37 protein-coding genes are annotated in these 50,407 nt (G+C 70.1%); 22 read left to right on the top strand and 15 right to left on the bottom strand.

The annotated features are described in order from the left end of the window. Positions 1-459: 459 nt before the first annotated feature. Entirely contained in the window at positions 460-7,743 is a 7,284-nt protein-coding gene (locus MKK84_RS01610; protein WP_243916290.1) for a hypothetical protein, read from the bottom strand. A 297-nt stretch (positions 7,744-8,040) separates the two neighbouring features. Here MKK84_RS01610 and MKK84_RS01615 point away from each other — a divergent pair, with 297 nt between their 5' ends. Further along, on the top strand, positions 8,041-8,373 hold the full coding sequence (locus MKK84_RS01615; RefSeq protein ID WP_243916325.1) for an Hpt domain-containing protein: 333 nt from the start codon (positions 8,041-8,043) through the stop codon (positions 8,371-8,373). Positions 8,374-8,548: 175 nt separating this feature from the next. Beyond that, entirely contained in the window at positions 8,549-8,869 is a 321-nt protein-coding gene (locus MKK84_RS01620; RefSeq protein ID WP_243916291.1) for a 2Fe-2S iron-sulfur cluster-binding protein, read from the top strand. A 745-nt stretch (positions 8,870-9,614) separates the two neighbouring features. On the opposite strand, the gene MKK84_RS01625 is transcribed toward MKK84_RS01620, so the two are convergent. Next, complete coding sequence (locus MKK84_RS01625; RefSeq protein WP_243916292.1) at positions 9,615-10,790, bottom strand: vWA domain-containing protein; 1,176 nt, start codon at positions 10,788-10,790, stop codon at positions 9,615-9,617. Between the two features lie 335 nt (positions 10,791-11,125). Between MKK84_RS01625 and MKK84_RS01630 the strand changes: the two genes are divergently transcribed. Beyond that, the gene (locus tag MKK84_RS01630) at positions 11,126-11,533 is read left to right on the top strand and encodes a hypothetical protein (RefSeq protein ID WP_243916293.1); all 408 of its coding nucleotides are present in this window, start codon (positions 11,126-11,128) and stop codon (positions 11,531-11,533) included. 32 nt (positions 11,534-11,565) lie between these two features. Here the strand turns inward: MKK84_RS01630 and MKK84_RS01635 are convergent, their stop codons facing one another. After that, on the bottom strand, positions 11,566-12,546 hold the full coding sequence (locus tag MKK84_RS01635; protein ID WP_243916294.1) for a helix-turn-helix domain-containing protein: 981 nt from the start codon (positions 12,544-12,546) through the stop codon (positions 11,566-11,568). A gap of 681 nt (positions 12,547-13,227) precedes the next feature. Next, positions 13,228-15,075, bottom strand: coding sequence for a cation:proton antiporter (locus tag MKK84_RS01640; RefSeq protein ID WP_243916295.1), 1,848 nt, complete (start codon positions 15,073-15,075; stop codon positions 13,228-13,230). A gap of 287 nt (positions 15,076-15,362) precedes the next feature. Between MKK84_RS01640 and MKK84_RS01645 the strand changes: the two genes are divergently transcribed. From MKK84_RS01645 to MKK84_RS01660, 4 genes are all read left to right on the top strand, one after another. Then, entirely contained in the window at positions 15,363-16,622 is a 1,260-nt protein-coding gene (locus MKK84_RS01645; protein WP_243916296.1) for an ATPase, read from the top strand. Next, positions 16,619-17,263 carry a hypothetical protein gene (locus tag MKK84_RS01650; RefSeq protein WP_243916297.1) on the top strand — a complete coding sequence of 215 codons (645 nt, stop codon included), beginning with the start codon at positions 16,619-16,621 and terminating at the stop codon, positions 17,261-17,263. Before MKK84_RS01645 ends, MKK84_RS01650 begins: the two co-directional genes overlap by 4 nt. 258 nt (positions 17,264-17,521) lie before the next feature. Continuing rightward, positions 17,522-18,373, top strand: coding sequence for an AAA family ATPase (locus MKK84_RS01655; RefSeq protein ID WP_243916298.1), 852 nt, complete (start codon positions 17,522-17,524; stop codon positions 18,371-18,373). A gap of 177 nt (positions 18,374-18,550) precedes the next feature. Beyond that, entirely contained in the window at positions 18,551-19,075 is a 525-nt protein-coding gene (locus MKK84_RS01660) for a SixA phosphatase family protein (protein WP_243916299.1), read from the top strand. Positions 19,076-19,214: 139 nt separating this feature from the next. Here the strand turns inward: MKK84_RS01660 and MKK84_RS01665 are convergent, their stop codons facing one another. Next, positions 19,215-20,246, bottom strand: coding sequence for an alpha/beta fold hydrolase (locus tag MKK84_RS01665; RefSeq protein WP_243916300.1), 1,032 nt, complete (start codon positions 20,244-20,246; stop codon positions 19,215-19,217). Positions 20,247-20,430: 184 nt separating this feature from the next. Here MKK84_RS01665 and MKK84_RS01670 point away from each other — a divergent pair, with 184 nt between their 5' ends. Together MKK84_RS01670 and MKK84_RS01675 are read left to right on the top strand one after the other, a co-directional pair. Next, positions 20,431-20,913 carry an Hsp20 family protein gene (locus MKK84_RS01670; protein WP_243916301.1) on the top strand — a complete coding sequence of 161 codons (483 nt, stop codon included), beginning with the start codon at positions 20,431-20,433 and terminating at the stop codon, positions 20,911-20,913. Positions 20,914-21,057: 144 nt separating this feature from the next. Next, entirely contained in the window at positions 21,058-22,059 is a 1,002-nt protein-coding gene (locus tag MKK84_RS01675) for a GNAT family N-acetyltransferase (RefSeq protein WP_243916302.1), read from the top strand. A 121-nt stretch (positions 22,060-22,180) separates the two neighbouring features. On the opposite strand, the gene MKK84_RS01680 is transcribed toward MKK84_RS01675, so the two are convergent. Continuing rightward, the gene (locus MKK84_RS01680) at positions 22,181-22,630 is read right to left on the bottom strand and encodes an RNA polymerase subunit sigma-70 (protein ID WP_243916303.1); all 450 of its coding nucleotides are present in this window, start codon (positions 22,628-22,630) and stop codon (positions 22,181-22,183) included. 197 nt (positions 22,631-22,827) lie between these two features. Here MKK84_RS01680 and MKK84_RS01685 point away from each other — a divergent pair, with 197 nt between their 5' ends. The 4 genes from MKK84_RS01685 (at position 22,828) to MKK84_RS01700 (ending at position 30,777) form a co-directional block, all read left to right on the top strand. Continuing rightward, positions 22,828-23,688, top strand: coding sequence for a Kdo hydroxylase family protein (locus MKK84_RS01685; protein WP_243916304.1), 861 nt, complete (start codon positions 22,828-22,830; stop codon positions 23,686-23,688). Positions 23,689-23,704: 16 nt separating this feature from the next. Next, the gene (locus tag MKK84_RS01690; RefSeq protein WP_243916305.1) at positions 23,705-24,004 is read left to right on the top strand and encodes an antibiotic biosynthesis monooxygenase family protein; all 300 of its coding nucleotides are present in this window, start codon (positions 23,705-23,707) and stop codon (positions 24,002-24,004) included. Positions 24,005-24,226: 222 nt separating this feature from the next. After that, entirely contained in the window at positions 24,227-29,515 is a 5,289-nt protein-coding gene (locus MKK84_RS01695; RefSeq protein ID WP_243916306.1) for an alpha-2-macroglobulin family protein, read from the top strand. 137 nt (positions 29,516-29,652) lie between these two features. Continuing rightward, positions 29,653-30,777 (top strand): mechanosensitive ion channel domain-containing protein, encoded by a 1,125-nt coding sequence (locus MKK84_RS01700; RefSeq protein ID WP_243916307.1) that lies wholly within the window; start codon positions 29,653-29,655, stop codon positions 30,775-30,777. Positions 30,778-30,798: 21 nt separating this feature from the next. On the opposite strand, the gene MKK84_RS01705 is transcribed toward MKK84_RS01700, so the two are convergent. Beyond that, a complete protein-coding gene (locus tag MKK84_RS01705) occupies positions 30,799-31,200 on the bottom strand; it encodes a type II toxin-antitoxin system VapC family toxin (protein ID WP_243916308.1) in 402 nt (133 codons plus the stop codon). Continuing rightward, positions 31,200-31,439 (bottom strand): type II toxin-antitoxin system VapB family antitoxin, encoded by a 240-nt coding sequence (locus MKK84_RS01710; protein ID WP_243916309.1) that lies wholly within the window; start codon positions 31,437-31,439, stop codon positions 31,200-31,202. The genes MKK84_RS01705 and MKK84_RS01710 overlap by 1 nt, the downstream gene beginning before the upstream one ends. An 80-nt stretch (positions 31,440-31,519) precedes the next feature. On the opposite strand from MKK84_RS01710, the gene recQ reads away from it, so the two are divergent. From recQ to grxD, 6 genes are all read left to right on the top strand, one after another. Next, positions 31,520-33,361, top strand: coding sequence for a DNA helicase RecQ (gene recQ / locus MKK84_RS01715; RefSeq protein ID WP_243916310.1), 1,842 nt, complete (start codon positions 31,520-31,522; stop codon positions 33,359-33,361). Between the two features lie 181 nt (positions 33,362-33,542). Continuing rightward, positions 33,543-34,706 (top strand): hydrolase, encoded by a 1,164-nt coding sequence (locus tag MKK84_RS01720; protein ID WP_243916311.1) that lies wholly within the window; start codon positions 33,543-33,545, stop codon positions 34,704-34,706. Between the two features lie 225 nt (positions 34,707-34,931). Then, positions 34,932-37,157: a phosphoribosylformylglycinamidine synthase subunit PurL gene (purL, locus tag MKK84_RS01725; RefSeq protein ID WP_243916312.1), complete on the top strand. Its 2,226-nt coding sequence runs from the start codon at positions 34,932-34,934 to the stop codon at positions 37,155-37,157. 23 nt (positions 37,158-37,180) lie between these two features. Then, positions 37,181-37,417: a BolA family protein gene (locus tag MKK84_RS01730; RefSeq protein ID WP_007568343.1), complete on the top strand. Its 237-nt coding sequence runs from the start codon at positions 37,181-37,183 to the stop codon at positions 37,415-37,417. Between the two features lie 23 nt (positions 37,418-37,440). Next, complete coding sequence (locus tag MKK84_RS01735; protein WP_243916313.1) at positions 37,441-37,935, top strand: DUF29 domain-containing protein; 495 nt, start codon at positions 37,441-37,443, stop codon at positions 37,933-37,935. Between the two features lie 39 nt (positions 37,936-37,974). Further along, a complete protein-coding gene (gene grxD / locus MKK84_RS01740; protein WP_243916314.1) occupies positions 37,975-38,313 on the top strand; it encodes a Grx4 family monothiol glutaredoxin in 339 nt (112 codons plus the stop codon). A gap of 78 nt (positions 38,314-38,391) precedes the next feature. Here grxD and MKK84_RS01745 read toward each other — a convergent pair whose 3' ends face one another. Further along, positions 38,392-39,048 carry a class I SAM-dependent methyltransferase gene (locus MKK84_RS01745; RefSeq protein WP_243916315.1) on the bottom strand — a complete coding sequence of 219 codons (657 nt, stop codon included), beginning with the start codon at positions 39,046-39,048 and terminating at the stop codon, positions 38,392-38,394. A 99-nt stretch (positions 39,049-39,147) separates the two neighbouring features. Here MKK84_RS01745 and rlmN point away from each other — a divergent pair, with 99 nt between their 5' ends. Continuing rightward, a complete protein-coding gene (gene rlmN, locus MKK84_RS01750) occupies positions 39,148-40,422 on the top strand; it encodes a 23S rRNA (adenine(2503)-C(2))-methyltransferase RlmN (protein ID WP_243916316.1) in 1,275 nt (424 codons plus the stop codon). Positions 40,423-40,450: 28 nt separating this feature from the next. Here rlmN and denD read toward each other — a convergent pair whose 3' ends face one another. From denD to MKK84_RS01775, 5 genes are all read right to left on the bottom strand, one after another. Then, complete coding sequence (gene denD, locus MKK84_RS01755) at positions 40,451-41,428, bottom strand: D-erythronate dehydrogenase (RefSeq protein WP_243916317.1); 978 nt, start codon at positions 41,426-41,428, stop codon at positions 40,451-40,453. 105 nt (positions 41,429-41,533) lie between these two features. After that, on the bottom strand, positions 41,534-42,808 hold the full coding sequence (otnK, locus tag MKK84_RS01760; RefSeq protein WP_243916318.1) for a 3-oxo-tetronate kinase: 1,275 nt from the start codon (positions 42,806-42,808) through the stop codon (positions 41,534-41,536). Then, complete coding sequence (gene otnI, locus MKK84_RS01765) at positions 42,805-43,587, bottom strand: 2-oxo-tetronate isomerase (protein WP_243916319.1); 783 nt, start codon at positions 43,585-43,587, stop codon at positions 42,805-42,807. Before otnI ends, otnK begins: the two co-directional genes overlap by 4 nt. A 212-nt stretch (positions 43,588-43,799) precedes the next feature. Next, on the bottom strand, positions 43,800-44,714 hold the full coding sequence (ltnD, locus tag MKK84_RS01770) for an L-threonate dehydrogenase (protein WP_243916320.1): 915 nt from the start codon (positions 44,712-44,714) through the stop codon (positions 43,800-43,802). A 92-nt stretch (positions 44,715-44,806) separates the two neighbouring features. Further along, positions 44,807-46,129 carry an MFS transporter gene (locus MKK84_RS01775; protein ID WP_243916321.1) on the bottom strand — a complete coding sequence of 441 codons (1,323 nt, stop codon included), beginning with the start codon at positions 46,127-46,129 and terminating at the stop codon, positions 44,807-44,809. Between the two features lie 459 nt (positions 46,130-46,588). On the opposite strand from MKK84_RS01775, the gene MKK84_RS01780 reads away from it, so the two are divergent. After that, positions 46,589-47,596, top strand: a complete 1,008-nt coding sequence (locus MKK84_RS01780) for a LacI family DNA-binding transcriptional regulator (RefSeq protein ID WP_243916322.1) — start codon at positions 46,589-46,591, stop codon at positions 47,594-47,596. Continuing rightward, positions 47,593-48,273, top strand: coding sequence for an aldolase (locus tag MKK84_RS01785; protein WP_243916323.1), 681 nt, complete (start codon positions 47,593-47,595; stop codon positions 48,271-48,273). The genes MKK84_RS01780 and MKK84_RS01785 overlap by 4 nt, the downstream gene beginning before the upstream one ends. 171 nt (positions 48,274-48,444) lie before the next feature. Here MKK84_RS01785 and glyS read toward each other — a convergent pair whose 3' ends face one another. After that, complete coding sequence (gene glyS, locus MKK84_RS01790) at positions 48,445-50,391, bottom strand: glycine--tRNA ligase subunit beta (RefSeq protein ID WP_409566425.1); 1,947 nt, start codon at positions 50,389-50,391, stop codon at positions 48,445-48,447. Between the last annotated feature and the right edge of the window lie 16 nt (positions 50,392-50,407).

Raw genomic sequence — 50,407 nt, forward strand, 5'->3', positions numbered from 1 at the left:
GAGCCACCGACGCGGGCACCGCCCCGTCCCCGGACCCGCCCAGTCAGCCACCGGGCGGGCCCCCGAAGGACGCCCCGGGATCGCTCCCAGGCCGCCGCGGACAGGTGGCGGCTAATGAGCACAAAATAGGAACATTGTCAACGGTGAATAGCGGGCGCTCTACGGCCGTCTCCTCCCGCTGCCCTCAGCCGGACTGCGCATTCACACTGCTGGGTCTGACACCAACGCGTTGAGAAGACAGAGCTTTTCCCCTCCCTCTTGTTGGGAGGGGCCAGGGGTGGGGGTGGTGCAGAAGGCACCGTGACGGCACATCCTGCGCGACCCCCACCTCCAGCTCCTCCCGCTTGCTCGAGCGATCCCGGGCAGGCCCGGGATCGCCAGGGGAGGAGAGGGCGTTGGCGCGGTTGCGGACAACAGAGCCCCTGAAGGGGGGTTAACGCCCCCGACCGGCGGGGCGCCCTACGCCCCGTCGAACCGCCCGCTGGCATGGGCCAGCATCGTGTAGACCTTGCCGGTCTCCGAGGTGAGATAGGCGTCGGTCCGCTTGGCGTCGCTGTCGTTCTTGACCACGTCGCCGAGCAGGCGCTCGAACTCGCTGACGTAGCGGTCGACGCTGCGGCGGAACTCCGCATCAGCCCGGTAGCGGCGTTGGATCTCCGTGAAGGTCGTCCGCCCCTGCGCCGTGTAGATCCGCGGGTCGAACAGGTTCGGCTCGCCGCGGCGGTAGCGTTCCCACAGGTCGACCGCGGTCTGGTGCTCGATCATCTTGGCGATGTCGGTCGAGATCGTGTCGAGGGCGATCCGCCCGGTCTCGGCGGCCGCCACGGCGGGCCGGCGGGCCGACGCGGCGGGGGCCGGCGCGTCCGTCGCCGGCACCTCCTCGTCGTCGTCCAGCGAGGCGCGGGTCAGCAGGTCAGACAGCCAACCCCGCTTGTCGCCGGTCCGCGCGGGTGCGGCGGCGCGGGCCGGTGGGGCCGGGCGGGGCGTCTCGCCCCGGGTCGCGCTCCCCGTAGCCGGCCGCGACACCGCCGGAAGCGCGGGCAGCGCGGGTGCCGGTGCGGCGGGCGGCGCCGACGCGAAGGCGACGGGGGGCGCAGGCTGGGAAGCAGCCGGCGCCGCGACGGCACGACCACCGCCCTCCGCGACCCGCCGCTGCGCCTGCGGCTGAGCGACGTCGACCGAGCGGCCGGAGCGGGAGACCAGGGACGAGAGCTCGTTGAGCGCCTTGATCTGGTCGGAGACCACCCGGCGCATCTCGCCGGTGGCATCCTGGGTCTCGCGGGGCAGGTCGAGCACGCCCTTGGCGAGTTCGGCGCGGGTCGCGTCGAGTTCGCCACGGATCGAGCCCGCCATATCGCGCAGGGCCGAGAAGGAGTCGCCGAAGCTGGCCTGGGCCTCCTGGAAGCCGGTGCGCATGTCGCGCGCCGCTTCCTCGATCGCCTGCCGCACGCCCTGGGCGGCCTTCTCGCCCTCGGCGCTGGCGCTGTCCTTCAGGTCGGCGAAGGCGCTGGTCACCGAGGCGCCGGCGCCCTCCGCGGTCCGGGTCAGCGTCTCGCCGACGCTGCGCGCCCGTTCCTCGGCGGCGCGCAGGGTCTGCTCGATCGTCCGCTCCAGAGCCTTGCCGTTCTCCTCCAGGGCGGCGGCGCGGGTCTCGAAAGCGGCCAGCGCCTCGGTCAGCGCCGTCTCGCGGCCCGAGAGGGTCGCGCCCAGCCGCTCCTCGATGGCGGCGAGCGACACGGCGGCCCGATCGAGGGCCGCGACGTGCGCGCCGGTTTGCTCCGCGAGCGAGCGGCCGCGGCCGTCGAGGGTCTCGGCGAGGCGGGAAGCCTCGCTCAGCGCCCCATCGGCGGCCCCGCGCAGGGCCTCGACCTGGGACGAGACGCCGGCGCTCGCCCGGCCGGTCTCGGCCGCGATGCGCTCCAGGGCTGCCTGGACCTGCTCGATCCGGCCGGCGAGGCCCCGCTCGATCGCGCCGAGATTGGTGTCGGCCCCGGCGACGAGGTCGCTGAGCGCCGTGTTGGCGGCCTCGATCCGATGGAGCAGGCTGCCGAGTTCGCGGCCCATCCGGTCATTGGTGTCGAACAGTTCCGAGAGGGTGCGGCCGGCCCCGTCCTCGATGGCGGCGCGCAGCAGCTCGGCCGAGGCCCGCGACTGCACGGCCAGCTCCTCGGTCCGCTCCCGCAGGCTGTCGGCCAGCGGCATGCCGGTCTCCGACAGCGCCCGCTCGATCGCCTCGGCCCGATCGGCCAGGGCACGCGCGAGGTCGAGCATCGGCCCGTCGATGGCGCCGCGCAGACGCTCGACATGGCCTTCCAACGCATCGCCGACGGTGCGCCCGCTCTGGTCGAGACCGGTGAGCAGCGCGCCGCCCCGGTCCTCAATGGCACGCACCAAAGCCTCGGCACTCTCCGCCAGGCGGCGCGACAGGGCTTCGCCGCGGGTATCGACAAGGGCACCCAGGGCGTCGGTACGCCGCTCGAACGCAGCCCCCAACGCCTCGACGCGCTCGTCGATCAGGCCGGCCAGGGCGTCCTCGCGCCGACGGAGCGTCTCGGCCAGAGCCGCATTGTGGACGTCGACCTGCTCGGCATGGGCGCGCGCCCGCTCGTCGAGGGCGGCGACGAGTGTGGCGGTGCGCTCGTCCACGAGGCTCGCGAAGGCGTCGTGGCGGTCGTCGAAGGCATTGGCCAGGGTGTCGGCACGCTGCGCCACCAGGGTCGCGAACAGCCGCATCCGGCTGTCGATGCGCTGGGTGAAGGCATCGGCGCGGGCATCGACGCCCTGAGCCAGCGCCTCGCTATGCGCCGACACGGCCTGCGCCAGGGACGCCGTGCGGTCCTGCACGACGCCGTCGAGGGCGCGCAGGCGGGTGTCGAACACCTCGACCAGCGCGCCGGTGCGGCCCTGGGCGGTGTCGAGCAGGGCCTGGCTGCGGTCGTCGAGCAGCCCCTCGATCGCCGCGCGGGCCTCCTCGAACGTGGTCCGCAGAGCCGCAACCCGGGCATCGACCCGCTCGGACACGTCGCGGCCACTCCCCTCGACGATCGCCCCGAGGCGGTTCTGCACCCGGTCGAACAGGGCCTGCAATTCGCCCGTCCGCTCGCGGAGAGTCTCGGCGAGCTGAGTCTCGCGGCTCTCCAGCAGGCCCGCGATCGCCGGATGCGCCTTGTCGATGGTCGCCTGAAGCGCCTGGGTCCGGTGCTCGATCGTGCCGGCGATCTGGCGACCGCGGGTGTCCACCAGGCGGTCGATCTCGCCCTGCGCCCGCTCGAACAGGCCCTGCAGATCGGACAGGCGGTTGTCGAGCACGTCCGCCATCTGGGCGGGCGCCGCGTCGAGGGTCGTGCGCAGGCTGTCGGTCCGGGCCGCGATGGCGTCGGCGACCTGCTGGCCGCGCCCATCCACGAGGTCGCGCAGGCCGGCCTGGGCCTCCTCGAACAGGGTCTGGAGACGCTGCGTGCGCGCATCGAGGGTGGCGGCGAGCTGGCGCTCGCGGGTCTCGACCAGGGCCGAGACGGCGGCCGGGGCCTCCTCCAGCACCGTGCGCAGGGACTGGATGCGGGCATCGACCGTGGCGGCGAAGCGGCCACCGCCGCCCTCGACCAGGGCATCGAGGGCCGTTTGGGCCTCCTCGAACAGGGTGCGCAGGGCCTGAGCCCGGGCGGTGAGCGTGTCGGCGAGGCGGTTGCCGCGCCCCTCGACCAGGGACTCGAGGTGGCCGAGCCGCTCGTCGAACAGGCTGCCGAGCTGACGCGTCCGGTCGTCCAGGGCGCCGGTCGCGGTGCCGAAGGCGCCGTCGAGCGCGGCGATCAGCGCCTGGCCGCGGCCGTCCAGCGCCTCGTTGATCGGGCCCATGCGGCCGTCGAGGGTGGCGGCCAGGGTGCCGGCATGGCCGTCCAGCATCACGCGGATCTGGTTGGTGCGGTCGTCCAACAGGGTGTGGACCGTGCGCACGCCGTCGTCGAGCAGGCCGCTGATGTCGGCGGTGCGGCTCGACAGGGTGTGGCCTAGGCGGCCCTCGCCGTCATTGAGCATCCGCTCGGCATCCGCGATGGTCTGCTGGAGCTTGGCCAGCACGCTCTCGCCGCGCTGGTCGATCAGCTCGGACAGCGACGTGCCGCCACGGTCGAACAGGCGGGCGAGCTCGGTGATCCGGCCGCCGATCGCACCGAACACGGCACGGCCCTTCTCGTCGAACTCACCCGACAGGGCCGCGATGCGCTGGTCGATCTCGCGGGCCAGCTGATCGGCGCGCTCCGCGAAGGCGGCACGGACGGACTCGGCGCGGGCAGCGAGCGTCGCGTCGGCGCTCTCGGTGCGCTCGTCGACCAGACGGACGAGCGCCTCGCCGCGGGTCGACAGGGCGGTCTCGAGGCCGCTCGTGGCCTCCTCGATCGTCGCCGTGAGGGCGCGGACGCGCTCCGCCATGGCGCCGTCGAGGCCGCCGGTCCGGTCGGTGATCGTCGCGACGAGGTCGCGGGTCCGGCCGGCCAGTTCCTCGTCGACCGCGCGGGTGCGGGCCTCGATGACGCGGATCGTCTCGAAGGCCTGGACGCCGAAGCTTTCGTCCACGAGGCGGGCGCGCTCGTCCAGCGCGTCGGCGATCGCCTGGAGGCGGCTGACCACGCCGGTATCGAACTGACCGGCGCTCTCCTCGATCCGGCGGGCGATCTCGCCCGTATGCCGGGCGATGTCCTGCCCGAGCCCGGAGGTGCGGCCCTCCAGCATCTCCATGAGGCCGCGATGCCCGTCGGCCATAATGCGCGCCATCTCGTCGGTGCGGGCGCGCAGGGTCTCGTCCACCGCGGTGGCGCGGTTGCCGAGGTGGCTGTCGATGTGGCCGACGAGTTCCGCCACGGCCGCGCCGATCTCGGCGGCCCGCTTCGCGGAGCGCTCCTCCAGGCTGCCGAGATGGGTCTCGATCAGGCTGCCGGCCTCGTGGGCGCGGGCGGTGATCGTCTCGGCGACGGCCTGACCCTTGCCGGTCAGCAGGCGGTCCATCTCTTCCAACCGGGCGCCGACGGTCTCGCCGAGCGCCGCGGTGTCGCGGCCGATCCGGTCGGCCAGGATGTCGCCGCGGGCGATGGTTTCCTGCAGGGCGGCGAGGCGGTTGCCCAGGGTCTCGTCGATCGCCCGGACGCGGCCGTCGGCGGTCTCGGCGAAGCTCGCACCGGTCTGGCTGAGGGTGTCGGCGATGCGCGCGCCCTGGCTCGCCACGGCGAGCACGATGTCGCGGCCCGTGCCGCTGATCCGAGTCTGGGTCTCGTCTGCGTGGCCGGCGAGCAGCTCGGCGACGCTCCGTCCGTGTTCGCCGAAGGCCGCCTCCATCTCGCCGATCCGGGCGGCGAGGTCGGCCGAGATCGCGCGGGCGGCCTCGGCGAGGCTGCCGGTGGCGTCGCCGGTGCGGGCAGCGAGTTCGCGGTTGAGGTCGTCGAGGGCGGCGCGGACGGCCGAGACCGCCTCCGTGCCGCGCGTTCCGAGATCCGTGCCGGCGCGGTCGGCGGCTTCGAGGAACCGGGCCATGAGGGCGGCGGTCTCGGCCTCGACGGTGCTCGCCACCTCGGTCGAGGCGGTGCGCAGGGTCTCCAGGGTCGCGGCGAGACGCGCGGCGGCGTCCCGGGTCTGAGCCTCGGCGGCGGTGCCGGTCTGCTCGGCGGCGGCGCGCAGCGCCTCGGCGGCTTCCTCGGTCCGCGTCGCCAGGGCAGCGGCGGACTCGGCGACCCGCCGCTCCATGACCCGGACAGCTTCGAGAGTCCGGGCCTCGACCGCACCGGTGGCGGCCTCGGTGGTCCCGTGCAGGGCGGTGGTGGCCGCCTCGGCGCCACGCCGGAGCGCCGCGACCGCCTCGGCGGTACGGTCGTCGATCTCGACCGACAGACCCTCGACCGTGCCGCGCAGGGATTGGACCGCGCCGGCCGCGCCGGTCTCGAAGCCCCGGCCCAGGGCCGCGAAGGCGGCTTCCAGGCTGGCCGCGACCGTGTCGGTCCGCTGCGCGATGCCGCTCCCGGCGCGCTCCGCCGCAGCGGCGACCCGCGTCTCCAGATCGGCCGCCCGCACCGTCACGGTCTCGTCGAGCCGCGCCGCGACACCGTCCATGCGTTCGGCCACGGCACCGCCGCGCTCCGTCAGCGCGTCGGCGATCCGCTCGGCGGCGCCGATCAACTCGTCGCGGACGATGCCGGCCCGGGCCGACAGGGCGTCGCCGGCACCGCCGGCTGCAAGCGCCAGGGCGGCCTGCGCATCGCGTCCGCGGCCCTCGATCGCCTCAGCGACCGACAGACCCGTGGTCTCGATCTCGGCCCGAAGCGCCGTGCCGCGGCCGGCGATGTCCTGGGCGAGGGCCGAGCCGGTCTCGGCGAAGCGCGCCGTGATCTCGGCGCCCATCGCGCCGAACCGGTCGGTCAGCTCGGAGCCGCGCGACAGGAACACGCTCTCCAGCCCGGTTGCCGAGCGCTCGAAGTTCTCGCGCACCGCACTGGCCTGGCGCTCCAACGCCGCCCCGACCTGCGCGCCGGTCTCCTCCAGGCTCCGGGCCAGGGTGCCGGCATTCTCTGTGAGACGGCCCGCCAGGGCGGTGCCGGCGGCCTCGAAGGCACCGGTCGCCTCGCCGGCCCGGCTCTCGAAGGCGTGGGTCAGGCCCGCGCCGACCTCCTGAAGGGTGCCGCGCACCGCCTCGCTGGTGGCGGTCAGCGTGTCGATCAGGTCGCTGCCGCGGGCGGTCATCAGGCCGACCACCCGGTCCCCGGCCTCGCCGAGGGAGTCCGTGATGGCGGCGCCGCGGGTCTCGAGGGCCCCGGTCACGCGCTCGCCCGCGCCGGTCAGGGCCGTCACGATCCGGTCGGACGCGCCCTCCAGCTCCTGGCTCAGGCTCTGATGCGAGCCGGTGATGGCGTTGCGCACCCGGTCGGCGTTGGTGACGATCGCCTCGCGCTGCGCCACCAGCTCCTCCACGAGGGAGCGGATGCGGATCTCGTTGTCGGAATAGGCGCGCTCCAGGGTGGCGATCTCGCCGCGCACCAGGGTCTCCAACTCGCCCGCGCGGGCCAGCGCCCGCTCGACGCCGTCGCCCACGGCGGCCACCTCGCGGCGCACGGTCTGCGACATGGTCAGGACCGCGTCGGTCGAGAAGCTCTCGGGCTCGGCGAGCCGCACCGCGACCTCGCCGACTGCCCGGGCGACGAGGCGCATCTCCTGCGCGCGCACCGCCAGCATGGCGGCGATCACGAACAGCACCACGGGTCCGAGCAGCGCAGCGGCGCCGACGCTCGCCTGAAGCGCCGTGAGCCCCGCGACGACGCCGCGCAGATCGCCCTCGGACTTGATCCAGGCGACCAGCACGAGGAGGCCGATCCAGGCGAGGCCGGCCGCGAGCGCGACGAGATACGGCTTGGGCGAGGAGCGCACCCGCAGAGTCTGTTGCAGGATGCCGATGTTGCGCCGGTCGTCGTTGGCGACAAGCGACCGGTCGGGCGGCAGGAGGCCGCCTTCCCGGCGCGGGCGCTCGAGGCCGGGCGGGGGCAGGTCGGAGGCGAGCGGCGGGTCGAGGTCCAGGCGTGGCGGCATGGTCCGGCCAGCCGCGTCCATCCCCCCGTCGCGCAGGGGATCGGTATCGCCGACATCGGGCAGGCGCGGCTCAGCGCGGCCGTCGAGGCCGGTCGGCGTCAGGGCGTCGAGGTTCAGCGCCTGCTCAATCGCAGAGAGCGCGGCCTCGGCCGGGTCCTTCAGCTTCTTCTCGGTCGCCATTCAACGCCTCGTGACACGGGTTCACCGGCACCTCGGGGGAGGCTGATGCCGGAGACGCAACGCCCCGTTTACCATTACAAGATTAGACCTGAGCAGCGATTGCCGATACCCGAGTCCCGGTCAGCCCCAGAAAACGTTAACCGAATGGTTACCGACCCTGCCGCTCACCGCGCCCGCATCGTGCCGCAGGGAAGGGGTCCGGCGCGATCCCCGACTGGCGAATCAGGGGGTGAATTGTGTGGATCAGATCCGCAATCCCCAGAGAACACCGAATCCAACGGCTCCGGCGCACCGCCGATCGACCGTTCGGTCGGTCCTGCGATAGACCGGGCGGCCCTCGACGCCCAGACCGGAGGCGACGCCGATCTCGCCCGCGAGGTCCTGGCGCTGTTCGCCGACCAGTGCCGGTCGATCCTGCCCCGGCTGGCCGATCCGGACCTGTCGCGGCCTGAGCGCGCCGACCTCGCCCATACCCTGAAGGGCTCGGCCGCGGGCGTCGGAGCCACGCGGGTCCATGCGCTGGCGGATGCCGCGGAGACGCGCCTGCGGGGGGAGGAACATGGGGGTGTCGACGACCTCGCGGAAGCGGTCGACACGGCGCTGCGCGCGATCGCGGACGGCCGCGCCTGAGGGCAAGGCCGCCATCCATAAGGTCGCGGGCCGTTCCGGAAACAGGGGTGCAGCGATGCGGCGATCGATCCGGGACGGGTGTCAATCGCCGCGCTTGCATTCCGTGGGTTCAACCGCCAATCAGTCACGCCGCCCGTTGGACTGATTTCGCCCGACGCGAGCCCGGAGCCCCAGCATGCCCAAGATCACCTACGTCGACCACGCCGGGACGGAAAGGACCGTCGAAGGCAGTGTCGGCGCGACCGTGATGGAGACGGCACTGCGCAACAACGTGCCGGGCATCGACGCGGAATGCGGCGGCGCCTGCGCCTGCGCCACCTGCCACGTCTACGTCTCGGCGGACTGGATCGAGGCGGTCGGCAAGGCCCAGGACATGGAGCAGGACATGCTCGATTTCGCCAGCGACGTGCGCGAGAATTCCCGCCTGTCCTGCCAGATCAAGATCACCCCGGCGCTCGACGGGCTCGTGGTGACGACCCCGACGCAGCAGGGGTAGGATCGCGTCCCGTGCTGAAGCGGAACGCCGCGATTCAAGATGAGCGCGCGTGACGACGGTTGGACTCCGGCAGAACCGGAAGCCGGCGCCTCCTGGGGAGACGACCCGGCAGCGCGAGCGGCCCTTCTGGCAATCGCGAGGGCGGACATCGAAAGCGGCCGTTTCATCGCGGACAGCGATGTGAATGCCTGGCCTGAGGCCTGGGAGAAGGGGGACGCTGTCGCGCTTCCCGAGGCCTCGACCCGCTGACTCAAGCGCCAAGGCTCGATGCGCTCCTCGTCCCCTCAGAGCTACAGGATACAGAGGTTTCAGGTTTCGGCAGGCTCGGCCGCCGGCTTGAAAAAGCGCGGGGCCCCTCTCCCGTGTGGACTGCGGTCTTCACCCATCTGCGCCGACGCTCTCTCCTCCCCCTTGTGGGGAGGGGAAACGCGCTTGTTTCTCAAATCCTTGGCGTTTCGTGGAGACGTGTAGATCCGCTTGCGCGCACCGGAGAGGGGGCACGCTGCGCTCTCCCACGACCTGAGTGTCCGACGCAGATATGTGAATTTCGCAGACGACAGACGGCTGAGATGCACGGAGCCGGCTGCTCCTTCTTCACGCGCGACATACGAAACCGGCCACCCCTGTGAAAGAGGACACTGCCGCTGTCCTGGCAGAACGCGTCCTGCCCATGCCAGACCCATGTCAGCGGTCGACCTTCAAGGCCCGGTCACCCGAGCCACCACGATCAGCCCATCCACGATCCCTACCGCACCAGCGCCCGTGCCGCCGCGTCGAGCCCCTCCAGGGTCAGCGGGAACATCCGGCCCGAGACCAGCCGCTGCACCATGCCGATCGACTGCGTGTAGCCCCAGTGCGTCTCCGGCACTGGGTTGAGCCAGGCCGCCTTCGGGAAATGGTCGAGGAGCCGCTGCATCCAGACGGCGCCGGCCTCCGCGTTCCAGTGCTCGACCGCGCCGCCGGGCGCGGCGATCTCGTAGGGGCTCATCGAGGCGTCGCCCACGAAGATCAGCCGGTAGTCGCTGCCATAGGTGCGGATCACGTCGAGCAGCGGCGTCTGCGCCTCGTGGCGCCGCCGGTTCTCGGTCCAGACCGCCTCGTAGGGGCAGTTGTGGAAGTAGTAATGCGCGAGATGCTTGAACTCCGAGCGCGCCGCCGAGAACAAAGCCTCGGCTTGCTCGATATGCCAGTCCATCGAGCCGCCGACATCGAGGAACAGCAACACCTTCACGGCGTTGCGCCGCTCCGGCCGCAACTTCACGTCGATGTAGCCCTGGCGGGCGCTCGCGCGGATCGTGCCGTCGAGGTCGAGTTCCTCGGCCGCCCCCGCCCGGGCGAAGCGGCGCAAGCGCCGCAGCGCGAGGCGCATGGTGCGCGCGCCGATTTCGCGATCGTCGTCGAGATCCTTGAACGTGCGCTTGTCCCAGACCTTCACGGCGCGGAAGTTGCGGTTTCCGTCCTGGCCGATGCGGATCCCTTCGGGATTGTAGCCGTAGGCGCCGAACGGCGAGGTCCCGCCGGTCCCGATCCACTTGGAGCCGCCCTGATGGCGCCCCTTCTGCTCGGCCAGCCGCTGCTTGAGGGTCTCGAACAGCTTGTCCCAGCCGAGCGCCTTCAACTCCGCCTTCTCGGCCTCGGTCAGGTATTTTTCCGCGAGCTTGCGCAGCCACTCTTCGGGAATGGGCGTCGGCTCGACCGCCTCGCCGAGGGTCTCCAGCCCCCTGAACACCGTACCGAACACCCGGTCGAACCGGTCGAGATGCGCCTCGTCCTTCACCAAGGCCGTGCGCGACAGGAAGTAGAAGGCCTCGACCTCGTGCCCGGCCAGCCCCTGGTCGAGGCCGCCCAGCAGCGTGAGGTACTCCCTCAGGGAGACGGGGACCTTGGCGTCTCGCAGGGCCGTGAAGAACTGCAGCAGCATCTGAGACAAACGCGCCAGTTGGCGATGCGGGTCAAGTCCAGGCGAATCGAAACCACCGGCCCCAAGCCGCTCTGGACTTTCCGTCAGCGACCGCGAGTCTTCGCGAATGGTCGACAAGATTCAGCGCCGAAGCCCGAGTCGATTTCGGCACCCCCGAGAGTCTCTCCGGGCTCTCGACTCGCAAAATCTGGGCATAAGTCGTCGAATCTGTTGATATGTGCCGCAGCACCCCTCGGGCAGTCACGCAATCCGTCATGGGAATCGCTCAACTCGATGGATCGAGTGGGTGCGGACGCGGCGACGCGGTCCGCACAGGACAAGCGAGGAGGCCTGCAATGGCGGTCATCCTGCGGAATCTGACGGAATTCAAGCGGTTTCTCGGGAAGCCGGGGGCGACGATTCAGTTGGTGCGCAACACCTTCATGGACCGTCAGCCCGCGGCGACCCGGGAGGCCTATCGCGACAAGGGCATGTACGTCCCGCGGACGGTGCAGGCCCTGTCGCGCAAGGCCGCCGTGTTCACCCTGCGGGGCCATCCCGGCACGGTCTGGCTTTACTGGGATAAGGGCGCGCGCGGCTGGCGCTTCTCCGGCGACACCGTGACGGTGCCGCTTGTCACCGGCCTGGGGCCCGCCGATGAGCTGGTCTACCGATGCAGCTTCGCCGAGGGGTTCGAGCCGGCGACGCGCAACCGCGTGGTGCGGCGCCCCAAGGTCACAGAGGCGCAGCCCGCCTTCGTCTGACGAAAACCCGCGGCCTCTGTGCGCCGATCCGTTCACCGTGAGGCGGACAGCCAAGGCCGCGTCGTTTGCGCGGCCCGCGTGAAGCTGGACGCGGCCTTGTACTCCGTCGGCGTGTGCCCGAACCGCTCTTTGAAGCGGCGGGAGAAATGCGCCTGGCTGGCGAACCCGCATTGATACGCAATGAGCCCGACCGGCACGGAGATGTGGGCCAGATCGGCGAGCTTCGTGCGCGCCAATTGCAGACGCCGCTCCCACATCCAGTCCATCAGCGCGATGTTCTCCGCGCTCGCCACCTCCTGAAGCCGGCGGACCGAGATGTTGAGCGCAGCCGCGACGTCGTTGATCGACAGGCCCTCGACGCCGATGTGCTCGGTGATGAAGGCCTGCGCCCGGCTTACGATCGCGGCGCCGCTCAGAGACCGGGGTGGATCGGTTTGCAGCTTCTCGGAGAAGCCCGCCGCGATGAGCTCGACGGCGACCGCGGCCATCCGCGCCTGCCGATCCGGATCGAGCGTCGCGCCGTGCTTGATCAGCGACGCGAGGTATGAGGCGATGATGGGAAAGCTCGTCTGCGTCGCGTCGATCGACAGGCCCGTCAGGGACCGGGCCGGCCCGACCGCCTGCTCCAGCACAGCCCGCGGGATGAAGACGTTGATGATGTCCAGGCCCTCCGGATGGGCACCCAGAAAGGGCTGGGTGTTGTCCATGAGCGAGATCCCGCCGGGGCTGGACCTGCAGTATCGGCCGTGCTCCAGATTGAAGACCCGCTCGGAGGCGAGGATGACGAGATAGGTATCGTTATCCGAGGATCGGATGTGCGACTTCGCCCGGCTCATGGCGTGCGGCGTGCCGACGTAATGACCGATCGCGAGATTATCGACGGTCAACGCGTTCAGTGCGGCGTGAAACCCCTTCCGCTCCACGTCCACGAACTCGAAACCGCCGAACATGGATCGGCAGGTCTCGATCCAGTAATCGAAGCGCGCGCCGGGCGGCACTTCGTCGGTGCTCATCTTCAGCGTCGCGTAAGCGGAGATATCGCGCTTTCCGCCGATCCGGGGGAACCGGCCATCCCCTTCATACATGGCGGCCCCGCCCGATGCGGCCCGGCCCGATCGGATCGAGCCAGCAGCGCGACGGCTGGTCTTTCGTCGCGGTCGGTCGCATTCGATGCGCAGCCATCACCGTCAGGATACGTGTTCCGGCCCTCATGAGGCTCGCCGACCGATACAGACTGGCCCGCCGGAGACACGTTACAGTGGTAAAAAATATTTAACAACTCGCATCCGCAATCAAGACTCCGGTGAGACCCCATCGTCCCGCGAATACATCATTATCAGTTCGACATTTCAACGTTATTCTAATATTTCGCCTAATAAATACATCTAAAAACAAATAAAACCAACGTATATCAAAAAAATTATTGTTTACATATGTTCAAACCGATACGATATCGTGCTGCCTGCGGGTCGACACGGTCGCAGGGGTACGTCTCCCCAGCTGCCCATCCGTGCCACAGGCGACTACGCCATGTCTGGGTCAGAACGCACCGGATCGGCGCAAGGGCGCAGTTGAAGCCGTCCGTCGATCGACCAAATCCAGCGCGCGGTCATTCCTCTGGGTCCGGCAGCCGGCTGGGCCTGGGCTGAGAGCATCAGCCCAGGCGGTGGCTTCCGACTTTCGAAAAAGCCGGCTCACGCCTCCTGGCCGGCCGCCGCCTGGGGCTCCGGCTCCCGCTTGACCGGCGGCTTGCCCAGGGTCTTGCCCACGGTGCGGCGGGCCCGGAAGATCGGCTTGGCCTCGTTCTCGCGCTTCTTGAGCAGGGCGCGGTATTCGTCCCGCCGCTCGTGGATCGACGCGATGACGAGCCCCATCGGCACGCCGACATCGACCAGCACCGCCTCCGACAGTTGCAGCGAGGCCTCGATCGTCTCCGGCACCGCGTCGTCGACCCCGAGTTCGTAGAGCGCCGTGGCGTGGCGGGCGTCGCGGGCCCGGGCCACGATGGTCAGGTCCGGCCGCTCGGCGCGGGCCGCCGTCACCGCCGCCTCGACCGCCCGGGGGCTGTCGAGCGTCACCACCAGGGCGCGCGCCGAGGCGATATCGCAGTGGCGCAGGATCTCGGTGTTGCCGGAATCGCCGAAATAGACCGGCTTCCCGGTGCGGCGCTGCTCGGCGACCCGGGCGGGGTCCGAATCGAGGGCGAGATACGGGATCTTGTGCTTCTCCAGCATCTCGCCGACCTGCCGGCCGACGCGGCCGAAGCCCGCGACGATCACCCGGTTCTCCACCTTCTCGGGAAGCGGTGTCTGCGCCCCCGCGGCGGCCTGGGCCTGAGCGGTCGCCCGTTGCTTGAGCCGCCGGCCGACCGCCGCGAGCGCCGGGATCATGATCATCGTGACGGTGGTCACCACCAGGGCGGCGGCCCCGACCTCGTCGGGCACCAGCCCGGTCGCCATGGCGCCGCCGATCAGCACGTAGGCGAATTCCCCGCCCGGCCCGAGCAGCAAGGCCGTCTCGATCGCCACCGGCCGGGGGATCTTCATCACCGGCGCCGCCATCACCACCACGGCCCCCTTGATGGCGACCAGCGCCAGGGCGAGACCCAGGATCGCGCCCGGGGTCGCCATGAGCTGGGCCGGATCGAGGTTCATCCCCACCGAGACGAAGAACACGCCGAGCAGCAGGCCCTTGAACGGGTCGATGGTCGCCTCGATCGCCCGGCGGTACTCGGTCTCGGCGAGCAGCAGGCCCGCCACGAAGGCGCCGAGCGTCATCGACAGGCCGCTCGCCGCCGCGGTCAGCGCCGTGCCGACGATGACGAGGAGGCAGGCCGCCATGAACAGCTCGGTCGAGCGCGTGCGCGCCACGAGCTGGAACAGCGGGCGCAGGGCGAGGCGGCCCGCGATCACGATCAGCACCAGCGCCACCGCCGCCTGGCCCAGCGCCATGGCCAGCGCCCAGCCCTTGTCGCCCCCATCGTCGCGGCCGAGCACCGCGATGGCGAACAGGGCCGGCGCCACCGCCAGATCCTGGAACAACAGCACCGCGAAGCTCGTGCGCCCGGTGGGGGCGTTGAGCCGCTTCTGCTCGGCCAGGACCGGCAGCACCACCGCGGTGGAGGAGAGCGCGAGCCCGATCCCCACGATCGCGGCGCCGACCAGCGGCACGTTGAGCCCGTAGAGGATCATCGCCAGGATCAGCGTGGAGCAGCCGACCTGCAGCGAGCCGAGGCCGAAGACCAGCCGCCGCAGGGTCCGCAGACGCTCCCAGGACAGCTCGATCCCGATCATGAACATCAGGAAGATCACGCCGAACTCGGCGAGATGGGAGATCTCGGCCCGGTTGCCGATGGTGAAGAGGTGGACGAACGGATAGGCCTCCGCCAGACGGCCGAGGCCGTAGGGTCCGAGCAGGGCGCCGGCGCCGATGAAGCCGAGCACCGGCGAGATCCGCAGGCGGTGGAACAGCGGCACCACGATCCCCGCGGTGACGAGGAACAGGATCGCTTCCTTGTAGGAACCCGGATGGACCTCTGGCATCGGCGTCGGATCGAACCTCGTCTCTGGCGGCGGCGGGGGTGCCGATCACGGCTTCGCGATCATGGGTCCCAGGCCGACGGGGAGCAAACGAATTCCTGCCAGGTTCAGGTGTGCTGCGACACAAGCCGGATACATGAATCGGGTGAGACATTTCCGCCACCCGGGCGGCGGGCCCGGTATCGTACAGTGCAGGCGTGCGCGGCGGCCTAAAATCGGCACAATGCGCGCATACACGCAGGAGTTAAACCGGGGTTAAACTCGGCTGGCTGTGCCCGGGACCGGACCCGATGGAAGTGTTGAGGCCGATGATCTCCATCAAATCGATCTTTGCCGGTCCCAAAGCGCCCCCCAACCGCGACCGCAAGCGCGAGGAGCGCGAGTGGAGGCTCGAATCGGACCGCTGGCGCCATCAGCGTCACGTCGATCGGGGCTACCGCGTCAAATGGGGCTACGTGGCGATCGCCTACCTCGTCGAGTTCATGGTGATCGGCGCCTCGCTCTGGGGCGCGTGGCTGTTCGCGGGCGTCTACAGCGACGGCGACTGGCACGCCTTCTATTTCATGCTGCTGGCCCCCCTGGTCTACGCCGCGGTGGAGCTGTGCCGGGTGCCGCTGGGCATCCTGGCCCGCACGCAGCGCTCGCATTTCGTGCGCGGGCTGGCGGTGCTCGGCATCATCTTCGCCGCCGGCGTGACCACCAAGTCGGTGTCGCAGCTCGGCGAGATGATGTTCCATCCCCGGCTGATGGAGGCCGCCAAGGCCAAGACGGCCCTCAAGGACGCCCAGGCCGACCGCGCCACGATCGGCGACCGGATCAAGGCGGCGGACGAGCGCGTCGCCCAGTACACGGTCGAACTCGACCAGATCGAGAAGCGCGCCGCCGACAACGCCCAGCAGCTCGCCGGCCTGCCGGCCCAGCGCTGCGAGCGGGTCTTCGGCACCAACAGCAAGGGCCGGTCGTACCAGAACCTGAAATGCCTCGCCGACCCGCGGGTGGCGGCCCTGTCGGCGCAAGTCAGCAAGGCTTCGACCGACCGCGCTGCCCTGGTCAAGAACCTCGAGGAGGCCCGCAAGGCCCGCGCGGCGCTCGATCCTGGCGCCGCCGACCGGCGCGTTGCCGATGCCGAGCAGGGCTACCGCAACGCGGTCAACCGCTCGCAGCTCCACTCCTTCACCGCCATGGTGTACGGCGTCGATCCGATCGACGTGACCGAGAGTCAGGTCCACGCCTTCCTGCGGATCTTCGTGTTCGTGCCGGCCATCTGCGCCGCCTTCGCGTCGACGATCCTGGCGCTCTGCGCGGTCTCGACCCGCCGGACCTTCATGGATGAGGACGACCTCGGCGCCGCCGTGAACCCGGAGGCCGCCCCCTACATGCTGGACGCGATCGCCGACGCGCTGCGCTCGAACCCTGAGCCGATCCTGCCCCGGGCGGCCAACGCCTCCGGGGCGGTCATCCCGATGAACCGGCCGGTTCCGGGCCAGCAGGCCCTGCCCGGGCAGAACGCTCCGGGCCAGACCCTGCCAGCCGCGGGAGCGGGCGCATGAACTACGTCGCCGGCGGAACCCCTGAGAACGTCGCCCTCGCTCAGCAGGTGAATTCCCGCCTGCGGGCGGATTCGAGCTACGTCGCGGCCCGGGCCTTCCTGTTCCGGGCCTTGGGCTTCGGGGCCTTCCTGTGCCTCGCCGGAATTGGCGTCGGCGCGGCAGCCTATGGCTGGGCCACGCTCAACCAGTTCGATACGGCGGCGGAGAAGATCGCCTCCGCCATGCAGGCCGCGCTCTCGGACGTGACGCTCAAGACCAAGGGCGAGGTCACGCTCACCGACAACACGCTCAAGCTCGAAGGTCTGCCCAAGGCCGCCACCGGGTCACCGACCCCCACCCGGGCGCAGCTCGGCAGTGACGCCACCCCGGCCTCGAAGGCTGCGGTGAACACCACCTTCACGGTGTTCAAGCAGGTGCCCTATCTCGACGGGCAGATTGTGACCGGCTGGAACTTCAAGGACAACGCCGATCAGCCCTACCAGCAATATTGCTACTTCTCCCGCCGCACGGCCGAGGCGAAGGGTCAGGTCGAGATCAAGATCGACCTCGCCATGGACGGCAAGACCCTGCCGCAGCCGCAGAAGTCGGACGTGAACCTGGAGATCCTGGCCCGGAACTGCGTCTGGCACGAGAAGGGCTGAGGCAGGCCCAAGGAAAAGCTCGAGGATCCGATCCTCAGCCTCATCCTGAGGTGCCGTAGCGTAGCGGAGGCCTCGAAGGAGCCCTCCAGGAATCGCGCGGCTGACTGGAGCCCTCCTTCGAGGCCCGCTGACGCGGTCACCTCAGGATGAGGGGGTGGGTGGGACAGGCGCTGTCAGCGAAGCCGCGCCGTCAACCGCTTGCGGCCCGCCCGCACCCCGCGTTACCCGTTCTCCCAGGCCCCTCTCTCCGAGACCGCGATGCGCTTTTCCGGCACCGAGTCCTACGTCGCGACCCCCGACCTCACGGCAGCGGTCAACGCCGCCGTGGTGCTCGAACGGCCGCTCCTCGTGAAGGGCGAGCCCGGCACCGGCAAGACCGTGCTGGCCGAGGAGATCGCCAAGGGGCTGAACGCGCCGCTGATCGTCTGGAACATCAAGTCCACCACCAAGGCGCAGCAGGGGCTCTACGAGTACGACGCGGTCTCGCGGCTGCGGGATTCCCAGCTCGGCGACCCGAAGGTCTCGGACATCGCCAACTACATCCGGCGCGGCAAGCTCTGGGAGGCGTTCACGGCGCCCGAGCGCCCGGTCCTGCTGATCGACGAGATCGACAAGGCCGATATCGAGTTCCCCAATGACCTGCTCACCGAACTCGATCGGATGGAATTCCACGTCTACGAGACCGGCGAGACCGTCAAAGCCGTGCGGCGGCCGATCGTGATCATCACGTCGAACAACGAGAAGGAATTGCCGGACGCGTTCCTGCGCCGCTGCTTCTTCCACTACATCACGTTCCCCGATGCCGAGACGCTGCAGCGGATCGTCGACGTGCACTATCCGGGCATCAAGCACCGCCTCGTCGAGGAGGCCCTGCGGACCTTCCTGGCGATGCGCGAGGTGCCGGGCCTCAAGAAGAAGCCCTCGACCTCCGAGTTGCTCGACTGGCTGAAGCTCCTCGTGTCCGAGGACATCGCCCCCGAGACCCTGCGCGAGCAGGACGGCCGCAAGCTGATCCCGCCCCTGCACGGGGCGCTCCTGAAGAACGAGCAGGATGTCAGCCTGTTCGAGAAGCTCGCCTTCATGATGCGGCGCGAGCAGCGGGGCGGCTGACGCGCACCGCGCTTTCGGCTAGAGCCGTGCCCCATCGCGTTGCAATCGTGCGCGGCGCCAAGCTTTTGTTGTGACGCGCTCTCTTACGCCGAACCGGTGTCCACTTCGGCGGAGAGCGCTCTAACCGGCATCACGAGACCGCGAGGCCGGTCCGAAATTCTTGCAGGGGCTGACGTCATGCGCAGGCTGATCCTGTTGCGGCACGCCAAGTCGGACCGCCCGGCGGGCGTCGCCGATCACGGCCGACCGATCAACGACCGGGGCCGGCGGGCCGCGCCGGCCGTGGGGACTCGTCTCGCCGAGGAGGGTGTGCGGCCGGACCTTGCCCTGGTCTCGACGGCCCAGCGCACCCGGGAGACCTGGGAGGCGATGGCGGCCATGCTCGGCGACCCCGAGATCCGTTGGCAGCGCGAGATCTACGAGGCCTCGGCGCACCAAATTCTGACGGTGATCCAGTCGGCGCCCGACAGCGCCGCCACGGTGATCGTCGTCGGCCACAATCCGGGGTTGGGCGATCTGGCTTCGGACCTCGGAGGGGAGGGGCCGCGCGCCGTGCGCAACCGCCTGGCGCTGGAATTCCCCACCGCCGCCTACGTGGTGATCGATTTCGACACGGACAGCTGGGCCGAGATCGGCCCGGGGCAGGGACGTCTGGACCGGTTCGTCCGCCCCCGCGACATCGACCCGGATCTCGGCGGCTGAAGCGTCACGGGATCCCAAAGGGCTAAAGCCCTTTGGCGGGGTGTCGGGGCGGGGCCCCGATATCGGGCTTCGCCCGAGCCCATCAGGGCTCTGCCCTGAACCCGCAAAAGGGCTCGCCCTTTTGAAACCCTGACGTCCGTCACGCCACCGGCACCGCGATGGCGTGCGTGGCGACCTCCGCGTGGGAGGGCAGGGGCGAGCCCGGCACGAACGCCTCGAAGGCCGCCCAGAAATCCTGCCGGATCGCATCGCGCTCGGACAGGATCTCGTGGCGCGAATCCGGCAGGACCAGGATGTGGCCGGCCTTGAGCCGCGCGGCGAAGCGTTCGGTGTCGGGGGTTCCGCAGACCGGATCGGCGCCTGCGGCGACGATCAGGGTCGGCAGGGTGATGCGCGGCGCGGCGCGCGGATCGCGCAGGCGCGCCATCGCCCGGAACGACTCGGCGAGCCACGCGATCGTCGGATCGCCGACCGCGCCGGCGCCGACCTGCCGGGCCGCCGCGGCGTTGCGGGCGTAACGGACGGGATCCCGCGTCAGGCGGTTGCCGGGATAGGGATTGGTGGCGATCGAGACCGGCTTGCCGAACGGGATGTAGCGGCCCCCGAGCCCGAGCCGGTGCAGACCCTGGGACAGCAGGGATGCCCCGGCCGGCCAGCGGATCATCCGGATCGACAGCATCGGCGCCACCGTCACGAGGCGCCGGAACGGCAGCCAGCCGTCGAGCGCCCCGAGCAGAGCGACGCATCCGCCCATCGAGTGGGCGAGCCCGACATGCGGCTCCGGCATGAGCGGCATCAGCACGGTTTCGGCGACGGCCCGCAGGTCGAGCCGGTAATCGTCGAACCGGGCGACGTGGCCCTTGTGGGGGTCGTCCACCCGCCGGTCCGACTCGCCCTGTCCGCGCCAGTCGAAGGCGACCACCGCGAAGCCGCGGGCGCGCAGATCGCGGATCGTCTCGTAGTACTTCTCGATGAACTCGGCCCGCCCCTGGAGCAGGCAGACCGTGCCCCGGCAGGTGCGCGTTCCGGATTGCCAATAGGCCGCCCGCAAAGTGCAATCGTCGCGCGTACCCACGGCGATCAGGGTGCCGCCAGGCGGGACCGGATTGTCGGGCGTGTCGCGCAGGGTGAGCAGCGGCTCACCCCCGGCCTTTCGCTCGAACCGCTTCATCGCCCCTCCTCATGCACCGCGGGAGCGTAGCGAAAAAATCTCACTTTTCCCTACGCGCCGGGGTCTTGAACCCCGATTTTCCCCCTCCGATATCTCGTCTGTGCCGGCCATCCGGCGGCACGAAAGACGGGTCCGGCCCCTCGGGGCGGACCGGAATTGCATGTTGCTCACACGAGGATATGTCATGCGTCAGTTCGATCTTGCGCCCCTCTACCGTTCGACCGTCGGCTTCGACCGGCTGTTTTCCGCGCTCGACCAGTTCGCCAGCGCCGAGGCTGCGCCCACCTACCCGCCCTACAATATCGAGCGGACCGGCGAGAACGCCTACCGCATCACCGTCGCGGTCGCCGGCTTCACCGAGGCCGACCTGTCGATCGAGGTGCGGGAGAACGCGCTCACGCTGAAGGGCGAGCGCAAGTCCGAGACCAAGTCGGAATTCCTGCACCAGGGCATCGCGGCCCGCACCTTCGAGCGCCGCTTCCAGCTCGCCGACCACGTCCAGGTGACGGGTGCGGCCCTGGAGAACGGCCTCCTCCACATCGACCTCGTCCGCGAGGTTCCGGAGGCGAAGAAGCCGCGCCGCATCCAGATCGCCACGGCCGGACGCGCCAGCGCTCCGGTGATCGAGGGTGACGTCCGCACCGACGCGGTCCAGCAGGCCGCCTGACCGCGCCCGAACGCGCGGCTTTGTAAGAGCGCCCCGGTCCCCGGCCGGGGCGCTTTCGTATGGCGGCTGTCATAATGGCGTATCCACGCCGTGCTCTGCTTCCAGAGGAGCGGCGCACGACGCGCACCCGGAGCAAACCGGATCATGGTCGCCAATCTCGCCCGCGGAGCCTACAGCGCACTCGGTGCCGGGTGGCACAAGGGCGTGCAATGGGGCGTCGGCGCGCCGATCGCGAAGCTGAGGCGGCGTCACGCGCATCTCCGGGTCCCTGCGGGCGGTCCGACCGGCATCGCCGACGTACTTTCGGCCGAGCAGGCGATCCGCCTGCCCGAGCCGTTCGAGGGGCGCAGCCTCGGCCGCATCGGCAACCTCGAAGTGCGTCTGGCGACGAAGAGATCCGAGATCCGCCGGGCGCAGCGCCTGCGCTTCAAGGTGTTCTACGAGGAGATGTCGGCGGTGCCCTCCGGGCTCGCGGCCCTGTCGCGCCGGGATGCCGACGGCTACGACGCGCTCTGCGACCACCTCCTCGTCCTCGACCACACCCCGCCGAAGCGGAAGAAGCCCTTCGCCAAGCCCCGGCCGAAGGTGGTCGGCACCTACCGGCTGCTGCGCAGCGAGGTGGCCAAGCGCCATGCCGGCTTCTATTCCGAGAGCGAGTACGACCTCGTGCCGCTGCTCGCCGCCCAGGGGCACCGGCGGATCCTGGAATTGGGTCGCTCCTGCGTGCTCAAGCCCTATCGGGGCAAGCGCACCGTCGAATTGCTGTGGCAGGGGATCTACGCCTACGTCCTGCACCACCGGATCGATGCGCTCATCGGCTGCGCCAGCCTGGAGGGCACCGATCCGGACCGGCTGGCCCTACCGCTCGCCTTCCTGCACCATCATGCCCGCGCGCCCGAGGGCTGGCGGGTCCGCCCGCTGCCGGAGCGCGCGGTGGCGATGGACCGGCTGCCGAAGGAGGCGGTGGATCCGAAGGCCGCCCTGCAGAGCCTCCCGCCCCTGATCAAGGGCTACCTGCGCCTCGGCGCGACCTTCGGCGACGGCGCGGTGATCGACCGCCAGTTCGGCACGACGGACGTGTTCGTGACGCTGCCGGTGGAGACGATCGGCGCGCGCTACCGGGGGCATTTCGCGCCGGCGGGGTGAGGGGCCTAGGTCCGCACGACCTCCATCCCGTCAGCGCCCTTATCCTGAGGTGCCGGAGCACAGCGGAGACCTCGAAGGAGGGGGGCTGTTGAAAGGTACCAGACACCCCTCGGTCCGCTCCCTACAAATCCCCCAGCGCCAATTGCCCCTGGTTGCGGGCCTTCGGGGGGGCAGCCTTGCGCTCCTTGGGCCGGCTGGCGGTGGCCCGCGCGACCGGCGGCTTCCTCGGCTTCGGGTCCCCCCGCATCCGGGCGACCGCCTTGTCGCGGGCCACGGCCTCGGGGGCGCTCGGATCGTCGGACAGCCACTTGCCGCGCTTGATCACCTCGTTCACCCGGCCCTGATTCACCCCGACCTTGAAGGCGATCTCCTGCTGGGTCATGCCGGTGCTGGCATGCAGGTCCAGGATCGCCCGGGCGAGTTCCGGGGTCATCTTCTGGCCCGTGAGCCGCCGGGCGGGCTTGACCGTGCGGGTCGCGCGGTCGCGCTCGCGCAGGCGCTCCAGCAGCGCCAGCGCCATGTTCATGCCATGCTCGCGCAGGGCTTCCTCGAATTCCTTCAGGGTCGCCATCGGCGCCATCCTCCGCCGGGCACTTGGGCCGGTCATGCTCAGGAGAACGTGGCGGGAACGGCCGGGTTGCGCAAGCCGCGCCGGGCCGGCCTCCCGGATGCCGTGCGGTCATCCACCGGAAATGCAGGCTCTGGCCTCGCCGCGGGCGCTCGGTTACAGGGGTCCGGCATCCGAGACGGCAGGGTCAGCCCGGCACGATGATCAGTCCGATCCGCACAGTCGCCTCAGGCGAATCCCCCGGCTCCCTGGCGCGGGAGCTGGAGGCCGGGGCGGTCCTGCTGTTTCCCGACCTGCCGTTCCCGTTCACGGAGTTCGAGCGCCGCTTCACCGAGCGCCCCTTCGCGGACGGCAAGGCCAAGAACGTCAACATCCGCGGCGAGGCGGCGCATCTGCGTGGGGCGGCCGGCACCCCGGAGGAGCAGGAGGCCCTGCGCCAGCTCCTGATCCGCTACCGCGCCTTCGCCCGGGACCTGATCGGCACCTACCTGCCCGACTATGCCGACCGGGTGAGTCTCGCCGGCACCTCGTATCGCCCCTTCGACGTGGACCGGCGCAAGCTGAGCTGGCGGCGCGACGACACGCGGCTGCACGTCGATGCCTTCCCGTCGAACCCGATCGGCGAGAAGCGGATCTTGCGGGTGTTCCGCAACATCAACCCGGCGGGCGAGCCGCGCCGGTGGCGGGTCGGCGAGGATTTCGGGTCGATGGCGGAGAAATTCCTGCCCCGGCTCCCCGGTTATTCGGCACTTTCGGCGCGTCTCCTCGCGACGCTGCGCGTCACCAAGGCCAAGCGCTCCGAATACGATCACCTGATGCTGCACCTGCACGACGCGCTCAAGCAGGACGAAGCCTATCAGGCCTCGGCCCCCCAGGCCGATGTCGCGTTCCGCCCCGGCGAAACCTGGGTGACCTTCTCGGACCTCGTGATGCACGGGGCCATGGGCGGCCGCTACATGCTGGAGCAGACCGCCTATCTGCCGGTCACCGCCCAGGCCGACCCCAGTTTAAGCCCACAGCGCATCCTGGCGGCCAAGCTCGGCCGCCCCCTTCGAACCTGAGAGAGGGACGTCACCCATGATCCTCGAGATCGCGCAGATCGAGATCAAGCCCGGGATGGAAGCCGATTTCGAGGCCGGCATCACGAAGGCTTCGGCGATCTTCAAGGAGGCCAAGGGCTGCCGGCATTTCGAGGTGCGGCGCTCGATCGAGCACCCGCAGCGCTACCGGTTGCTGATCCACTGGGACACGCTGGAAGCCCACACCAAGGACTTCACCGGCTCGCAGCCCTGGCAGGATTACCGCGCCCTGGTCTCGCACTGCTTCGCCGGGCCCGTCTCCGTCGAGCACACCGAGCAGGTGCTGAAGGCGTTTTGACCGGAGCAGCCGCCAACCGGCGACGGTCAAAGCGTTGCGGCGGGGGCCGCCGGTGCGAAGCAGGGTTCGCAAAAGTGGCTGCCGGTTTTGCGACGAAAACCTGCGATCGATGAAAACCCTAAGCGCACGTTGCGTTGGCGTGCCAACGCAACTTTGCTTAGGCTCCCGCACGACCGATCCCGACGCGAATCATCGGGAATTCGGCAGGTGGGGAACAGGCTGATGGCGCGGCTCGGACGGCTCGCGGGTGCCCTGGCGCTGCTCGGATGGGTCGCGGGCGGCCCGGCGCTGGCCCAGAACGCGGCCGCGCCCCGCACCGCCCCCCGCGCGACCGCGCCCGCCCCGTTCGCCCGGACCGTCGTTCGGGACGACCTCGCCAGCTCGGCAATCCGCCTTGAGGCGGCTCTCAAGGCCGAGGCCGGCACGTCGCTTCGGCCGGCGGCCCAGTCCCGCGTCGCCGGGCAGGCGCTGCTTGCCGCCGGCAAGCCCGATCAGGCCCTCACCCCGCTCGCCGCCGCCGTGGCGGCCGACCCGGCCGACATCCGCAACTGGCAGACCTATGCCCGCGCGGCCGCCGCGGCGTTCGAGACCCTGGACGAGAACGATTACAAGGGCCGGACCCGGCTGCGCGAGCGGGCGATCGCGGCCGCCTACCGTGCCTACGAGCGCTCCGGTACAGCCATCGACGCCGCGGCGTCCCTGGCCCTGGTGGGCGCCGCGGAGGCCGAGCGGGAATCCTGGCGCCCCGCCCTCGACGCCTACGCGGCGAGCCTCGCGCTGGCCGACGACGGCGCGGTCCGGGAGACCTACGACACGCTGCGGGCCGAGCACGGCTTCCGCATCCTCGGCTACAAAATCGATTCCGACGCGGCCGCCCCGCGAGCCTGCTTCACCCTCTCGGACGCCGTGGTGCCCAAGACCGACTACGCGCCCTTCGTGGCCGTGTCGGGCAGCAGCAGCGCCGCCGTGACCGCCGAGGACACGCAGATCTGCGTCGACGGGCTCAAGCATGGCGGGCGCTACGCGATCGTCCTGCGCCAGGGCCTGCCCTCCACGGTCGGCGAGAGCCTGCTCAAATCCGCCGATTACGAGATCTACGTGCGCGACCGCGCCCCGCAGGTGCGCACCACCGGGCGCAACTACGTCCTGCCCCGCACCGGACAGGCGGGCGTGCCCCTGGTCTCGGTGAACGCAGCCAAGCTCGATGTCGAGGTGCTGCGGATCGGCGACCGCGGCCTGCTGCCGACCCTGCGCTCCGAGGACTTCCTGGGCCAGCTCAGCGGCGCTACCGCCCGGTCGATCGCGGCCGAGAAGGGCGTGCGCGTCTGGAAGGGCACCCTCGACACCGCCAAGGCCGAGCTGAACCAGGAGGCGGTCACCGCCTTCCCGGTCCTGCAGGCGGTCGGAAAGCTGGAGCCCGGGATCTACGTGATGCTGGCCCGGCCCTCCGGCACGGCCACCGCGGACGACGAAGGCTACGACACCCAGGCGACGCAATGGTTCGTGGTCTCGGACCTGGGGCTGACCGCCACGAAGGGGCGGGACGGGGTCCACGTGGTCCTGCGCTCGCTCGCCTCCGCGCAGGTGATGCCGGGCGCCGAGATCCGGCTGATCGCCCGCAACAACGAGGTTCTGGGCACGCGCACCACCGATGCGCAGGGCCACGTCGCCTTCGATCCCGGCCTCGCCCGCGGGGAGGGCGGTCTGGCGCCGAGCCTCGTGGTGGCCCAGGCGGGCACCCATTACGGCTTCCTCGATCTCAACCTCGGGGCCTTCGATCTCACCGACCGCGGCGTGAAGGGACGGCCCGAGACCGGCGGGCTCGACGCCTACCTGTTCCCGGAGCGCGGGGTCTACCGCTCGGGCGAGACCGTCCAGATCACCGCCTTGCTGCGCGATGCGGGCGGCGCGGCGGTGCCGGACCTGCCGCTGACCCTCGTGGTGAAGCGGCCGGACGGCGTCGAGTACCGGCGGGTCTCGGTACCCGATCAGGGGCTCGGCGGACGGGCGCTGCCGCTGCCGCTCCTGTCGGGCGCCATGCACGGCACGTGGCGCGTCTCGGCCTATACCGACCCGAAGGCGCCCGCGATCGGCGAGACCAGCTTCCTCGTAGAGGATTACGTCCCCGAGCGGCTGGAGGTCACGCTCAAGGCCCGGCAGGCGGTGCTCCACCGGGGCGAGGCCGCGCAGGTCGATGTCGCCGCGCGTTATCTCTACGGCGCGCCGGGGGCGGATCTCGACGTGTCGGGCAGCGTCACCGTTCAGGCGGCGGCCACGAGTGGCATCAAGGGGCTGGACGGCTACAGCATCGGCCTCGACGACGAGGCCGTGGAGCCGGCCACGCAGGAGCTTCAGGAGCACGCGACCACGAGCGCGCAGGGCAGCGCCGTCGCGACGGTTCCGGTGCCCCAGGTGTCGGCCCTGCGGGCACTGGAGGCCAAGATCACGCTCGCGGTCGGGGAGCCCGGCGGACGGGCCCTGTCGCGCAGCCTGACCCTGCCGATCCTCCCGGCCGGCCCGGTCATCGCCCTGCGCAAGGGTTTCACGGCGTTGAACGACGGTGGGATCGCGGGTTTCGACGTGGTTCTGGCGACGCCTGAGGGCGCGCTCCTCGCCCGGCCGGGGGTAAGCTGGACCCTGTCGCGGGTCGACCAATCCTATCAATGGTATCGGGCGGACGGGCGTTGGTCGTTCGAGCCGGTCAAGACCACCAAGCGCGTGGCCAGCGGTACGGTCGATCTCCGGGCCGGCGGTTCCAGCCGGATCGAGGCGCCCGTGGGGCTCGGCCGCTACCGGCTGGATGTCTCGGCGCCGGGCGCCCTGGAGGCGAGTGCCAGCCTCGGCTTCGAGGTCGGCTGGGGTGGATCCCAGACCGCGGACGCGCCGGATCTCCTCGACCTGACCCTCGACAAGCCCGCCTACGCGGCCGGCGACACGCTGCGGGCCAAGCTCAGCCCGAAGTTCAAGGGGCAGGCCAGCCTGATGGTGGTCAGCGACCGGGTGCACGAGACCCTGGAGGTCAGCGTGCCGGAGGGCGGCACCACGGTGAGCGTTCCGGTGAAGGCCGAATGGGGGGCCGGCGCCTATCTGGTCGCCACCGCCTACCGGCCCCTCGATCAGGCGGCCAAGCGCCTGCCGGGCCGGGCACTGGGTCTGGCGTGGTTCTCCGTGGACCGCGAGAAGCGCAACCTCGACGTCGCCGTGAAGGCGCCCGAGCGGGCGCGCCCGCGCCAGGACCTGACCCTGCCGATCCAGCTCACCGGCCTGAAATCCGGCGAGGCGGCCCGGATCACCGTGGCGCTGGTCGATATCGGCATCCTCAATCTCACCACCTACGCCGCGCCGGACCCGACCCAGTATTTCCTCGGCCAGAGGGCGCTCGGGCCGGAATTTCACGATCTCTACGGCTACCTGATCGACGGCATGCAGGGCTCCGTGGGCGCGATCCGCTCCGGTGGCGATGCGGGCGGCGGCGAACTGGCCGATTCCCCACCGACCCAGGCGCCGCTCGCCCTCTATTCCGGGGTCGTGACCGTGGGGCCGGACGGTGCCGCCAGCGTCACCTTCCCGATCCCCCCCTTCAACGGCACGGGCCGCGTGATGGTCACCGCCTGGAGCGGCGGCCGTGTGGGCCAAGCCCAGGCCGACGTGATCATCCGCGATCCCGTCGTGCTCACCGCCACGCTGCCGCGCTTCCTCGATACCGGCGACCGCTCGCGCCTGTTCGTGGCCCTCGACAACGTCGAGGGTCAGGCGGGCGACTACACGGTCGATCTGAGCCCGAGCGGGCCGGTCGTGGTCGGCGCCAGTGCGTTGCGCCAGACGTTCCGGCTGGAGGCCGGCGCCAAGGGCCAGTTCGCGATCCCGCTGACCGCGGCGGGGCCGGGCACGGCGCGGCTCGACCTCGCTCTGTCGGGCCCCGGCCTTCCGACTGCGCTGAACCAGAGCTTCGCCCTCGGGATCGCGCCCGGAACCGGCACCCTGCTGCGCCGCTCCGTGCACAGCCTCGCCCCCGGGGCGGCACTGACGGTCACGCCGGATCTGCTGGCCGACCTGCTTCCCGGTACCGGCAGCGTCTCGCTCTCGGTCACGCCGCTGCCGGGCCTCGACGTGGCGGCCCTGCTCCAGGCGCTCGACCGCTATCCCTATGGCTGCTCCGAGCAGGTGGTCAGCCGGGCGATGCCGCTGCTCTACGTCAACAAGCTCGCCACGCTGGAAAAACTCGCCCTCGACGCGGGCGCGGACGACCGCGTGCGCGAGTCGATCGAGCGGCTGCTCGCCCGCCAGGATTCGAGCGGCGATTTCGGCCTGTGGTCGGCGCAGGGGTCGAGCGACCTGTGGCTCGACGCCTACGTGACCGATTTCCTGACGCGGGCCCGGGAGCGCGGCTTCGCGGTGCCGCAGAAAGCCTTCGCCCAGGCGCTCGACTACCTGCGCAACGCAGTGGCCAACGCCTCCGAGGTGCAGAACGGCGGCGCCGACCTCGCCTACGCGGCCTACGTGCTCGCCCGGAACGGCCGCCCGGTGATGGGCGACCTGCGCTACCTCGCCGACACCAAGCTCACCAACTTCTCCTCCGCGCTCGGGCGGGCACAGCTCGCCGCCGCCCTGGCGCTGCTGGGCGACCGCGGCCGGGCCGCGCGGGCGATGGAATCGGCGCTCACCGTGCTGCGGGCGGAGCGGGACAAGGGCCAGTACCGGGCCGATTACGGCTCCCGCCTGCGCGACGGCGCCGGGCTGATCACGCTGGCGGCCGAGAGCGGGCTGACGCAGGGCGCCCTCGGCCCGGTCGCCGCATTGTTCGGCGAGGAGCAGCAGACCGAGCGGTCGACGAGCACGCAGGAGAACGCCTGGATGGTGCTCGCCGCCGAGAGCCTGTCCAAGGAAGCGGACGCCCTGTCGTTCAGCCTCGACGGCGCACCGCAGACCGGGATTCTCGCCCGGGTCTACCGACAGGCGCGCTTGGCGGAGCGGGGCGTGCAGCTGGTCAATACCGGACGCGGCTCCGTGCAGGTCGCCGTGACCGTCAACGGCAATCCCCTGGCGCCGGAACCGGCAGCCTCCCAGGGCTACACGGTGGAGCGGAGCTACCACCGCCTCGACGGCAGCCTTGTCGATCCGGCGGCGGGCCTGCGCCAGAACGACCGGCTCGTGGTGGTGCTGAAGGTAAGCGAGGCCAAGGCGGAGGCTGCGCGCCTCCTGCTGGTCGATCCCCTGCCGGCGGGGCTCGAGATCGACAACCCGAAGCTCCTCGATGCCGACGTGCTCCAGAGCCTGGCCTTCGCCAAGTCGGATGTGCAGCCGGTCCATACCGAGTTCCGCGACGACCGGTTCGTGGCAGCCTACGACCGCGACCCGAGCCAGTCGGCCTTCTTCACGGTGGCCTACACGGTGCGGGCGGTCTCGCCGGGGACCTACGTGCATCCGGGCGCCACCGTGGAGGACATGTACCGCCCGGCGCGTTTCGGGCGGACCGCAACCGGGAGCGTCACAGTCGCGGCAGCGAAGTAGGCGGCGGCGGGTCCGGCTGCTCAGGCGCTCCGGCCGGTTTGCTGCGTTGCGGCAGGCGCATGGTGCGCTGCGGAACCGCGGCCGAGGCCCACCCATTCCCATGGTGTCCCGTCTGGAACCCGTGGAGGTGATGCCCGATGCCGGACCTCGACGCGCTCACCGGCCCCACCGCTCGCGCACTCGCCTACCTGCCGTGGTGGGCCGAGAGCCTCATTCTTATCCTGGCCTGCTGCGCCGTCGTGATACCGCTCCACGGAATCGTCTACCGGGCGGTGAAGCGGGCGGTCGCGACCAAGACATTGTTCTGGCGCTCGCTCGTCGCGCGGACGCGTGGTCCGAGCCGGTTGGGCCTGATCGTGGTGGCGATCAGCCTCGCCTCGACCATCATGCACCTGTCCTGGGAGGTGCGGATCGCCCTCAACCAGATCCTGCTGGTCGCCTTCGTGACGCTGACCGGCTGGTGCTGCGCGACCGCGCTCCACATCGCCACGGTGATCTACCTGCGCCGGTTCAAGCTCGACGCCGAGGACAACCTCCTGGCGCGCAAGCACTTCACGCAGATGCGCATCCTGGAGCGCGCGGGCGTCACCCTCGTGGCGCTGATCACCCTTTCGGTGGCGCTGATGACCTTCGAGCCGGTGCGCCAGTACGGCGTCAGCCTGCTGGCCTCGGCGGGGGCAGCGGGTCTGGTCCTCGGTCTGGCGATGCAGCCGGTCCTGTCGAACCTCGTGGCCGGGATCCAGATCGCGATCACGCAGCCGATCCGGATCGAGGACGCGGTCATCGTGGAGAACGAATGGGGCTGGGTCGAGGAGATCAACGCGACCTACGTGGTGGTGCGCCTCTGGGACTGGCGCCGGCTGGTCCTGCCCCTGACCTACTTCATCCAGAAGCCGTTCCAGAACTGGACACGCGATGGCGCCTCGCTGATCGGCAGCGTCTTTCTCTACGTCGACCACCGCGCCCCGGTGGCCGCGATGCGCGAGAAGCTGACCGCGATCGCTCGCGCGTCGCTGCTGTGGGACGGCAAGGTGGTCAATCTCCAGGTGTCGGACGCGAAGGTATCGACCATCGAGATCCGGATGCTGGTGAGCGCCCGCAACGCGCCCCAGGCCTGGGACCTGCGCTGCGAGGTCCGCGAGGCGATGATCACGTGGCTCCAGGCCGAGCACCCGGAGGCCCTGCCGCGGCAGCGCACCGCGTGGGTCGGGGCCGAGGAGCAGCCCCTGCAACGGGCGGACGGGCGGCGGATCGCGGCGTGAGCGTCTTGGGCGGTCGGACGCTCAGGCGAGGGCCGAGCGGATATCGGTCTGCGAAAAATCGGCGCCGATATAAAGCAGCGGCACGTCGTACACCCGCGCACAGGCATAGGCGAAGCAATCGCCGAGGTTCAGGCGGGCGGGGTGGCGGCCCTTGCCGTAGCGGGTATGGGCCGTGATGGCGAGTCGTGTCTCCGCAGCCGCAATTGCGACCCGGGTGACACCGGTGGCGTCCAGAAAATCATCCACGATTTCTTGAGCGACTTCGGGTGGGACGGACTTAAGCCGGGCGATGGCAAGTGCCGCCTCGTAGACTGCAACACCGCTCGTGAGCCGCACGGGACCCTCGCGTAGCCGCTCCAACAGCGGCCGATGCCCTGGCTCGCAGACAACGATCGCCACGATGGCGGATGCGTCGACGAACATCACTCGTCGTTCAGACTGTCGTAGAACGCCTTGTCCGCCTTGAGGCCCGTAGATGGGTAGGATGCCAACCGGTCCTGGATTTCCTTGACCCGTTCCATGAAAGACTCACGCTCCGAGTTCTGCCGACCCAACTCGTTCACGAGCGCGAGTCGCACCGCCTCGGTCTTGCTCACGCCGGCCTTCAATGCCAGCGTCTCGGCCAATCGATTCACCTCTTCGCTGCGGATGTTGAGCGGCATGATGGCCTCCGTGTAGACACTCGAGGTTAGTGTCTACACGCCGACGCTGCAAGCAGCCCGTACCCCGACCCAGGATCCCGATGACCCGCCTCGACGAGGCCCGCGCCGCGCTTAAAAAAACCTTCGGCTACGAGGATTTCCGGCCCGGCCAGGACGAGGTGATCGGCGCGGTGCTGGACGGCGCCGACGTGTTCGCCGTGATGCCCACGGGCTCGGGCAAGTCGATGACCTATCAACTGCCGGCTCTGGTCGATCCGGGGCTGACCGTGGTGGTCTCGCCGCTGATCGCGCTGATGCACGATCAGGTGCAGCAGATGAAGAGCGTCGGTGTCGAGGCCGCGACCCTCAATTCGAGCGTATCGGAATCCGACTCGCGCGAGACCTGGCGGATGCTGCGCTCGGGGGAGCTCCGGCTGCTGTTCGTCTCGCCCGAGCGCCTGCTGATGGAGGGCTGCATCGAGGCCCTGCGCGGGGCCGGCGTCAGGCGGCTCGCCGTCGACGAGGCGCATTGCGTCTCGCAATGGGGCCACGATTTCCGGCCGGAATACCGCGAGATCGCCCGCGCCCGCACGGCGCTCGGCAACATCCAGACCCTGGCGCTGACGGCCACCGCCGATGCCGCGACCCGCGCCGAGATCGCCGAGCGGCTGTTCCCGCAGGGGCGGCCGCCAAAGATCTTCGTCCACTCCTTCGACCGGCCGAACATTCGGCTGACCTTCCAGCCGAAGGACAACCCGGCCCGGCAGATCGAGCGCTTCCTGAAGCACCGGCGCGCGGAGAGCGGGATCATCTACTGCTCGTCGCGCAAGCGCGTCGAACAACTCGCCGAGACCCTCAAGAAGGACGGGTTCGACGCGTTGCCCTATCATGCCGGCCTCGACCAGGGCACGCGGATGCGCAACCAGGACCGGTTCCTGCAGGAGGACGGGGTGGTGATGACCGCCACGATCGCCTTCGGCATGGGCATCAACAAGCCGGACGTGCGCTTCGTCTGCCATGCCGACATGCCCAACAACGTCGAGGGCTACTATCAGGAGATCGGCCGCGCCGGCCGCGACGGGCTGCCCGCCGACACCCTGACCCTCTACGGCCTCGACGACATGGCGCTCCGCCGTCGCCAGATCGACGAGAAGGAGATCTCCGACGAGCGCCGCCGGGTCGAGCGGCGCAAGCTCGAGGCGATGATTACCCTGTGCGAGGGTGCCACCTGCCGGCGGCAATCGCTGCTCGGCTATTTCGGCGAGGCGAGCGAGCCCTGCGGGCGCTGCGACCTGTGCCGCGGCGGCGTCACGCTGGTGGACGGGACCGTCTCGGCCCAGAAGATCCTGTCGGCGATCGTGCGCACCGGGCAGCGCTTCGGCGCGGCCTACATCTGCGACGTGGTCCACGGCAAGGAAAGCGAGCCGATCCGCCGCAACGGCCACGCGAGCCTGAAGACCTTCGGGGTCGGCGCGGACAAGCCTGTGGCGGCATGGCGGGCGATCTTGCGCCAGCTCTTCGCGGCCGGGGCCATCGCCGAGAATACCGACGGCTATGGCGGCCTGTCGATGACCGCGAAGGGCGAGGCGATCCTGTACGGACGGGAGCCTGTCCAGCTCCGCCCCGATCCCGAGCCGAAGGCGGAATCCCGCGACCGACGCCGCGCCGCGCCCCGCGAGGACGGGGAGATCACGCTGTCGGAGACCGACGAGGCGCTGTTCCAGCACCTGCGCGGCCTGCGCGCGACGCTGGCCCGGGCCGAGGGGATCGCGGCCTTCATGGTCTTCCCCGACCGGACGCTGATCGAGATGGCCCGCCAGAAACCCGTCGATCTCTGGGCCCTGCGCACCGTGCACGGGGTCGGCGAGCGCAAGCGCGAGGCCTATGGCGAGCGGTTCGTGGCGGCGATCGCCGACTTCCTGTCCCATCCCCCAGCGGCGTGAGCTGAGGCCCGCCGTCTCAACGCGCCGCGGCGGTTGGTGTAGGCAGGGCGCCCCAACCGAATCGATCGGACCCGTCATTTCTGTTTCCGCACCCGTGACCGATACGCCGCCCCGGACTGCCCCGGATGAAGCCGCAGCCCGATCGGGACCGCCGCGTTCACCGATTCTGACCTCCCGGACCGTGTTCTACCTGCCGGGCTTCGACCCGCGGGAGCCCGAGGTCTACTGGGGCCTGTTTCGCCGCGAGGCCCGCCTCACCGCGTCCCGGCGCGGCGCCGCGATCACGGTGGGCGATCCGGTCCGCTCGGCGGACGGGCTCGACCTCGCCTGGAGCGTGCAGTCGCGCGGTGTCAACACCCGCTATGTCCTGCTGCGCTGGGAGGACATCGTCGGCGCGCGCTTCCCGCAATCCGGCTGGGCCCGCCTCCGGGGCGTCCCGACGCTGCTTTGGCGGCTGTGGCGCTCGGGCTACGCGGCCGCTCTACACCGGGAGGGCTGGCGCTTCTCCACGGTGATCTTCGGCGTGCATCTCATCTATCTGGCTCTGGTCGGCCTCAGCCTCGCGCTGGCGGGGGGGCTCGTCGCCCTGGCGCCGGACGCGCTGCGCCCCTGGTCCCTGCTGACGGTGCCACCCCTGGCCTACGCGATCCTGGCCGGGCTGATGCGGGTGACCCGCGGCAAACCCCTCTATGTCTCACACCTCGTGGACGACACCGCCTTCACCCACGCCTACGCGGCCGGTGCGGCGCCCGAAATGGCCCCCCGCCTCGACGCCTTTGCGGCCCGCATCCGTGCCGCCGAGGGCGAGGCCGACGAGGTGGTGGTGGTCGGACATTCCTCGTCGAGCTTCCTCGGGATCGAGGTGCTGGACCGGGTACTCGCCCGCGATCCCGGCTTCGGAACCCGTGGCACGCCGGTCACCTTCGTGAGCATCGGCAGCGTCATCCCGTGGCTCGGTCTCGACCCGGCCGCGCAGGGGTTCCGCGACGCACTCCTGCGCTTCGGGCGGGCGCGGCAGATCGGCTGGATCGATGTGCGTGCCCCCTGGGACTGGCTATCGATCCACGCCCAGAACCCCTTGGCCGCCTGCGCGCTCACTCCGCCAGACCCGGAGCGCCCGGCCGTGCTCGGGGTGATGATCAACGACCTGATCACGGGCAGCGATGTCCGCCGGCGCCAGTGGAACCTGTTCCAGATGCATTTCCAGCTGCTCATGGCGAGCCAGAGCGTGGGCGGCTTCGATTATCTCGACCTGATGACCGGGCCGGAGCCGGTGCATGATCTGATCGCCCGGGGTCGGGAGAATGGGCTGCGAGAGGGGCCGGATGGCGATGCCGATCCTTGATGGATTTGGGCGCTTTGACGTTTTGAAGGATCGTTGCCAGCCGCCCCCCGCCCCGTAGGTGATCCGCGAGCCCGCGAGGCCACGTTCCCGCGCCGGAATACCCACGGATGTTGCCAGGGCGGGCGCTTCCGCTCTAGAGCCGGGGCAGCCTAGATGCCCGCCCGGTCCGGGCTCGCCGCGGCCCGTGTCTCCCGGAACGGGCCGCTCTCTGCCGAGACCCTTCGCATGTTCCGCAACGACGTTCCGATCACCCCCGAACTCGTGGCCCAGCACGGCCTGACGCCGGACGAGTATCAGCGCTTCCGCGGCCTGATCGGGCGCGACCCGACGCTGACCGAACTCGGCATCGTGTCGGCGATGTGGAACGAGCATTGTTCCTACAAGTCCTCCCGCAAGCACCTGCGCGGCCTGCCGACCTCGGCGCCGTGGGTGATCCAGGGGCCGGGCGAGAATGCCGGCGTCATCGATATCGGCGACGGCCACGCCTGCGTGTTCAAGATGGAGAGCCACAACCACCCGAGCTATATCGAGCCCTACCAGGGCGCGGCGACCGGCGTGGGCGGCATCCTGCGCGATGTCTTCACCATGGGCGCGCGGCCGATCGCGGCGCTCAACGCCCTGCGGTTCGGCTCGCCCGACCATCCGCGCACCCGCGCCTTGGTCTCGGGCGTGGTCGCGGGGGTCGGCGGCTACGGCAATTCCTTCGGCGTGCCGACCGTCGGCGGGCTGACCGGCTTCCACAAGCGCTACGACGGCAACATCCTGGTCAACGCCATGGCGGTCGGGCTCGCCCGTACCGATGCGATCTTCTACGCCGCCGCCACCGGGGTCGGGAATCCGATCGTCTATCTCGGCTCCAAGACCGGCCGCGACGGCATCCACGGCGCCACCATGGCGTCGGCCGAGTTCGACGAGGCCACCGAATCGAAGCGCCCGACCGTGCAGGTCGGCGATCCCTTCGCCGAGAAGCTGCTGCTCGAAGCCTGCCTGGAGCTGATGGCGTCCGGTGCGGTCATCGCCATCCAGGACATGGGCGCGGCCGGGCTGACCTGCTCGGCGGTCGAGATGGGCGCCAAGGGCGACCTCGGCGTCGAGCTGGACATCGAGAAGGTCCCGGCCCGCGAAGCCGGCATGACCCCCTACGAGATGATGCTGTCCGAGAGCCAGGAGCGGATGCTCATGGTGCTCAAGCCCGGCATGGAGGCGGAGGCCGAGGCCATCTTCGTGAAGTGGGGCCTCGATTTTGCGGTGATCGGTCGGACCACCGACACGCTGCGCTTCGTCGTCAAATGGCACGGCGAGACCGTCGCCGACCTGCCGATCAAGGAACTGGGCGACGAGGCCCCGCTCTACGACCGGCCGCATCTCGCCAACACCCACCAGCCGGTCATCGCGGCTTCCGAGGTGCCGGCCCCGGCCTCGCTCACCGTCGCGCTCAAGCGCCTCGTCGGCTCGCCGGACCTCGCCTCGAAGCGCTGGGTGTTCGAGCAGTACGACCACTTCATCCTCGGCAACACCGTGCAGAAGCCCGGGGGCGACGCCGCCATCGTCCGGGTCGAGGACGGGCCGAAGGGTCTGGCGCTGACCTGCGACGTGACCCCGCGCTATTGCGAGGCCGACCCGGTCGAGGGCGGCCGGCAGGCCGTGGCCGAGGCGTGGCGCAACATCACGGCCGTTGGCGCTCGTCCGCTCGCCATCACCGACAACCTGAACTTCGGCAACCCGGAAAAGCCCGAGGTGATGGGCCAGCTCGTCGGCTGCCTCCAGGGCATCGGCGAGGCTTGCCGGGCGCTGGATTTCCCGGTCGTGTCCGGCAACGTCTCGCTCTACAACGAGACCAACGGCGTCGGCATCCTGCCGACCCCGACCATCGGCGGCGTCGGCGTGCTCGACGACGTGGCGCGCCACGCCACCATCGCCCTCAAGCGCGAGGGCGACGTCCTGGTGCTGATCGGGGTGAGCGAAGGCTGGCTCGGCCAGTCATCCTACCTGTCGGTGATCGAGGGTCGTGAAGAGGGCGCGCCGCCCCCCGTGGACCTCGCCCTGGAACGCCGCAACGGCGATTTCGTCCGCGGCCTGATCCTGGCTGGCACCGTCGACACGGTCCACGACCTCGCGGATGGCGGCCTCGCGGTGGCGCTCGCCGAGATGGCGATGGCGGGCGTGATCGGCGCGGCGCTGCCCGACGTTCCGGTGGATCTGGCGCCCCACGCCTACCTGTTCGGCGAGGATCAGGCCCGCTACCTGCTGGCGGTGCGGCCGGAGGCGGCCACCGAGATCCTTTCGGCCGCCGCGGCCCAGGGCATCGCGGCGGCCTCGGTGGGCGTCACCGGCTCCGACCGTTTGACCCTGCCGGGCGGCGAGACCATATCGCTGGCCGACCTGAATGCGGCGCACGAGGGCTGGCTGCCCGCCTACATGGCGAGCCAGCCGGCCGCGCCCGCCGCCTGACCCCTTCTCCCAGGAGTAACCCGATGCCGATGGATGCGGGCGAGATCGAGCGCATGATCCGCGAGGCCCTGCCGGACGCGCAGGTGGAAATCCGCGACCTCGCCGGCGACGGCGACCACTACGCCGCCACGGTCCTGTCGGCGGCCTTCAAGGGCAAGACCCGGGTGGCCCAGCACCAGATGGTCTACGGCGCCCTCCAGGGCCGGATGGGCGGCGTGCTCCACGCCCTTGCGCTGACCACGGGCGTGCCGCAGGATTGACACCTCACACGGGAGTCCTCCCGATGGATCGACCGAGTCCCTACGACGACGATATCGTGACCTGGGCTGAGGAGCAGGCGACGGCACTGCGCGCGCTGGCTCAGCGGCCTGACCTGTCGAACGTGGTCGATTGGGCGAACGTAGCCGAGGAGATCGAGAGCGTGGGTCGTTCGCATCTGCGGGCGGTCGAGGGCCTGCTGATCCAGACGCTCGCCCATCTCTTGAAGCGCGTATCCGCCCCGTTGGCACCCGCGAGCTTGCATTGGCGGGAAGAGATCGCGACCTTCCAGTTCACCGCATGGAACGCCTACGAGGCGTCGATGCGGCAGAGGTTGAACTGGGACAGGATCTGGAAATCCGCCGTCACGGCGGCCGAGGCCGGTCTCGGTGCCCACGGGAACGTGCTGCTTCCGGGGCTGCCGAAGGCCTGCCCGATCCGTCCTGAGGACCTTCTGACCGAGACTTTCGACATGGAGCGCGCGCTTCGCACGCTCGCCACATCGGTTGCACGCCGCTGACTCAGACCTCACATACGATTGTCGAGCAAGGACAGAACGATGACCGACGCCAACACGACCATCCAGAACGAGATCACCTCCCAGGACGTGGTGGTGTTCATGAAGGGCACGCCGCAGATGCCGCAATGCGGCTTCTCGGGGCAGGTGGTGCAGATCCTCAATTACCTCGGAGTGCCGTTCAAGGGCGTGAACGTCCTGGCCGACCAGGGCATCCGCGAGGGCATCAAGGCCTTCTCGAACTGGCCGACCATCCCGCAGATCTACGTGAAGGGCGAGTTCGTCGGCGGCTGCGACATCACCCGCGAGATGTTCCAGTCGGGCGAGCTGCAGACCTTCCTGACCGAGAAGGGCATCCCGGTGAAGACCGCCGCCGCCTGATTGTTTTTGGAATTCACGAGACGGATCGGGGCGCCTGCGGGCGCCCTTTTTCGTAGGCCCGCAAGGACGAAGGCCCGATCAACGCGGCTCGCGCGCGACGAACAGGGCCACGCAGCCGACGACCGTGATGTCTGCCGACCGGAAGCGCCGATCCAGCGCCGCCCGCAGCTCCGGCAGGGTGTCGGCGGCGTTCGAGAACACCCCCTTGCGGTTGTAGACCCGCATCAGCGCCCGCGCTGCGGCCGTGGTCGGGACGCCGCCTGCCAGGATCGTGGCGCCGAACACCACGCCGTCATCGCGTAGGCAGGGCCGCACCGTATCGAAGGCCTTGGCCTTCTCGGCGATGTCGCCCGGGAGGCAGTGCAGCAGGTAGGTCATCCCGATCGAGTCGAACGGCGCGATCCCGGTGGCCAGGGTGCCGAGTACGTCGATGCGGTAGGTCTCGGGCCGGTAGCGTTCGATCCGACGGGCTGCGAAGGCGAGGCTGTCGGCGTTGAGGTCCATCAGACCAACCCGCGGCCGAGGTGTGGGGAAGCGGCACCGGTCAAGATACCAGCCGGTCCCGACCCCGACATCGCAATGCGCCAAGCCCACGTGCCGGTCATAGAGATCCAGGATCCGCGCCGTGGGGCAGCGCCAGATCAGCGGGTTCGACAGGCGCAGCACGACGAGGTCGTAGATCTGCAGGGTGCGCGGATTGTAGATCGCCTGCCCGGCCTGTGTGTCGGTCGCCATCGCTCTCCATGGGGTCAGCCGTGGGCGGCGCGCATTCGCATTCGCCGACGCGATCGCCTATATCAAAACCTTTCCAAGTGGATGGATTGTTTGAACGCCATGGCGAGCCCGTCGCTCGACAGCGCCCGCGCGGCCGATGCCGCGATCGAGAAGGCGCCCGATTTCCAGCCCGCGCTGCTGCCCGGCCGGCCGCCGTCGCTGGTCGGCCTGACCCGGGACGCCCTCAAGGCGCAGCTCATCGGCATGGGCGTGCCCGAGCGCGAGAGCCGGATGCGCGCCGGCCAGATCTGGCACTGGGTCAACTTCCGCGGGGCGACAGACTTCGCCGAGATGACCACGATCGGCAAGGCGCTGAAGGCGCAGCTCGCCGAGCACTTCACCCTAGAGCGGCCCGAGGTGGCAAGCCGCCAGGTCTCCCGGGACGGCACCCGCAAATGGCTGTTGCGGATGGCGCCGACCAACCCGCAGGAGCACAATCGCGGCGCCGAGATCGAGTGCGTCTACATCCCGGGCCCGGACCGCGGCACGCTGTGCGTGTCCAGCCAGGTCGGCTGCACGCTGACCTGCTCGTTCTGCCACACCGGCACGCAGCGCCTCGTGCGCAACCTGTCGGCGGCCGAGATCGTGCAGCAACTGGTGGTCGCCCGGGACGAGCTCGGCGACTGGCCCGGCCAGATGCCGAGCCGGGACGCGGGCGGCTCCGGTGAGGTCGGCCGGCTCGTGACCAACATCGTGTTCATGGGCATGGGCGAGCCCCTCTACAATCTCGACGCGGTGGTCGACGCGGTCGGGGTGATGTCGGACCAAGAGGGGCTCGCTTTGTCCCGCCGCCGGATCACGGTCTCGACCTCCGGGGTCGTGCCGCAGATTCCCCGGCTCGGCGAACAGGCCAACGCCATGCTGGCGATCTCGCTCCACGCCGTGCGCGACGACCTGCGCAACGAGTTGGTGCCACTCAACCGCAAGTACCCGATCGCCCAGCTGCTTGACGCCTGCCGCAGCTATCCGGGCCTCAGCAACGCCCGCCGGATCACCTTCGAGTACGTGATGCTGAAGGGCGTCAACGATTCGGACGCGGATGCCCGGGAACTGGTCCGCCTGCTCAAGGGCATCCCGGCCAAGATCAACCTGATCCCGTTCAACCCCTGGCCGGGCAGCCGCTACGAATGCTCCGACTGGGACCGGATCGAGCGCTTCTCCGAGATCGTGTTCAACGCCGGCTACGCCTCGCCGGTGCGCACGCCGCGCGGTCGGGACATCCTGGCGGCCTGCGGCCAGCTCAAGAGCGAGACCGAGAAGCTGCGCGCCCGCGCCCGGATGATGCAGGAAGAGGGCATCGGCGTGGAGGGCTTCTACGCCGGCGCCGACGACTGAGCGGGCGGCCGAAAACCGCCTCTGAGGCTCAGCCGCCGTGGAACTCGGCGACGTGCTGGGCCACGATCGCATCAAAGGATGCGTCCGCCCGGAAGCCGAGCGCCAGCGCCGCCTCGGGCTCGAACGCCTCCGGCCAGGAGCCGACGATCCGCGCGATGGTGGCGTCGGGTTCACGCCGGATCAGCGCCACGGCCTTGTCGCCCGCCGCGCGGCGCAGGGCCTCGATTTCCTCCGCCACCGTCGCCGAGACGCCCGGCATGGTCAGGCTGATCCGCGGCCCGATCACCGCCAGATCGAGCCCGGCCGCGTGGATGAGGAAGCCCACCGCGGCGGCAGGGCTCGCGAACCAGTGCCGGACCGTATCGGGCACCGGCAGGATCGCCTCCTGACCGGCCAGCGGCTCACGGATGATCCCGGAAAAGAAGCCCGAGGCCGCCTTGTTGGGCTTGCCCGGCCGCACGCAGATGGTCGGCAGCCGCAGGCCGATCCCCTCGAGGAAGCCGCGCCGCGCGTAGTCGGCGAGCATCAATTCGCCCATCGCCTTCTGCACCCCGTACGAGGAGGCCGGGCGCAGGATGTGGTCGTCCGGGATGACCTTGGGGAAGGGTGGCCCGAACACCGCGAGCGAGGAGGTGAAGACCAGCTTCGGCCGGTAGCCATCCGCCGCGTTGGCCGCGCGGATCGCGTCGAGCAGCAGGCGGGTGCCGTCGAGGTTGACCCGGTAGCCGAGTTCGAGATTCGCCTCGGCTTCGCCCGAGACCACGGCGGCGAGGTGGAAGATCACCCCCGGCCGTTCGGCGATGGCGGCTTCGGCGGCACCGGGTGCCGTGAGGTCGGCGGCCTCGGCCCGGACCGCGCCGGAAAAGCCTTCGGGTGCGGCGGGTGGCACGACATCCAGCAGGGTCAGCGCGGTGAGCGGTTGACCGCCGACGCGGCCCTCCTTCACCAGAGCGTCCACGAGGCGGCGGCCGATCATGCCGGCGGCGCCAAGGATCAGGGCGTGCATGAAAACCTCCCGAGAAACGTCATGGGTTTCCAAAGGACGAGTCCTTTGGCGGGTGCAGGGCAGAGCCCTGCTGGACGTATCCGGGACCCGGGTTAGGGGGCCCCTTCATCGCATCATGTCCAGGGCACGGCCGAAGAAATTCGCACCGCCGAAATTGCCCGATTTGAGGGCGAGCAACATCGGCTCCGGCCGGCCTGCGGTGCGCAGAACCGGCACGCCCGCCGCGATCTCGGGACCGAGCAGGAAGGCGGTGAGGCCCAGTCGGTCGACCACCGCGCCCGAGGTCTCGCCGCCGGCCACCACGAGCCGGCGTACCCCGCGGGCGACGAGGCCCTCGGCGATCGCCGCCAGCGCCGACTCGATGGCGTGGCCAGCGGCATCGACGCCGTGCTCGGCCTGGAGGGCGCGCACCGACTCGGGCGGGGCCGAGGTGGCGATCAGCACTGGGCCAGAGGGAAGGCGCTCCTCCGCGAAAACCAGGGCTTCGGCGACCACGTCGGCGCCCGCGAGCAACCGCACGGGGTCGAGGCGCAGCACCGGCATGATCGACTCGGCGGCGGCGACCTGCTGGAGCGTCGCCTGCGAGCAGCTCCCGGCAAGGCAGGCCGAGGTTCCGCCCACCGGCTCGCCGATGGCCGCCCCGGCGGCGTCCTTCGTGCCGCGCCCGTCGGCCGCCAATGCGCGGGCGAGGCCGAGGCCGAGCCCGGAGGCGCCGACCGAGAACTTTCTGGTGACGATCGCCCGGCCGAGGGTTTCGAGGTCGCTGTCGAAGATCGCGTCCGCGATGGCCGCGCCCTTACCCTCGGCGGCGAGCGCATCGAGCCGCGCCGCCACGGCCTCCGGGCCCCGGGCGACCGTGGCGGTGTCGATCAGGCCGACTGGGCTCGCGCTCTGCCGGGCGAGCACGCGCACGAGGTTGGCGTCGTGCATCGGGTTGAGCGGGTGGTCCTTGAGCGGGCTCTCGTTCAGGGGCACCGAACCGACGAACAGGTTGCCCTGGTAGACGCTGCGCCCCGTCTCCGGGAACGCCGGGGTGACGAGCGCAATGGCCTCGCCCGCATCACCCCGCAGGGCGTCCATCACCGGCCCGATATTGCCCGCATCGGTCGAGTCGAAGGTGGAGCAGATCTTGAACATCACGTGGGCGGCGCCCCTTGCCCGCAACCAGGCTTCCGCCTCACGCGAACGGGCAACAGCCTGATCGGCCGGGATCGAGCGGCTCTTGAGCGCCACCACCACCGCGTCGGCCTCCGGCAGGGCCCGGCCCTCCTCGGGCACGCCGATGGTCTGGATCGTGCGCAGGCCCGCCTTGGTCAGGGTGTTGGCGAGGTCCGAGGCGCCCGTGTAATCGTCGGCGACGCATCCCAGGGCGAGGCTCATCGGGCGTTCCCTCTATAGGCGCTGAGCCAGCCGAGACCCGCGACGGTGTCGGCGGCCGGGATGTACTCGCAGCCGACGAAGCCGGCGTAGCCGAGCCGGTCCAGCTCATCGAACAGGAAAAAGTCGGCCATCTCGCCGGTGCCGGGCTCGTGCCGCTCGGGGACGCTCGCCGTCTGGACGTGGCCGATGATCGGCATCAGGGCGCGCAGCCGCATGGTCACGTCACCGTGCAGAATCTGGCAATGGTAGAGGTCGAACTGAAGCTTCAGGTTCGGCAATGCCAAGTCGCGGATCAGGTCGGCGGCCCGGCCGAAATCGTTGAGGAAGTAGCCCGGCATGTTCCGGCCGTTGATCGGCTCCAGAACGAGGTCGAGGCCCGCCGGCGCCAGCCGTTCCGCCGTCCAGGTGACCGCCCGCCGATAGGCTTCGGCGGCGCGCGGATCGTCATGCGGGGCGAGGCCCGCCATCAGGTGGAGGCGGCCGACGCCGGTCGTCTCGGCGTAGCGGAGCGCGGTGTCGACGCCCGCCTTCAGTTCATCGAACCGCTCAGGAAACGCCGCCAAACCACGCTCACCTTTGGTGAAATCGCCCGGCGGCAGGTTGAACAGCGCCTGGGTCAAACCGTTGCCCCGAAGACGCTCGCCGATGGCTTCAGGCGGGTGTTCGTAGGGGAACAGGAACTCGACGGCGTCGAACCCGGCTCGCGCCGCGGCTTCGAACCGGTCGAGGAACGGCACCTCGTTGAACATCAGGCTCAGGTTGGCGGCAAAGCGCGGCATTTTTTTCGGACTTTCTATTCGATTCTCGACATGCGTCTGATCCGCTCTTCGGACCTTCATCCAATCAATCCACCTCATCCTGAGGTGCGGCGAAGCCGCCTCGAAGGAGCACTCCAGCAGACCGCGCGATCCCTGGATCCCTCCTTCGAGGCCTGCGCCGCGCTCCGGCACCTCAGGAGGAGGACGTAGATGGGACAGGCCGTTGCCAAGCGTTACGCCTTCCCCGGCAGCGTCGCGCCCGAGACCTGCGCGTAGAGCCGCGCCACGGAGGCGTCATCGTCCCGGCCCATGCCGGCGCCCGACGCCATCAGGAACATCTGCAAGGCCGCGGCCGCCACCGGCACGGGGTATTTTTCCACCCGCGCCATGTCCTGCACGATGCCGAGATCCTTGACGAAGATATCGACCGCGCTCTTCGGGCTGTAATCCGCATCGAGGATGTGGGGCACCCGGTTCTCGAACATCCAGGAATTGCCGGCGGATTTCGTGATCACCTCGTAGACGCGCCGCAAGTCGAGACCCTGCTTGGCCGCGAACGCCATCGCCTCACAGGCGGCGGCGATGTGGACGCCCGCGAGCAGCTGATTGATCATCTTGAAGGCCGCGCCCTGGCCGGCCGCATCGCCGAGTTCGTAGAGCGTGCCCGCCATGGCATCGAGGGCGGGCCGCGCCTTCGCGAAGGCGGCCGCCGAGCCCGAGGCCAGGAAGGTCAGGCCACCGTCGGCCGCGCGGGCGGCGCCGCCGCTCATCGGGGCGTCGAGGAAGTGGCGGCCGGTGGCCTCCAGCCGGGCCGCCAGGGTGCGCGCGACAGCCGGGTCCATGGTGGCGGAGGAGACGAACACCGCGCCCCCCGGCATCGCGGCCGCGGCGCCGGCCTCGCCGAACAGCACCGCCTCGGTCTGGGCGGCGTTGACCACCACGCTCACCACCACGTCGGCGTCCCGCGCCGCCTCGGCCGGGTTCGGGGCTCCCCGGCCGCCGGCCGCTTCAAAGCGCGCCACCGCCTCCGGGTTCACGTCGCAGGCGACGACGGAAAACCCCGCCCGCAGGAGCGAGCCGGCCATGCCGGAGCCCATGGAGCCCAGGCCGATCACCGCGGCGCGGCGGGTGGGGGTGTCGGTGGTCATGGGAGGCCTCTTGAATTCCACAGGCGGTATCTCATGCGCCCCGTCATCAAGCTCGACGCGCTCTCCTCCCCCTTGTGGGGAGGGGAAAGGCCTCAGCGGTTGACCATCCGGGCCGGCGTCACGAACACGCAGATCGAGCCGACCACCAGCATCACGGCCAGTGCGTAGAGGCCGGTGGCGGTGCTGCCGGTGGCGTCGCGTAGCGCCCCGATCACGTAAGGGCTGACGAAACCCGCCAGATTCCCCACCGAGTTGATCAGCGCGATCCCGGCCGCCGCGCCCGCGCCGCTCAGGAACGCCGTGGGCAGCGACCAGAACAGGGGCGAGCAGGTCAGCACCCCGGCCGCCGCCACCGAGAGCGCCGCCACCGCCACCGTGGTCGAGCCGGCATTGGCGGAAACCACGAAGCCCACCGCCCCGATCAGCGCCGGGATGATCAGGTGCCAGCGCCGCTCGCGCATCCGGTCGGCGGAGAGGCCCAGCAGGACCATCACCACCGCCGCGCACAGGAACGGGATCGCGCTGATCAGGCCGATGTTGAAGTTGCCCTGCACGCCGGACGCCTTGACGATGGTCGGCATCCAGAAGGTCAGCCCGTACTGGCCGGTCACGAAGGCGAAGTAGATCAGGCTCATGAACCACACGCGGCCGTTGCGGAACACCGTGGCGATCGAGTGCGGGCTCGTCTCCTTGCCCTGGTTGTCGGCCGCAATGTCGCGCTCGAGAAGCTGCTTCTCGGCGTCGGTCAGCCACTTCGCCTCGGACGGGCGGTTGTCGAGGTAGAGGAACACGGCGACGCCGATCAGCACCGCCGGCACCGCCTCGATCAGGAACATCCACTGCCAGCCGGACAGGCCGTGGGTGCCGTTGAGCGCGTCCATGATCCAGCCGGAGAGCGGGTTGCCGAAGATCCCGGAGATCGGGATCGCCGCCATGAACACCGCGATCACCTTGGCCCGGCGATGGGCGGGGAACCACGAGGTCGTGTAGAGGATCACGCCCGGATAGAAGCCGGCCTCGGCCAGCCCGAGCAGGAAGCGCATCCCGTAGAAGCTCCATTCGGAGTTCACGAACACGAAGGCGCCGGAGATGATCCCCCAGGTGACCATGATCCGGGCGATCCAGACCCGGGCGCCGACCCGATGCAGGATCACGTTCGACGGCACCTCGAACAGGAAATAGCCGAGGAAGAAGATCCCGGCGCCGAGCCCGTAGACCGTCTCGGAGAACTTCAGCTCCTGGGACATCTGGAGCTTGGCGAAGCCGACATTCACCCGGTCGAGATACGCCACCACGTAGCAGAGCATCAGGAACGGCACGAGGCGCCAGAACACCTTCGCGTAGGTGCGGTCGGCGAAGGTCTTGTCGTCCGCTTGTGCGGTGGCGCCCCCGAGCGGGGCGGCTTGGACCGGCATGGGCGTTCTCCCTGGTCCGCACGATCCCGCGTCCGGACGAATAGTGGTCTTCGCCGCTCGATGGCGACGTTGCGCGGAGCGATAACGCAGTTTGGCAGCGCTGCCAATCCGGTTGTGCGAGATAATGCAGGCGGCTATGTCAGGTGTCGCAACGCGCCCTCTCTCCCGTGCGGGCTTGCGAATTCACACGTCTCGCTCCGAGGCTGAAAGCTCTCAGGAGAACGCGCTTTTCCCTCCTCCTTGCGGGGAGGGGTCAGGGGTGGGGCAGAAGGCACCGCCACGCCTGATCCTGCACCACCCCCACCTCCAACTCCTCCCCGCAGGGGGGAGGAGAGAGTGTCGGCGCGTTTGTGTGAACATCGGAGCCCGCACGGGAGAGGGGACCCGCGCCCGACCGGATCCGTTCGGCCACTGGGCGCTGTCATCGCATAAGAAAACCGCGCCGGGAGAAGCGGGGCCATGGACGACATCCAGCCGCCGGGGCGGCTCGTCACCCTCACCGATGTCGCCCGCGCGGCGGGCGTCGGCGAGAGCACGGTCTCGCGGGTCCTGCGCAACCACGGTTCCTATTCCAAGCGCGCCGGCGAGCGGGTGGCGGAGGCGGTCGCCCGCCTGGGCTACGTGCCGAACCGGCTGGCCGGCAGCCTGGCGGGGCAGGGGGCGAGCGCGCGGCTCGTCGGCGTCGTGATCCCGTCGCTCGCCAACGTGGTCTTCCCCGACCTGCTGCGGGGCCTGACGGCGGCGCTCGACGCCGAGGGCATCCCCTGCGTGATCGGGGTCAGCGACTACGATCCGGACCGGGAGGAGGCGCTGGTTGCCGCGCTCCTGTCCTGGCGCCCGGCGGCGCTGCTGCTCACCGGGCTGGAGCACAATCCCGGAACCGTCGCCTTGGCGAAGGCCGGGGGCGTGCGCGTGGTCGAGATGATCGACACGGACGGGGCGGGGATCGACGCGGTCGTCGGCTTCTCCAACCGGGCCGTCGGGGCGGCGAGCGCCCGCCACCTCATCGCGCGGGGCTACCGGCGGATCGCCTATCTCGGCCACGACCTCACGATCGATCTCCGGGCGGGCAAGCGGCTGGCCGGGTTCGAGCATGCCCTGGGGGAAGCGGGTCTGAGGCTTGAGGCCAAAGAAATCCGGCCGGGGCCGTCCTCGCCGGCTTCGGGCCGGGCGGGGCTGGAGGCGCTGCTGGCGCGCGTTTCCGACCTCGATGCGGTCTACTTCTCCAACGACGACATGGCGCTCGGCGGTTATTTCGCCTGTCTGGCGGCGGGGCTGGCGGTGCCGGGGCGGCTGGCGCTGTTCGGCTTCAACGGGCTCGACTTCGCGGCCGCGATGCCCCAGCCCCTGTCGACGGTGCGCACGCCGCGCCTGGAGATCGGCCGCCAGGCCGCCGCTTGCCTGACCGGCGAAGGCCCGAAAAAAATCGATCTCGGATTCGAGCTGATCGAGGGAGCGACCGCATGAGCGACGAGAGCCGGCTGCGCGAGGAGATCTGCCGCTACGGCCGCTCGCTGTTCGAGCGGGGCCTGACGCCGGGCTCGTCGGGCAACATCTCGCTGCGCCTGCCCGACGGCGGCTGGCTGGTGACGCCGACCAACGCCTCGCTCGGCTTCCTCGACCCGGCACGGATCTCGCGGCTGGACGAGCAGGGGCGTCTCGTCTCGGGCGACAAGCCCACCAAGGAGATCCCGCTGCACAGCGCGCTCTACGAGAGCCGGAGCGAGGCGAAGGCCATCGTCCATCTGCACTCGACCCATGCGGTGGCGGTGTCGATGCTGCCGGAGATCGACCCGCGGCAGGTGCTGCCGCCGCTGACGCCCTACTACCTGATGCGCACCGGCGGCACGGCGCTGGTGCCCTATTACCGCCCCGGCGACCCGGCCGTGGCGGACGCGATCCGGGGGCTGGCCGGGAAGTACAGTTCGGTGCTGCTCGCCAATCACGGCCCGGTGGTGGCCGGCGACAGTCTGGAGGGCGCGGTCTTCGCCACCGAGGAATTGGAAGAGACCGCCAAGCTGTATTTGCTACTTCGCAATCTCAACCCGCGGCAGTTGAGCCCTGGGCAGGTGGCCGATCTGGTGAGCCATTTCGGGCTGAGCCTGCCGGAGGCCGAGGATCATACCGGGCACGATCACGGGTGAGGGCGGTGGGCTCGCACTCCCATCAAACCACCTCATCCTGAGGTGCGAGCGCAGCGAGCCTCGAAGGAGCCCTCCAGAAGCCGTACCGATCCCTGGAGCCATCCTTCGAGGCCTCCGCTACGCTCCGGCGCCTCAGGATGAGGGCGCAGGGGGGAGCAAGGGCGTCGCGTCTTACCCCTCGATCTTGGCGAACTCCGCCACTTCCCGCGTTGCGGCGCGCAGCGCGTTGAGCAGCAGCAGGCGGTTCTCGCGGAGTTTTGGATCGGGGGCGTTGACGGTGACGTCCTGGAAGAACGCGTCCACCGGCGCCCGCAGCGTCGAGAGTGCCTGCATGGCCCCGGCGAAATCCTCCCGGGTTACGGCCGCCGAAGCGGTTTCCCGCGCCTTCGCCAGGGCCTCGGCGAGCGCCCGTTCGGCCGGCTCGCCTGCTGCCGCGAGGGCGGCATCGGGTTCGGAATCGTAGGCGCGGCCGTCCTTCTTCTCCTCGATGCGCAGAATGTTGGCCGCGCGCTTGTAGCCGGCCAGCAGGTTCTTTCCGTCCTCGGTGTCGAGGAATTGTCCGAGCGCCTCGACCCGGCGGACAACCATCAGCAGGTCGTCTTGGCCGGGCAGGGCGAAGACGGCGTCGATCAGGTCGTGGCGAGCGCCCTTATCGCGGAGGTAGACTTTGAGGCGGTCGGCGAAGAAGCCGAGGAGATTACCGTCCGAGGCATTGAAGATCCGCGGAAAGGCCTCGCTCTCCGTTCCTTCTCCAGTGACCGCGGAGACCAAACGTTTGTATGCATTGAATGCGTGCTCAGACAACTTGAGCCGCAATCCATTCTCGACCACGATTCGGATCACGCCGAGAGCTGCCCTTCGCAGAGCGAACGGATCCTTGCTGCCGGTGGGCTTTTCGTTGATGAACCAAAAGCCCACCAACGTGTCGAGCTTGTCGGCAAGCGCCACCGCGATGGACACCGGATCGCTCGGCACCCGATCCGAGGGACCAACCGGCTTGTAATGCTCCTCGAGCGCCGCGCAGACGCTCGGGTGCTCGCCCTGAAGCGCCGCGTATTTGCGCCCCATCAGCCCCTGCAACTCCGGAAACTCACCGACCATCTCGGTGACGAGGTCGGCCTTGGCGAGGCGCGCCGCGCGCTCGGCGAGCGCCGGATCCGCGCCGACCACCGGCGCGAGTTCCTTGGCCAAGGCGGCGATGCGGGCGATCCGCTCGCCCTGCGTGCCGAGCTTCTCGTGGAAGACGATCGTATCGAGCTTGGGCAGCCGATCTTCCAGACGGATCGCCTTGTCGGTCTCCCAGAAGAATTTCGCATCCGACAGGCGCGCCCGCACCACCCGCTCGTTGCCGGCGGTGATCGCCTGCCCGCCATCCGAAGCCACGAGGTTCGAGACCAGGATGAAGGCCGGGGCCAAATCCTCCGAGCCGCCCTTGCGCAGCACGAAGCACTTCTGGTTCGCCCGGATCGTCGCGCGGATCGCCTCGGCGGGGATGTCGAGGAAGGCGTCGTCGAACGAGCCCATCAGCACCACCGGCCATTCCACGAGGCCCGAGACCTCGTCCAGCAGGCCCTCATCCTCCACGAGGTCGAGACCCCGGGCGAAGGCGAGGTCGCGGGCGTCGTGCAGGATCACGTCCTTGCGCCGCTCGGGATCGAGGATGACCTTCGCCCGTTCCAGCGCCTGGATGTAGTCGTCGAACCGGCGCACCTCGATCGCCTCGGGGGCGAGGAAGCGGTGGCCGTAGGTCGTGGTGCCGGCCGCGATCCCGCCGACCGAGGACGGCACGACCTCCGGCGTCTCGGTCTCCGGCCCGAAGGTGGCGACGATCGATTGCAGCGGGCGCACCCAGCGCAAGGCGCCCGGCTCGGCCGAGGCCGCACCCCAGCGCATGGATTTCGGCCAGGGGAAATTCTTGATGATCTCGGGCAGGAGTTCGGCCAGGACGTCCAGCGTCTCGCGGCCGGGGCGCTCGATCACCGCGAGGTAGAACTCGCCCTTCTTGGGATCGGTAACCGTCGTGGCCTGATCGAGGCTCGCCAGCCCCGCGCCCTTCAGGAAGCCTTGGACCGCCGCCTCGGGTGCGCCGACCCGCGGGCCCCGGCGCTCCTCGCGCACCGCCTCGCCCCGGGCG

Origin of the sequence: Methylobacterium sp. E-065 (genome assembly GCF_022829605.1) — a bacterium.
Taxonomy (GTDB): Bacteria; Pseudomonadota; Alphaproteobacteria; order Rhizobiales; family Beijerinckiaceae; genus Methylobacterium.

Coding starts and splice junctions, on each gene's coding strand:
- rlmN (WP_243916316.1), top strand. CDS start 39,148: ATGGCGAGCCCGTCGCTCGACAGCGCCCGCGCGGCCGATGCCGCGATC.
- MKK84_RS01620 (WP_243916291.1), top strand. CDS start 8,549: ATGCCCAAGATCACCTACGTCGACCACGCCGGGACGGAAAGGACCGTC.
- MKK84_RS01640 (WP_243916295.1), bottom strand. CDS start 15,075: ATGCCAGAGGTCCATCCGGGTTCCTACAAGGAAGCGATCCTGTTCCTC.
- MKK84_RS01710 (WP_243916309.1), bottom strand. CDS start 31,439: ATGCCGCTCAACATCCGCAGCGAAGAGGTGAATCGATTGGCCGAGACG.
- grxD (WP_243916314.1), top strand. CDS start 37,975: ATGACCGACGCCAACACGACCATCCAGAACGAGATCACCTCCCAGGAC.
- denD (WP_243916317.1), bottom strand. CDS start 41,428: ATGCACGCCCTGATCCTTGGCGCCGCCGGCATGATCGGCCGCCGCCTC.
- MKK84_RS01630 (WP_243916293.1), top strand. CDS start 11,126: ATGGCGGTCATCCTGCGGAATCTGACGGAATTCAAGCGGTTTCTCGGG.
- MKK84_RS01645 (WP_243916296.1), top strand. CDS start 15,363: ATGGAAGTGTTGAGGCCGATGATCTCCATCAAATCGATCTTTGCCGGT.
- MKK84_RS01660 (WP_243916299.1), top strand. CDS start 18,551: ATGCGCAGGCTGATCCTGTTGCGGCACGCCAAGTCGGACCGCCCGGCG.
- MKK84_RS01635 (WP_243916294.1), bottom strand. CDS start 12,546: ATGAGCACCGACGAAGTGCCGCCCGGCGCGCGCTTCGATTACTGGATC.
- MKK84_RS01690 (WP_243916305.1), top strand. CDS start 23,705: ATGATCCTCGAGATCGCGCAGATCGAGATCAAGCCCGGGATGGAAGCC.
- MKK84_RS01700 (WP_243916307.1), top strand. CDS start 29,653: ATGCCGGACCTCGACGCGCTCACCGGCCCCACCGCTCGCGCACTCGCC.
- MKK84_RS01745 (WP_243916315.1), bottom strand. CDS start 39,048: ATGGCGACCGACACACAGGCCGGGCAGGCGATCTACAATCCGCGCACC.
- otnI (WP_243916319.1), bottom strand. CDS start 43,587: ATGCCGCGCTTTGCCGCCAACCTGAGCCTGATGTTCAACGAGGTGCCG.
- MKK84_RS01650 (WP_243916297.1), top strand. CDS start 16,619: ATGAACTACGTCGCCGGCGGAACCCCTGAGAACGTCGCCCTCGCTCAG.
- purL (WP_243916312.1), top strand. CDS start 34,932: ATGTTCCGCAACGACGTTCCGATCACCCCCGAACTCGTGGCCCAGCAC.
- MKK84_RS01695 (WP_243916306.1), top strand. CDS start 24,227: ATGGCGCGGCTCGGACGGCTCGCGGGTGCCCTGGCGCTGCTCGGATGG.
- MKK84_RS01670 (WP_243916301.1), top strand. CDS start 20,431: ATGCGTCAGTTCGATCTTGCGCCCCTCTACCGTTCGACCGTCGGCTTC.
- recQ (WP_243916310.1), top strand. CDS start 31,520: ATGACCCGCCTCGACGAGGCCCGCGCCGCGCTTAAAAAAACCTTCGGC.
- MKK84_RS01675 (WP_243916302.1), top strand. CDS start 21,058: ATGGTCGCCAATCTCGCCCGCGGAGCCTACAGCGCACTCGGTGCCGGG.
- MKK84_RS01685 (WP_243916304.1), top strand. CDS start 22,828: ATGATCAGTCCGATCCGCACAGTCGCCTCAGGCGAATCCCCCGGCTCC.
- MKK84_RS01730 (WP_007568343.1), top strand. CDS start 37,181: ATGCCGATGGATGCGGGCGAGATCGAGCGCATGATCCGCGAGGCCCTG.
- MKK84_RS01655 (WP_243916298.1), top strand. CDS start 17,522: ATGCGCTTTTCCGGCACCGAGTCCTACGTCGCGACCCCCGACCTCACG.
- otnK (WP_243916318.1), bottom strand. CDS start 42,808: ATGAGCCTCGCCCTGGGATGCGTCGCCGACGATTACACGGGCGCCTCG.
- MKK84_RS01625 (WP_243916292.1), bottom strand. CDS start 10,790: ATGCTGCTGCAGTTCTTCACGGCCCTGCGAGACGCCAAGGTCCCCGTC.
- MKK84_RS01610 (WP_243916290.1), bottom strand. CDS start 7,743: ATGGCGACCGAGAAGAAGCTGAAGGACCCGGCCGAGGCCGCGCTCTCT.
- ltnD (WP_243916320.1), bottom strand. CDS start 44,714: ATGACCACCGACACCCCCACCCGCCGCGCCGCGGTGATCGGCCTGGGC.
- MKK84_RS01780 (WP_243916322.1), top strand. CDS start 46,589: ATGGACGACATCCAGCCGCCGGGGCGGCTCGTCACCCTCACCGATGTC.
- MKK84_RS01735 (WP_243916313.1), top strand. CDS start 37,441: ATGGATCGACCGAGTCCCTACGACGACGATATCGTGACCTGGGCTGAG.
- MKK84_RS01680 (WP_243916303.1), bottom strand. CDS start 22,630: ATGGCGACCCTGAAGGAATTCGAGGAAGCCCTGCGCGAGCATGGCATG.
- MKK84_RS01665 (WP_243916300.1), bottom strand. CDS start 20,246: ATGAAGCGGTTCGAGCGAAAGGCCGGGGGTGAGCCGCTGCTCACCCTG.
- MKK84_RS01785 (WP_243916323.1), top strand. CDS start 47,593: ATGAGCGACGAGAGCCGGCTGCGCGAGGAGATCTGCCGCTACGGCCGC.
- MKK84_RS01705 (WP_243916308.1), bottom strand. CDS start 31,200: ATGTTCGTCGACGCATCCGCCATCGTGGCGATCGTTGTCTGCGAGCCA.
- MKK84_RS01775 (WP_243916321.1), bottom strand. CDS start 46,129: ATGCCGGTCCAAGCCGCCCCGCTCGGGGGCGCCACCGCACAAGCGGAC.